This window comes from Massilia norwichensis (assembly GCF_024753245.1).
In the GTDB taxonomy this organism is placed as follows: Bacteria; Pseudomonadota; Gammaproteobacteria; order Burkholderiales; family Burkholderiaceae_D; genus Telluria; species Telluria norwichensis.
In genome coordinates, this window is record NZ_JANUGX010000017.1 from 1 (window position 1) to 56,820 (window position 56,820).

The following is a 56,820-nucleotide window of genomic DNA, read 5'->3' on the forward strand; positions in this document are numbered from 1 at the left end:
GATATTTTTGCGAAATCATTTCCAGAAAACCGGTCAAGCCAATTCCGAAGATCTCCAGGCATCAATTTTTTAGTATTCGTATAGAAAGGATGTTTTTCCCGGATCTATAGCATTGCGACGTTGTCTCAGTAAAATACCTTTTTGGGAGCATGCCATGCCCGCATCGATCGGCACACCCGGCCTCTACGCCTCCTTCACGGTGCTCGTCATCTGCCTGCTGGCCGTCGATTTCTTCATGCTCAAGAAGGAAGGATCGCACACCGTCAGCACGCGCGAAGCGGCCGCCTGGTCGGTGGTATGGGTGACGATCGCGCTGGCCTTCGGCGCGCTGTTCTGGTGGTACCTCGACGGCACCGTCGGGCCGGACGTGGCACGCGCCAGGGCGCTCGAATACTTCACCGGCTACCTGATCGAAAAATCGCTGGCGGTCGACAACGTCTTCGTCTGGATCACCCTCTTCAATTTCTTCGCGGTGCCGGCCGCGCTGCAGAAGCGCGTGCTGCTGTACGGCGTGCTGGGCGCGATCGTCATGCGCGCCCTGCTCATCTGGCTGGGCGCCCTGCTGCTGGCGCGCTTCCACTGGATCCTCTACCTGTTCGGTCTCCTGCTGCTGGTAACCGGCGTGAAGATGCTGCTGTTCGCCAGCCACGAATCCGACCTGGCGCAGAACCCGGTGCTGCGCTGGATGCGCGGCCACATGCGCATCGCCGACGAATTCCACGGCGAGCGCTTCTTCGTCGTCCAGCAGGGACTGCGCTACGCCACGCCGCTGTTCGTGGTGCTGGTGCTGGTGGAAGTCACGGACCTGATCTTCGCGGTCGATTCGATTCCCGCCATCTTCGCCGTCACCGGCGATCCCTTCATCGTCTTCACTTCGAACATCTTCGCCATCCTCGGCCTGCGCGCGATGTACTTCCTGCTGGCCGACATGGCGCAGCGCTTCCACCTGCTGAAGTATGGGCTGGCCGGGATCCTGATCTTCATCGGCGCGAAGATGCTGCTGCTGGACGTGTATAAAATCCCGGTCGGGGTGGCGCAGGGCGTGGTGGGGCTGATCCTGGCGCTGTCGGTGGTGGCGAGCCTGCTGACGTCGAAGCCGGTGCAAAGGACGTGATTGCCGGCCGAGCCATTCGCAGGTAGGCTCATGCGATGGACTACCTCGGCCTCAAACACTTCCACATGGGCTGCGCCGCCCTCTCCGGTTCGCTGTTCCTGCTGCGCGGGGTCTGGATGCTGCGCGCCTCCGGCATGCTGCAGCAGCGCTGGGTGCGCATCGCGCCGCACATCGTCGATACCCTGCTGCTGGCCAGTGCCATCGGCCTTGCCGTGTGGAGCCAGCAGTATCCGGGCCAGCAGGCCTGGCTGACGGCCAAGGTCCTGGCCCTGCTCGGCTACATCGTGCTGGGCACGATCGCCCTGAAGCGCGGCCGCACGCGGGGTCAGCGCCTGGCCGCCTTCATCGGCGCGCTGGCGCTGTTCGCCTACATCGTCACGGTGGCCGTCACCAAAAGGACCTTCTTATGACCATCACCATCACCGCCTTCGACCGCTCGCCCGACGGCGGCAGCGGACTCGCGCGCGACACGCGCGTGCGCTGGGCACTCGAAGAAGCGGCTCTGCCCTACGAAGTGCGCCTCGTGCCGCATGCTGCGATGAAGGCGCCGGCGCATCTGGCCCTGAACCCGTTCGGCCAGATTCCCACCTACGAAGAAGACGGGCTGGCGCTGTTCGAGACCGGCGCCATCGTGCTGCACATCGCCCGCCATCATCCGGGCCTGCTGCCGGGCGATGCGCACGCGCAGGAACGCGCCGTCATGTGGATCTTCGCCGCGTTGAATACGATGGAGCCGCCGGTTCTCGAACTCTTCACGGTGCGCATCCTCGAAGGCGACAAGCCCTGGGCCGCGGAGCGCCTGGCGCTGGTCAAGGACCGCCTGCGGACGCGCCTGCAGCAGTTGTCGAGCCGTCTGGCCGACGCCGACTGGCTCGACGGCGCATTCAGTGCCGGCGACCTGATGATGGTGTCGGTGCTGCTGCGGGCGAAACCCTCGGGCATCCTGGATGCGTTTCCGAACCTGGCCGCCTATGTGGCGCGCGGCGAGGCGCGGCCGGCCTACCAAAGGGCGTTTGCCGCGCAATTGGCAGTCAACACCGCGCCGCTGCCGGCGTGATCCTTACCTGGCCTTGAGGCGCACGATCAGCGCGCCGACCGCGGCGACAGTCGCCAGTCCCACCACGCCGCTCCAGCCCCAGGCTGCCAGCGCCTGGGCGCCGAGCAGGCCGCCGGCCGCCATGCCGATGAAGACGCTGGTCATCAGGATCGCGTTCAGGCGGCTGCGCGCTTCCGGCGCGATGCCGTAGACGATCGTCTGGTGCGAGATCAGGCTGGCCTGCACGCCGAGGTCGAAGCCGACCGTGGCAAGCGCCAGCAGCGCCAGCTGGCCCTGCACCGGCAGCAGCGGCATCAGGAACATGGCTGCGAACGAGACCACGGTGACGCCGGCGGCGATGCGCGTCACCCATTGCGGGCCGTGGCTGTCCGACAGGCGGCCGGCGAAAGGTGCCGCCAGGGCGCCGGCGGCGCCAGCCAGGCCGAAGGAACCGGCGGCGGCCGAACCCAGGTGGAAAGGTGCGGCATGCAGCATCACGGCCAGGGTCGACCAGAAGGCCGAGAAGCCGAGCGCCAGCAGGCCCTGGGCCAGCGCGGCCTGGCGCAGTTTCGGATATTCGACCCACAGGTGGGCCAGGGATTTCAGCAGTTCCGGATACGGATGGTCGGTGGTCGGCGCGAAGCGCGGCAGGCCCCGGGCCAGCACCACGCCCAGCAGCGCGACGCTGGCGGCGGCGGCGATGAACACCGAGCGCCAGCCGAAGTTCTCGGCCACGAAGCCGCTCACCACGCGCGACAGCAGGATGCCCATCAACAGGCCGGTCATCACCGTGCCGACCGCCTTGCCGCGTTCCGCAGCCGGCGCCAGCGTGGCCGCCGCCGGGACGATGTCCTGGGCCACGGTCGCGAACAGCCCGACCAGCAGACTGGCCACCAGCAGCACCGCGAGGCCCGGCGCGAAGCCGGTCAGCAGCAGCGCCGCGCACAGGATCGCCGATTTCAGCAGGATGATGTTGCGGCGGTCGAAGCGGTCGCCCAGCGGCGCCAGCAGCAGCAGGCCGAGCGCGTAGCCGAGCTGGGTCAGGGTGGGAATCCAGCCGATGTCGCGCGGGCTGGCGTTCAGGTCGCCGGCCAGCACGCCGAGGGTCGGCTGGCTGTAGTAGAGCGCAGCGACCGTCAGGCCGGTGCCGCCGGCAAGCAGGAAGGTCAGCGAGGACGATAAATGCGGCTGGGCGGTTTTCATGGTGGAGGATGTCGAGTTCATGGCCGCCATTATCGTCAGCGCGCACCTGGCATGGTAGACGCGGCGCGCGTCGAACTGTTATACGATGCACGTATGAACCTCGAACTGAACGGCGTTGTTTCCACCGCCGACCGTATGATGCTAGTGGAAACCTTTGTCCGCATTGTCGATGCCGGCAGCCTTTCGGCGGCGGCGCGTCTGCTGGAAACCACCCAGCCGACCATCAGCCGGCGCCTCAAGACGCTGGAGAAATCGCTGGGCGTGCGCCTGCTGCAGCGCTCCACGCACGCGATGAAGCTGACCGACGACGGCATGCGCTGCTACACGCGCGCCAGGGAGCTGCTGGCCGGCTGGCAGGAATTCGAGAGCGAGATCCGCGGCGCCGGCGAGGAGCCGGTGGGCCTGCTGCGCGTGATCGCGCCGCACGCCTTCGGCCAGCAGCAGCTGGTGGCGCCGCTGGCCGAGTACCTGCAGCGCTACCCGAAGATGGCGGTCGACTGGACCCTGCACGACCGCACGCCGGACTTCATCGCCGAAGGCATCGACTGCGCGATCCGGGTCGGCGACATTCCCGATCCCTCGGTGGTGGCGATCCGCCTGGGCGAGGTGCCGCGCATCGTGGTCTGCGCGCCGGCCGTGCTGGCAGGCCGCGAGCGGCCCACGCATCCGGAGCAGCTGGGCGATCTTCCGTGGATCGCGGTGTCGAGCTTCTACCGCAACGAGGTGGCGCTGACGCACCGGCAGAGCGGCGAGACGCTGCGCTTCCCGATCCAGCCGCGTCTGTTTACCGACAACCTGTACGCGATGCGCAACAGCGCCCTGCTGGGCGTGGGCGTGGCGCTCGGCTCGTCCTGGGCGCTGCGCGAAGAGCTCGAGGCCGGCCGCCTGGTGCAGCTGACGCCGGATTGGGAAGCGGCACCGCTGCCCATCCACCTGATCTATCCGCCGGCGCGTTTCTATCCGGCGCGGCTGCGGCGCTTCATCGACATCATGAAGGTGGCGGTGCCGCAGGCCTTCGGGATCCTGCCGCCGGCCTGAGAAACGCTCAGTCCCCGGCCTTGACCGAACCGATGCCCGACGCCGACTTGTTCACGATGCGCGGCTTGCCGTAATAGGTCACGCTGCCCATGCCTTCCAGGTTGGCATCCAGCCGGTTCCTGGCGGTGACCTTGACGTCGCCGATGCCGCGGAAGCGCAGGTCGACATCGTTCGCCGCCAGGGCCTTCGCATCGACCTCGCCCACGCCTTCCGCCGTCATCTTGAAAGTCTTCACTTCGCCGTTGATGTTCATGCTGCCGGCACCGCGGTAGTTGACGTCGAGGCGCTCGCCGCGGATCTGGTTCAGCCGGATCGCACCGGCACCTTCGACCTCGAGCGCGCGCAGCGCCGGCACCGTGATGACGACGCGCGGGTCGCCGCGCCAGGAGATGTTCTTCTTCTCGCGCACGCTCAGGCGCAGCTGGCCATCCACCACTTCGCTGGTCACGTCGCGCAGGAACTTGGCATCGCCGCGCAGGGTCAGGGTTTGCGCCTTGCCGGCATCGACGGTGACGCTGATCGGCCCCTCGACGCTGATCGAGGAAAAGGCCGGCGTGTTGCGGACCTGGTCGTCCGCGTGGGCGGTGGCGGCGGTGAAAGAAAGGACAGCGGCAAGGGCAAGCAGGTGTGGGCGCATCGCAGGATCTCCGTTATCAAGTGAGATCATTGTAGGCAGAGGGCGCCCTGCCCCGCCGGCTTTTGCGACGGACTGCACGAAATGCCGGATGACCTGCATTTATGAGGCCTGGACGCTCGCTTCCGCCAGCAGCGCCCGGATCTCCGGCACGCAGGAGCCGCAATTGCCGCCGGCCTTGACGCAGGCCGTCACCGCGGCCGCATCCTGCAGTCCGTGCTTTTCGATCGCGATGCGGATCGTGTTGCGGCCCACGCCAAAGCAGGAACACACGGTCGGCCCGGGGTCCGCGCCCTGTTCGCGCGCGCGGCCGGACAGCAGGCCGATGCGGTCCTGCGGCGACAGCTGCGCCTTATCGAACATCTGCGCCAGCCAGGCCCGGCCCGGCAGATCCTGGCGCTGCGAGACGAACAGGCAGGCTTCGATGCGCCCATCGACCAGGTGCGCCGCGCGGTAGACGCCGCCATTGCGGTCCTCCAGCTCGATCCAGTCGGCGTCCTCGTCCTCGACCCGCAGCAGGCGCCGCGCCCAGCCGCCTGCCTCGGCAAAGGGTTTGCGGCCGGCCAGCTCGTAGCGCACGAAGCCGCTGCCTTGGATGCGGGTCCAGTTGGTCGCGTCTTCCAGCGGCAGTTCGGCGCGGCTGAGGATGAAGCCGTACCAGTTCACACCGAAGGGTTCGATGCGCACCGGCGTGTGCTTGAACTCCGGCTCGCCCGAAACCGGGTCCACCGCCGGGTTCACGACCGCGCCCACGCGCGCATCCGAGGCCGTGCGGCCGCTCCAGTGGATCGGCATGAACACGCTGCCGCGCGCGATGCCGCCGCCGTGCCGCACCCGCGCCACGCCGGCGCCCCAGTTGCTGCGCAGGCGCGCCAGTTCGCCCTCCTTCACGCCGCACAGCAGCGCGTCCTGCGGGTGCATGTCGATGTAGGGTTCGGGCAGGTGCTCGGCCAAGCGCGGCGAGCGCCCGGTGCGCGTCATGGTGTGCCACTGGTCGCGCACGCGGCCGGTGTTCAGCACCAGCGGGAACTCGTCGTCGGGCAGGTGGGCCGGCAGGCGCGCGCGCGTGGGCACGAAACGCGCCCTGCCGTCCGGGTGGGAGAAGCGGCCGTCGCCGAACAGGCGCCGGGTCCTGTCGCCGGGACGGCATACCGGCCACTGTACCGGTTCGAGCGCATCGTAATCGCTGTGCGTCATGCCCGCCAGGCCGCCGATATCGAACAGGCGCCGGCGCTGGCTGCCGGCGCCGTTCTGCCAGCTCGATAAGCGCGCATGCTCGTCGAAGATCTGGTGCGGCGAGGTGAAATCGAAGCCGTTGAAACCCATGCGGCGCGCGACATCGCAGACGATCTCCCAGTCCGGCCGCGCCTGGCCCGGCGCCGGCAGGAAGGCGCGCTGGCGCGAGATGCAGCGTTCCGAGTTCGTGACCGTGCCGTCCTTTTCGCCCCAGCCGAGGGCCGGCAGCAGCACATGGGCCAGCGCGTTGGTGTCGGTGTCCTGCACGATGTCGGAGACCACCACCAGCTCGCACTTCGCCAGCGCCCGCCGCGCCTGGTCGGCCTCGGGCAGGCTGACCAGCGGGTTGGTGGCCATGATCCAGACCGCCTTCACGGTCCCCGCCTCGATCGCGTGGAACAAGTCGACCGCCTTCAGGCCCGGCTGGTGGGCCATGCGCGGCGCATCCCAGAAAGCCTGCACGGCGGCGCGCTGGGCCGGGTCGTCCAGCTCCATGTGCGCGGCCAGCATGTTGGCCAGGCCGCCCACTTCGCGCCCGCCCATCGCATTCGGCTGGCCGGTCAGCGAGAAGGGTCCCATGCCGGGGCGGCCGATGCGGCCCGTGGCCAGGTGGCAGTTGATGATGGCATTGACCTTGTCGGCGCCGCTGGAAGACTGGTTCACGCCCATGGTGAAGGCGGTGACGGTTTTCTCGGTCCGGGCGAACAGTTCGTAGAAGGCCAGCACTTGCTGCGGATCGAGCCGGCAGGCCTTCGCCACGTCGAGCAGGCTGCCAGCCTGCCCGGCCGCATCCAGCGCCTCGCCCAGGCCGGCGGTGTGGGCCTCCACCCAGGCGCTGTCGAGCGCGCCCTGGGTCGCCAGCCAGGCCAGCAGGCCGTTGAACAGCCAGACGTCGCTGCCGGGTTTCAGCGGCAGGTGCAGGTCGGCCAGGTCGCAGGTGGCGGTGCGGCGCGGGTCGATCACGACCACTTTCATCTGCGGTCGCGCTTCCCTGGCGCGCACGATGCGCTGGTATAAGGTCGGGTGGCACCAGGCGGCGTTCGAGCCGACCAGCACCACCAGGTCGGCCAGTTCGAAGTCCTCATAGCAGCCGGGCACGATGTCTTCGCCGAAGGCCCGCTTGTGGCCGGCGACCGCCGCGGACATGCACAGGCGCGAGTTGGTATCGATGTTCGCGCTGCCGATATAGCCCTTCATGAACTTGTTGGCGACGTAGTAATCCTCGGTCAGCAGCTGGCCGGAGACGTAGAGCGCCACCGCGTCCGGTCCGTGCTCGGCGACGATGCGCCGGAAGCCCTCGGCCACCTTGTCCAGCGCCGCCTCCCACGGCACCGCCTGCAGGCCGGCTTCGCTGCGCAGCATCGGCGACAGCAGGCGTCCTTCGAGGCCCACGGTCTCGCCCAAGGCCGCGCCCTTGACGCACAGGCGGCCCCGGCTGGCCGGGTGCAGCGCGTCGCCGGCGACGGTCACCGCGCCATCGTCGCCGGCTTCGGCCCGCACGCCGCAGCCGACGCCGCAATAAGGACAGGTGGTGCGTATCATGCGACTCCTTCAGGCCGCTGCCGCCAGCGCTTGCGCCTGGCCGAACAGCAGCTGGTTGCGAATGGCCGAGATGTCGGCCTTCTGTTGGATCAGTTCGAAATACCACGGACCATCGGCGACGTCGCCATACAGCACCGCACCGGTCAGGTGCCGGCCGCTCAGCACCAGGCGCTTGTAGACGCCGCCGCGGCGGTCGCGCAGCACCAGGTCTTCGCTGCCCTCGCCGCCGACGATGTCGCCGGCCGAGTACAGGTCGATGCCGGTCACCTTCAGCTTGGTGGCGGTGGCCTGCTGCACGTAGCGGCGGTGGCCGGCGCCGGCAAGATGGGCCGCGCAGACGCGCGCCTGGTCCCAGATCGGCGCCACCAGGCCGAAGGTCGCGCGGCGGTGCTGTACGCATTCGCCGACCGCGTAGATGCGCGGATCGTAGGTCTGCAGGGTATCGTCGACCACGATGGCGCGCTCGACGTGCAGGCCGGCCTCCCGCGCCAGCGCGACGTTGGGGCGCACGCCGGCCGCCATCACGACCAGGTCGGCGGGTATCGTCTCGCCATCGGCGAAGCGCAGCGCCCGCACGCGGCCTTCGCCGCCGTTCATACCCTCAATGGCGGCGGTCTGGCGGTTCAGCAGGATGCGCAGGCCGCGCCGTTCCAGCGAAGCGCGCAGCAGCTCGGCGGCGGCGGGGTCGAGCTGCTGGTTCATCAGACTGGCGGTGACGTGCACCACGGTCACCTCCATGCCCCGGCGCAGCAGGCCGTTCGCCGCTTCCAGTCCCAGCAGGCCGCCGCCGATCACGACCGCGCGCCCGCCGGCACGGGCGGCCGCCAACATGGTGTCGACATCGTGCAGGTCGCGAAAGCCGATCACGCCCGGCAGGTCGTGGCCCGGCACCGGCACGATGAAGGGCTTCGAGCCGGTGGCGAGCAGCAAGCGGTCATAGCTTACCGCCAGGCCGGACGCGGCATGCACGGTGCGGCGCTTGCGGTCGATCCGGACCACCGGATCGCCGGCGTGCAGGGTGATGCCGTTGGCCGCATACCATTCGCGCGTGTGCAGCATGATGTCGGCGACGCTCTTCTCGCCGGCCAGCACCGGCGACAGCAGAATCCGGTTGTAATTCCCATGCGGCTCGGCGCCGAACACGGTGATGCGGTAGCTGTCGGGGGCCAGCTTCAGCAGCTCCTCGACCGTGCGCATGCCGGCCATGCCGTTGCCGATCACGACCAGCGAGGGCCGCATGTCGTGCGCCTGCATCTCAGGCTCCCACCCAGACCTGGCCGTCTTCGACCCGCACCGGATAGCTGGACACGGAATTATGCGGCGCCTCCAGGCATTCGCCGGTGCGCAGGTCGAAATGTTGCTTGTAGATGGGCGAAGCGACGACCACGCGCTCGCCGATGCTGCCGACCAGCCCGCGCGACAGCACCGCCGCCTGCGAATTCGGGTCGTAGTTATCGATGGCGAACAGGCTCGGGGACTCGGCGCCGACGCGGAACACCGCCACCTGGCGCCCGTTCAGCAGCGCGCACACGCCGGTGTCGGGCACGATGCGGTCGAGCGGGCAGACGGCGTTCCACTGGTTCAGCTGAATATCGCGATGCATTTTCGATCTCCTATAAGCTCAAGCGCTGCGGATGATGGGAATGACGCGGCGTTCCTCGGGCGTGGCCGGCCGCACTTGCCCGCGCTCCGGCATGAACACGACGTTGTCGTCGACGCCCTCGGCGTTGACGAAGCTGCGGAAGCGCGCGCGCACGGCCGGGTCCTCGACCGCGTTCTTCCACTCGTCGGCATAGCTGTCGACCACGCGCTGCATGTCGGCTTCCAGCTCGGCGCCGATACCGAGACTGTCCTCGACCACCACCTGCTTCAGGTAATCCAGGCCGCCTTCCAAACTCTCGCGCCAGGTGTTGGTGCGCTGCAGGCGATCGGCGGTGCGCACGTAGAACATCAGGAAGCGGTCGACCAGCTTCACCACGGTGGCCTCGTCCAGGTTGGACGCCAGCAGCTCGGCGTGGCGCGGCTTCATGCCGCCGTTGCCGCACACGTAGAGGTTCCAGCCTTTATCGGTGGCGATCAGGCCGACGTCCTTGCCCTGGGCTTCGGCGCACTCGCGGGTGCAGCCGGACACGCCGAACTTGATCTTGTGCGGCGCGCGCAAACCCTTGTAGCGGTTTTCCAGCGCGATGCCGAAACCAATGCTGTCGCCCACGCCGTAGCGGCACCAGGTCGAGCCGACGCAGGACTTCACCGTGCGCAGCGACTTGCCGTAGGCGTGGCCGGACTCGAAGCCGGCGGCGATCAGTTCTTCCCAGATGAAGGGCAGCTGGTCGACGCGGGCGCCGAACATGTCGACGCGCGCGCCGCCCGTGATCTTGGTGTACAGCCCATACTTCTTGGCCACCTGCCCCACCGCGATCAAACCGTCCGGCGTGACCTCGCCGCCCGGCATGCGCGGCACCACGGAATACGTGCCGTCCTTCTGGATATTCCCGAGGAAGTAGTCGTTCGAATCCTGCAGGCTGGCGTGCTCGGGTTTCAGCACGAAGTCGTTCCAGGTCGAGGCCAGGATGTTGGCGGCGACCGGCTTGCAGATGTCGCAGCCCAGGCCCTTGCCGTGCCTGTTCAGCAGTTCGGCAAAGGTCCTGATCCCGCCGACCCGCACCAGGTGGTGCAGCTCCTGGCGCGAGTACGGGAAGTGTTCGCACAGGTGGTTGCTGACGGCCAGGCCGGCCTTCGCCATCTCGGCCTTCATGATCTGGTTCACCAGCGGCAAGCAGCCGCCGCAGGCCGTGCCGGCACCGGTACAGTTTTTAAGTGCAGCGATATCGCAGGCGCCGCCCGCCACCGCATCGACGATCGCGCCCTTGCTGACCGCATTGCAGGAGCAGACCTGGGCCGTGCTCGGGAGCGCGTCGACGCCAATGCTTGCGCGCGGCCCGCCCTCGCCCTGCGGCAGGATCAGGAACTCGGGCGCGCTAGGGAGCTTCAGGCCATTCAGCATGGTCTGCAGCAGATTGCCGTATTCGGCGGCATCGCCGACCAGCACCGCGCCCAGCAGGCGCTTGCCGCAGTCGGACACGACGATCTTCTTGTAGACCTGCTTGCGCTCGTCGCTGAACTGGAAGCTGCGGCTGCCGGGCGTGTTCGCATGCGCATCGCCGATCGAGGCCACGTCCACGCCCATCAATTTGAGCTTGGTGCTCATGTCGGCGCCCGCGAAGCTGCCGGGCTGGCCCAGCAGCGCGCGGGCCACGGTGCGCGCCATGTCGTAGCCCGGCGCCACCAGGCCGAAGGTCTGGCCGCGCCAGGCCGCGCACTCGCCGATCGCATAGACGTGCCGGTCGGACGTGAGGCAGGCATCGTCGATGGCGATGCCGCCGCGCGGGCCCAGTTCCAATCCGCAGGCGCGCGCCAGCTCGTCGCGCGGGCGGATGCCGGCCGAGAACACGATCATGTCGGTCTCCAGAAAGCTGCCGTCGGCGAATTCCATGCGGTGGGCGGCGGTTTCGCCGTCGACGATGCGCAACGTGTTCTTTTGCGTGTGCACCGTCACGCCCAGCGCTTCGATGCGGCCGCGCAGCATGCGTCCGCCCAGTTCGTCGACCTGCACCGCCATCAGGCGCGGCGCGAATTCGACGACGTGGGTGTCGAGCCGCATGTCGCGCAAGGCCTTCGCGCATTCGAGGCCCAGCAGGCCGCCGCCGATCACGACGCCGGAACGCGCTCTGGCACCGCAGGCCAGCATCGCTTCCAGATCCTCGATGGTGCGGTAGACGAAGCAGCCAGCGCGCTCGCGGCCTTCCACCGGCGGCACGAAGGGCGAGGAACCGGTGGCGAACACCAGCTTGTCGTAGGCGAGGACTTCGCCGCCGGCCAGGGTGACGGTCTTCACCAGGCGGTCCACCGCCACCACTTTCGCGTTCAGCTTCAGCGTCAGGCGCGGGCGCTCGAAGAAGCCCGGTGCCACCAGCGACAAGTCGTCGGCGCTGCGGCCGGCAAAGAAGTCCGACAGGTGCACGCGGTCGTAGGCCGGACGCGGCTCTTCGCACAGCACGGTCACCTCGAAAGCGGCCGCGCCGACATCCGCATATAAAGTCTCGAGAAATTTGTGGCCCACCATGCCGTGGCCGATGACGATCAGTTTCATGATGCGATTCCTTACGCTGCAGCCGGCGCCGTGGCGGCTTTGTCATTCGCCGCGGCGGCGCGGGAGAAGCGCACACCGATCGCGCACACGCTGGACAGCAGCACCGCGCCGCCGAGGATGAACAGGGTCTGGCGCACATCGCCGGTGCCTTTCATCAGGAAGCCGGCCAGCACCGCGCCCACATTGCCGCCCGCGCCGACGATGCCAGCCACACCGCCCAGCGCCTTGCGGTTCACGAAGGGCACCAGCGCATAGGTGGCGCCGCAAGCCATGTGGGTGCACATGCCGAAGGCCAGCATGGCCGCAATCGCCAGCGCCGTGCTGCCGGTCTGCGAAAACCACAGCAGGCCCAGGCCCTCGCCCACCATCAGGATGAACAGCAGGTTGACGCGGCTGTTCAAGTCGCCGCGCGCAGCGGCACGGTCGGACAGCCAGCCGCCCAGGGCGCGGGCGAACAGCGCCAGCAGACCGAAGCTGCCGGCCGCCATCCCCGCTTCCTTCAGCGACAGCTTGAAGTGGTCGACGTAGTAGACCGCCGCCACGTTGTGGATGAAGAGTTCGATGCCGAAGCAGGCGCCGTAGGTGACGAACAGCAGCCAGGCCCGGTAGTTGCGGCAGGCCTGCACGAAGCTCGCCCAGCCGCCCTTGCCGCTGGCTTCGAAGGGAATGCCGGCGGCGCGCAGCTCGGCGTAGTTCCCTTCCGGGCAGTCTTGCGTGAACTTCCAGTACACCACGGCCATCGCCAGCATCAGCAGGCCCGGCACCAGCAGCGCCACGCGCCAGCCCATGGTCTCGCTCACGCCCAGCATGATCACGGCGCCCATCAGGAGCGGCATGGTGGCCTGCGCCACGCCGCCGCCGCTGTTGCCCCAGCCGGCCGCCGCCGCGTTGGCGGTGCCGACCACGCGCGGACCGAACATCACCGAGGTGTGGTACTGGGTGATCACGAAGCTGGCGCCCACCGCGCCGATCCCGAGGCGGAACAGCAGGAAGCTTTCGTAGCTCTGGGCCATGGCCACGCCCAGCACGGGAATGCTGCCTGCGGCCAGCAGGCCGGTATAGGTCTTGCGCGGACCGAAGCGGTCGCACAGCGGCCCGACCAGCAGGCGCACGAGGATGGTGATGGCGACTGCCGCGATGTTGATGTCGGCGATCTGCGCCATCGACAGGTGGAACTCGCCTTTGATGACCGGCATCAGCGGCGCGCAGGCGAACCACGCGAAGAAGCAGATGAAGAAGGCCACCCAGGTGAGGTGAAAGGCACGCATCTGCGGCGTGTTGAAGGAGAACAGCTTGATGTGATTCGCTTTGCCCGCCATGATCGCTCCCGAAAAAAGAAAGGCGCCCGCTGCCTGGCCAGGCACATGCGCGATGTGCTCGGGTGCAGCGGACGCCGTTGTCCTATGTGCCGGTCCGCCCTGGACCGGCTGTGCTGTTCATGGGATCGCCGTTGATCCTCGATCGGAGTGTTTGCAAGAGACGTGCCAGACGCACTTCCCTGTGGCGCGCCAGGACCGGATCCGGTCCCGCGCTTCATTGCGGTGCACCATGCGCGAAAACGGGGCGCTAGCGCGCACCGGCAAAGGAAGAGATATAAGCGGCCGGGTCGCGGCCGTCCCATACCTTGCCGTCCATGAGCACCGAGGTGCGCAGCAGGCCGGGAGGCGCGGCCAAGTCCGCCAGCAAGGCCGCTTCGCGGTACAGGGCCGCGCGGTTCACGCGGGTGGCGACCGCCAGATAGTCGGGCTCCTCGCGCAGCAGGCCCCAGCGCCGGTGCTGGGTCATGAACCACATGCCGTCGGACAGCCAGGGGAAGTTGGCCGCCCCGTCCGCGTGGAACTGCAGCGGGTCGGGGTCGCGCCAGTGCCGACCGAGGCCGTCTTCGTAACGTCCATGCAGGCGCGCGGCGATGAGTTCGCGGTCCGCATTCACATAGTGCGGGCTGGCGAGGATCTCGGCCGCGGCATCGCGGTGCGCGGCCGAAGCGTCGACCCAGCGCCCTGCTTCGAGCAGCGCCGCCACCACGGCGCGGCAGGCGTCCGGATGGGCATCGGCGAAGGTCGCGGTGGCGCCCAGCGCCTTGCCCGGATGGTCGGGCCAGATATCCTGGCTGGTGGCCGCGGTGACGCCGGCGCCGTCCAGCACCGCGCGCGCGCTCCAGGGCTCGCCGGCGCAGAAGCCGTCGATATGGCCGGCCGCCAGGCTGGTCGCCATCTGGCCTGGCGGGACCGTGACCGCCTGAATGTCGCGCAGCGGATCGATGCCGGCCGCGGCCAGCCAGTAATACAGGAACATCGCGTGGTTCCCGGTCGGGAAGGTGTGCGCGAAGGTGAATCGGCGGCGGCTGCGGCGCATATGGGCCGCCAGCGACGGGCCGTCGACGACGCCCTGCTCGCCGAGGGCGCGCGACAAGGTGATCGCCTGGCCGTTGCGCGACAAGTTCATCAGCACCGCCATCGGCACGGCGCGCGCGCCGATACCCATCTCGACGCCGTACAGCAGGCCGTAGAGCACGTGGGCCACGTCCAGGCTGCCGGCGATGAGGCGGTCGCGCATGCCCGACCACGAATGCTCGCGGCTCAGCGCCAGCTTAATGCCGTACTTTTCGTCCAGGCCGAGCACCGAGGCCATCACCAGTGGTGCGCAGTCGGTCAGCGGCATGAAGCCGGCGCGAATCAAGCTTGGTCCCGTCAAAATAAATCCTCCACATCCAGCACCCGCTGCGCCAGCTCCGCCAGCTTCAGCTTCCTGTTCATCGCCATGCTGCGCAGCTTCTGGTAGGCCTGCTCCTCGCTCAGGCCGCTCTTCGCCATCAGCAGCCCCTTGGCGCGCTCGACCAGCTTGCGGTCGGCCAGCTGGCGCCGCGTATCGGACAGCTCGTCCAGCAGCCTGCGCTCGCGCCGGAAGCGCGCCAGGGCCACATCCAGCACGGGCTTGACGCGCCCGGCCTGCAGGCCCGCCACGATATAGGCCGAGACGCCGGCGTCGATCGCGGCATCCATGCTGCCCTGGTCCTGGTCGTCGGTGAACAGGACGATGGGACGCGGCTCGTCGCGGGTGGCGATCACGATGTGCTCGAGCACGTCGCGCGCGTCGGACTCGCTGTCGATGATGATCATGTCCGGCTGGATCTGGGCGATCCGCTCGGGCAGGAAGATATCGGCCGGCAGCGAGGCAACGATGTCGTAGCCGGACTCCAGCAGCCCGATGCGCAGTGCCGTGTTGCGCCGCGCCTGGGCCGCCATGGCCTGCTCGCCGGCGCCGGACACGCTGTTGACCACGACGATACGCAGGGTACGCTGGACGGGAGGTGGCGATTTCATGCCTTGAGGATATGCAAGTTCCGGGCCAGTCTCCTTCCTTTGATTCCTTGAAGATATTTCTGCAATGCATAACACAACCAAAGCAGAAGCACAGTTGGCATCGCAAAAACATTCATCGCATGAATGGGAAGCATCACAAACTAAAAGTTCACTTATGTCTGAAGTCTTTTTATACTGCAACGCAACAACACAGTATTTACCGGAGAACTTCATGAGCACAGCAACGATCACCCAGGCGCAGGACAAGGGACTGCGCCACCAATTTGCAGAGACCGCGCGCACCATCCGCGACTTCGCCATCGAACTGTACGCCGCGCATGGCGGCTGGTTCGTGCATGACGCCGCCCAGCCGGCCAGCGTCGCCGCCCGCGCCTCGCGCGCAAGCCGCCGCGAACTGCTGGCGCTGGCCGCGAATGCCGAATCCCATAGCCCGGCCCTGTCGGCCGAACTGCGTAATATCGCTTCGAAGTAATTAAATGGATACCATCATGACCCCAGTCGAATACGTCACCGTCGCCATCTCGGCCCTGGCCATCGTTACCCGCATCGCCTTCTTCATCCGCAACCCGACCGTGACCACGCCGTCCGAACTGTGGCTGAACGATGGCGCGCAGTTGAAGGAACGCAACTAAGTTCCTCCAGTCGTAACGCTCGCGTCTCCACACGCCCGGCATTGGCCGGGCGTTGTCGTTTACGCATGCATATGTAATTCCCGCCCTGCATGAATCTCGGCTGCGCTAGAATGCTTTTTTGCAATTTCTACTCCGACAACCGACGATGCGTATTCCTCTTCCCGCTTCCGCTCTGACCGTCCTGGCCGCCGTGCTGGCTGCCGCCATTTCCGCCACCCCTGCCACCGCTGCAACACCGGTCACCCTCGACCAGGCCATGGCCCATCCGGACTGGATCGGCAATCCCGTCGAAGCCGCCTGGTGGAGCTGGGATGGCAAGCAGGTCCTGTACAAGCAGAAGCGCACCGGGTCGCCGCTGCGCGACATCTGGCAGACCGGCGCCAGCGCCGGCATCGACAAGGCGCGCAAGGTCGGCGATGCCGAGCTGGCGAAGATCGACAGCCCGGACGTGGTCTACAACCGCGAACGCACCCGCGCCCTCATGCTGCGCAATGGCGACCTGTTCGAGCGCGACCTGAAGACCGGTGAGCTGGTGCAGATCACGCGCGCCAGCGGCGTCGCCATCGGCGCGGTCCAGTATTCGGCCGACGGCCGCGGCGTGCAGTTCCGCGTCGGCGACGACTGGGCCAGCTGGGACCGCGCCAGCCATCTGATCTCGCCGGTGGCGGTGCCGCGCGCGGCGAAGGATCCGAACGCCGCGCCGGAAGCGGACGCGCTGCGCGACCTGCAGCTGCGCCTGATCGCCACCCTCAAACGCCAGAAGGACGAGCGCGACGCCCAGCGCCTGCGCGCCGAGGAAGAGCGCCGCGCCGACCCGACCCGCGCCCCGTCCCCGATCTACCTGGGCGACAAGCTGGCGATCGTCACCTCGCACCTGTCGCCGGACGGGCGCTGGCTGCTGGTCGTGACCGGCCCGAAGGACGCGGACAAGGGCCGCGTCGGCAAGATGCCGCGCTACGTCACGGAATCGGGCTATGAAGAGACCTCGGACGAGCGCACCCGCGTCGGCCGCAAGGACCCGCGCCCGCACGGCCTCAAGCTGGTCAACCTGCAGACGCGTGAAGTGAAGGACCTGTCCTTCGATGTCCTGCCCGGCATCGCCACCGATCCGCTGGCCGCCATGCGCGCCGAGCGCAAGCTCGATCCTCTGAAAGGCAACCGCCCGGTCAAGATCGGCTTCGGCGGCGAGACCATCGTCTGGAGCGGCAATGGCGCGAACGCCGCCGTGATGCTGCGCTCGGTCAACAACAAGGACCGCTGGATCGCCACCGTCGATTTGCCGCGCGCCGCGCTCAAACCCGTGCACCGCCTCACGGACCAGGCCTGGGTCAACTTCGACAACAGCGAATTCGGCTGGCTGCCGGATAACACGACCATGTGGTATCTGTCCGAGGAAAGCGGCTACTCGCACCTGTACACGCTGGACGCGAGCGGCCGTACGCGCGCCATCACGCAGGGCAAGTGGGAAGCCTCGGACGTGGCCTGGTCGCGCGACGGCGACACCGCCTGGGTGCTCTGCAACCGCAAGGACCCGGGCACCTACGAGGTCTGCGCGGTGAATGCCAGGGATGGCGCGACCCGTGAAGTCAGCCGCCTGGACGGCGGCGTCGAAGACTTCCGCCTGTCGCCGGACCAGCGCAAGCTGCTGGTGCACTACTCCGGTCCCTACCTGCCGCCGCAGATCGCCACCCTGCCTTCGAACGGCGGCGAAGCGGTCAAGCTGACCGACACCCGCACCGCGGAATTCAAGGCCTACGACTGGATCCAGCCGCAGTTCGTGGCGGTGCCCTCGACCCACGGCGCGGAGCCGATCTGGTCCAAGCTGTACCGCCCGGCCCAGCTGGATGCCGGCAAGAAGTACCCGGTGGTGATGTTCGTGCACGGCGCCGGCTACCTGCAGAACGTCTCGCACCGCTACACGCCCTACTTCCGCGAGCAGATGTTCCACAACCTGCTGGTGCAGAAGGGCTACGTGGTGCTGGACATGGACTACCGCGCCTCGAAGGGCTACGGCGCCAAGTGGCGCAATGCGATCTACCGCCAGATGGGCCACCCGGAGCTGGAAGACTACCTGGACGGCGTGAACTGGATGGTCGCCAACCAGCAGGGCGACGCGAAGAACGTCGGCATCTACGGCGGCAGCTACGGCGGCTTCATGACCTTCATGGGCCTGCTGCGCGCGCCGGACGTGTTCAAGTCGGGCGCCGCGCTGCGCCCGGTCACGGACTGGACCACCTACAACCACGAGTACACGGCCAACATCCTGAATACGCCGGACCTCGATCCGGAAGCGTATAAAGTCTCGTCGCCGATCGAGTACGCGCAGAACCTGAAGGGCAACCTGCTGATCGCCCACGGCATGGTCGACGACAACGTCTTCTTCCAGGACTCGGTGCGCATGGCCCAGCGCCTGATCGAGCTGAAGAAGGACAACTGGGAACTGGCGCCGTATCCGATGGAGCGCCACTCCTTCGTGCAGCCGGAAAGCTGGTACGACGAGTACCGCCGCATCTACCAGCTGTTCGAGCGCACGCTCAAGCAGCCTGCGCCGTCCACGGCGCAGTAAGCGGTATCATCGGGGCGCCTTCGGGCGCCTTTTTCATTTCAGCCGCCGATATCGACATGCCCGTATTCCGCCCGTCCCTCCTGCTGTTCAACGCCGCCCTGCTGTCCGCCTCCACCGCCCTGGCCCAGAGCCTGCCCGAAACCGGCAAGCTGGACGACCAGAAGGTGCTGCAGTCGCGCTACGGCGGCGCAGCCGCGGCGCCTGCAGCACCAGCAGCCCCTGCGGCTGCCCCGGCTGCCTCGCCTGCCCCGGCTGCCGGAGCGGCGCCGCAAATGCCCGCCGCGGCTGCGCCGGACTGGGGCGACGGCATCACCGGCGTCACCATCGAAACCGATGGCGGCCATGGCGACGATGCCGTGCCCGTCACCTTCGGCCAGGTGTTCGCGCCGGGCGACCTGCAACGCAGCGACGCGCTGCACGGCCGGCTGCCTGGCGGCGGCAGCGTGCCGCTGCAGGTCGACGTCAAGGCCACGCATGCGGACGGCTCGGTGCGTCACGCCGTCATCAGCGCGCTGTTGCCGGCCGCCGGCAAGCCCCAGGCGCTGGCGCTGGTCAAAGGCAAAGCCAGGGCCGAGGCAAAATCCGGCCCGCCGGCCTCGGTACAAGCCTTGCTCGATGCCGGCTTCACGGCATCCGCCAGCGCCCGCATCGACGGCCAGGCCTGGAGCGCGTCCGCCGACAAGCTGCTGCGCCAGAAGCCCGAGGTCTGGCTGGACGGCCCCCTGGTGACGGAATGGCTGGTCTCGGCCCCGCTCAGGAACGAACAGGGCGCCGAGCATCCGCGCCTCAGTGCGCGCTTCGCCGTGCGCTGGTACCGGGCGCTGGGCAAGGCCCGCGTCGACGTCACCATCGAGAACGCCTGGGCCTTCCAGGAAGCGCCGCGCAACGAGACCTACGACGCCCGCATCCTCATCAAAGGCAAAGAGGTGTATGCGAAGCCCGGCCTGGTGCACTACAACCAGGCCCGCTGGCGCAAGACCTTCTGGTGGGGCGACGTCCCGGCGGTCCATGTGCGCCACGACAGCGCCTACCTGATCGCCTCGCGCGCGCTGCCGAACTACGACCGCTCGGTACACATCCCCGAACAGGTGCTGGCCGAGATGGGCGCCAAGTGGAGGGGGCCGCAGACGGAGCCGATGGGCATCGGCATGGCGGTCGCATACATGCCCACCACCGGCGGGCGCAACGACATCGGCCTGCTGCCGGGCTGGGGCGCCGTGTACCTGCTCAGCATGGACAAGCGCGCCAAGCAGGCCACGCTCGGCACCGCCGACCTGGCCGGCAGCTGGTCCATGCACTACCGCGACCGCCGTACCGGCAGGCCGGTCAGCCTGAGCGATTATCCGTACATGAGCATCGTCGGCCAGGAAAGCGACGCCAAAAATCCGAAGACCGGCAAATCGGAGCTGTTCCCGCCTTGCGCCAAGGATGCCTGCAAGACGCCTTATGTGCACGACGTCTCGCACCAGGCCGCCTTCGCCTACCTGCCCTACCTCGTCACCGGCGACGTCTACTACCTGGAAGAACTCGAGTTCTGGGGGATGTACAACCTGTTCAACTCCAACCCGGGCTACCGCGAGAACATCAAGGGTTTGCTCAAGCCGGAGCAGGTACGCGGCCAGGCCTGGGGCCTGCGCACGCTGGGTGAAGCGGCCTACATCCTGCCCGACAAGGATCCGCTGAAAGCCGATTTCCAGCGCATCCTGAAGAACAACCTGGACTGGTACAACGCCGAGTACACCGACAACCGCAACGCGAACCGGCTGGGCTTCATCGCCAACGGCTATGCGTTCGCCTACGAGAAGGGCGCCGGGCTGGCGCCGTGGCAGGACGATTTTTTCACATCCGCCGTCGGCCACCTCGCCGAACTGGGCTTCGGCGACGCCGCCCGCCTGCTGGCCTGGAAAGCGAAATTCCCGATCCAGCGCATGACGGCGCCGGGAACCTGCTGGGTCAGCGGCGCGATCTATGCCCTGCTCGTGCGCCCTTCCGCCAATGCCCCCTTCTTTACCAGCATGGAACAGGCCTACAAGGCCAGCCTGCCGCCCGCGGTCACCTCGCAACCCTGCGACAGCCCAGGCATGGCGCAGGCGCTCAAGGTCAAGAACGGCGAGATGACGGGTTACGCGTCCGGCCCGACCGGCTTTCCGTCGAATATGCAGCCGGCACTCGCCTACGCAGCGGACGTCGGCGGCGCTGCCGGGCGTGAAGCCTGGCGACGCTTCATGGCGCGCAGCGTGAAGCCGGACTATGGCACGGCGCCGCAGTTTGCGATCGTGCCGCGCAAGCTGCCGGCGCCGGAAAAATGAAGCGCCGCCTGCTTCAGCCGGTTGCCAGCGGATCGGCAGCGATGGCCGGTGCCGGTGCCGGAGCCGGAGCAACAGGCGCTAGATGCGGCAGGATGGCAGCACGGATCGCGGCCGCCGGCGGCTTCTGGCGCGACTGAAAGCGGACCGTCCGGTAGCCGCCCTGCGCCAGGCGGCCGTCGCGCACTTCGTCCTTCGACTGCACATGGGTGCGGTCGTCCAGTTCCACCACGGCCACGACTTCGCAGCGACGGTTGCAGACCACGTAGTCGGTGCGCTGCTGGGCGATGCGCAAACGGTCGGCATGCGCCTCCTTGCGGTCGCCGGCGGGGTCGAGCAAGGCCGACATTGCGACCTGGGGAAAGATGTAATGGTCCGGCATGGCCGCGACCAGCCTGCCGAAGAACTCCATTTCGTTGTCCGTCATGATGGCGCGGCGCTTGTACTTGCCATGCGGGCTGCGCTTCTTCGTACGCAGCAGCACCAGGCCGGCATTCAGCACGAACGCGGCCAGCATGACCAGCACAGGTACGACAAGATAGGTCCACTTCATGGCGTTTGCTTCCAGTCCAATGCAAGGACCAGCAGGATAGCAAGCATGGAGGCCAGCAAAATCCTCGCTTTGTCACCGCTACCCTGCAGTGACAATCCGCGCATTTTGAAGCGCCGCGGATGGCATACATTCATGGGATGAAAACCTCTACCCTTTTCCTGGCCGCTGCCGTGTCGGCCCTCTCCTCGCATGCGCTCGCCGGGCGCGTCCAGGACGCACAGCAGACGATGGTGCTCGACCTGAATGCCTGTCCCCGCCCGGTCTATCCTGCCGCCGCGCTGGCGCAAGGCATTGGCGGCACCACGACGGTGGAAGTGCAAATCGGCGACAAAGGCCTGGTCGGCGAGGCACGCGTATTCAAGTCCAGCGGCAGGGCCGAGCTCGACGAAGCCGCGCTGGCAGGTATCCGCCGGTGCGTGTTCCACGCGGTGCTCGCCACCGGCCAGGCGCCAACCGGCTGGCTCAAGACCCAGTATGTCTGGGTGCCTGGCGAGTCGAAGAAAGTGGAAACGCCGAACGCGGCACTGTTCGCGAGCACGAAGGCACTCGCCGATGCGGGCGATGCCGCCGCGCAGAACAGGCTCGGGACCTGGTATGAACATGGCACCCATGTGAAGATGGATCTGGCACAGGCCGCAGCCTGGTACCGGCTGGCGGCGCAAGGCGGCAACGCCTACGCACAGAACAATCTCGGCGTGCTGTACAACCGTGGCGCCGGCGTCCCACTCGACAAGAAACAGGCGGTCTACTGGTACGCCAAAGCCGCCGAACAGGGGCACCACTGGGCACAGGCCAACCTGGCCTGGGCTTACCAGTTCGGCACCGCCGGAGAGCTCGACATCGACAAGGCGCTGTACTGGCTGACGAAAGCCGCCGAGGGTGGCCTGGCGCCCGCGCAGACGCGGCTTGGCGTGCTGACGATGCAACGTGCCGCAAGCGATGCGGACCGCGCGGCCGCCGCTGCCTGGCTCGCACGCGCGGCGGCGCAAAATGACCCGGCTGGCCTCTATTACCTGGGCCGCAGTTTCGAACTGGGCATGGGCAACGCGCAGGACGATGCCCAGGCGGCCGCACTGTACCGCAAGGCGCTGGGCCACAGCGAAGGCCGCGCCGAAATCGCATTGGGCATGCTGCTCGAATCAGGACGCGCGGGCCTTGCCGACCAGGGCGAAGCGAGCAGGCTGTATCAGAAGGCCATGCAGTGGCGTTATCCGCCGGCCTACTATCACTACGGACTCGTGCTCGAAGCGCGCGGCGACACCGACCTGGCGGCCGAGGTTTTCCGGCGGGGTGCGGAACTGGGCAACTGCGAGGCCGTGGTGAAGTATGTGCAGTTGCGGCAGGTGTCGGGAACGACGCCCGCCCCCGGCACGGCCGATGCCGCGTGGGCGCAGCGCGCGCAGTGGTGCGGAGCCCGGCCGGCACTGCCGCCGGGGCTGTAACGCTCAGCTTTCCGCGGCGAGAAAATCCAGCAGCGTCAGCGCCACCACCTTGGTCGCCTTGCGCAGGTCCTCCAGGTTCAGCTTCTCGTCCGCCTTCTTGGCATTCGATTCCGGCACCGTGCGCGGTCCGGCGCCGTACAGCACCGCCGGGATGCCGCGCTCGCCGTACAGGCGCGCATCGGCGTACAGCGGGGTGCCCTTCGCTTGCGGCGCCTCGCCCATGACGGCCTGGCCGTTGCGCTGCAGGCTTTCGACCAGCTTCTCGCCGCCCGGCAGCGGGCGCAGCGCGTGCGACAGCAGCAGGCGCCGGATCTCGATACGGACACCGGGGCAGTCCCTGACCGCGTCCTCGATCAGCGCGCGCACCTGGGCTTCGATCGCCACCGGATCCTCTTCCGGAATCATGCGGCGGTCCATCTTCATGACCACCTTGCCCGGCACCACGTTGGTATTGGTGCCGCCGTCGATGCGGCCGACCAGCATGGTGGGCGAATCGATGCCGGCTACCTTCGATTTGATTTTCTTGAGCTCGGGCAGCTGGCCGTAGATCGCATTCAGGATGCGTGTCGCGGCCTGCAGCGCATCGACCGCGGTCTCCGGCATCGCGCCGTGGCCGGCCTTGCCGTGCACCGTGATTTCCAGCTGCAGGCAGGCGTTGTGGGCGGTGACGATGTCGTAGGCGAAGCCGGCGGCGATGACGAAGTCGGGCCTGGTCAGCTTCTGTTCGAGCAGGTAGCCGGGGCCGAGCAGGCCGCCGAATTCCTCGTCGTAGGTGAAGTGCAGTTCGAGCGCGCCTTTGAGCGGCACACCCAGCGCTTCGAGAGAGCGCGCGGCGAAGATGAAGGTCGCGAAGTCGCTCTTCGACACCGCCGCCGCGCGGCCGTAGATGAAACCGTCCTCGATCGTGCCGCCGTAGGGCGGTTTGGTCCAGCCCTCGCCCGGCGGCACCACGTCGCCGTGGGCGTTCAGGGCCACGGTCGGGCCGCCCTCCGCGTAGGGACGGCGCACGATCAGGTTGGTGATGCTCTGCATGCCGTAGTCGCGGACGCGCTGTTCCGGCACCGCGTGCTTCTCGGCCTGCCAGCCGAAGTCCTTGACCCGCTCGGCCACGGCGTCGGCGTGCGGCGCGTTGTTGCCCGGCGGGGTGTCGGTCGGGATGCGGATCATCTCCTGCAGGAAGGCCACCTCTTCATCGAAGTGGGTGTCGATCCAATGCATCAGTTTTTCTTGTGCCTGTTCCATTCGGTTTGTCCCTGCTCAGTCAGTTCGTCCTTGCGCCGCCTTCGAACCAGGCCGCCACCTGGGCGCGTTCGGCGTCCGTCATGTTCGTCATGTTCGCCAGCGGCATGGCCTTCAGCTGCACCGCCTGCTGGTAGATGCGCTGGGCGTTCTGCGCGATGCCGTGCGGGTCGTCCAGCATCACGCCGGCCGGCGCTGTGGCGAAGCCCGGCTGCGTCGGATGCGCCGCATGGCAGGATACGCAGCGCTGCTGGATGATGCCCTGGACTTGCGCAAACTGCGCCGCCGACTGGGCGCCCGCGTCGGCGCCGCTGTTGGCCGCTGCGGCGGTCGTGGATGGCGCCTTCGGTGCGATCGCAATCGCCACCACTGCCAGCAACAGCACGCCGATCGCCGGGTACTTGAACTCGACGCGGCCCTTGTGGCGCAGGTTGAAGAAGTGGCGGATGAAGACGCCGGCCAGCATGATCCCGGCCAGCACGGCCCAGGCATGCTCGTGGCGATAGGTCATCGCGAAGTGGTTGCTGATCATGATGAACAGCACCGGCAGCGTGAAGTAGTTGTTGTGCACGCTGCGCTGCTTGCCGCGGATGCCGTAGATGGGGTCCGGCTTCTGGCCGGCGATCATCGCGTTGACCATCTTGCGCTGGCCGGGGATGATCACCATCGCCACGTTGGCCACCATGATGGTGCCGATCATCGCGCCGACGTGGATATAAGCCGCGCGCCCGCTGAGGAAGTGCGTGAGCACCCAGGTGGCGCCGACCAGCAGGATGAAGATCACGGCGCCGAAGGCCAGGTCGTGCTTGCCCAGTTTCGAGCGGCACAGCAGGTCGTAGACCACCCAGCCCGCCACCAGGCTGCCGAGGCCGATGCCGATCGCCTGCCAGCTCGTGAGCTCGGCCACGCTGCGGTCGACCATCATGGCCTGGGCATTGAAGTAATAGACGATGGTCAGCAACGCAAAGCCCGACAGCCAGGTCGAGTAGGCTTCCCATTTGAACCAGTGCAGGTCGGCCGGCAGTTCGCTTGGTGCGACCATGTATTTCTGCGGATTGTAGAAGCCGCCGCCGTGCACGGCCCACAGCTCGCCGGCCACGCCCTTTTTCGCCAGTTCGCCGCCGGGTGCGGGCGGCCGCAAGGAGTTGTCGAGCCAGACGAAATAGAAGGAGGCGCCGATCCAGGCGATGCCGGTGATGATGTGCAGCCAGCGAACCAGCAGATTCATCCATTCGAGGCCATACGGAAGCAGGTAGTCCATGTCCATCCCTTATTCGATTAACACAAGATAAACCGGTTTCCATTTATTCAACATGAAAAATACCGTATATTCGACATAAGCACACGCATATACGAATCGATTCTTCATGAGCAGCCTGCCCCAGCACCTCGACCTGCACCTGATCCGCATCCTCTACCTGCTGCTGGTGGAGAAGAACGTGTCGCGCGTGGCCCTGAAACTGAACCAGCCGCAGCCTTCGATCTCGGCCTCGCTGCGCAAGCTGCGCGAACTGACCGGCGATCCGCTGCTGGTGCGCGGCGCGCGCGGCATGGTGCCGACCCAGCACGGCGAAAGCCTGCTCAAGCCCGCCAAGCGCATCCTCGACGAGACCGAGAGCCTGTTCATCAAGAAGTCGCCCTTCGTCCCAGAGCAGGCGGCGCGCACCTTCCACATCGCCGCGCCGGATTACCTGGACACGCAGTTCCTGCCGAACGTGGTCGCCAGCATCCGCCGCGGTGCGCCCAACAGCAAGGTCGCGATCCACCACCTGGGGCCGGGCACCGACTATCTGCGCATGCTGTCGGACGGCGAGATCGACCTGGTGATCGCCAACTGGGACGAGCCGCCGGCGCACCTGCACATCTCGAAACTGTTCGAGGACCCGATCATCTGCACCATGCGCGCCGACAGCGCCTACGCCAGGCGCACCGCAGCCGATGCGATGACGCTCGAGGACTATCTGAGCCTGCCGCACGTGGCGCCCTCGCCCATGCTGCCGGGCTACCACGGCGTCATCGACAGCTTCCTGGAGCGTGCAGGCCTGCAGCGCAAGGTGGCGGTCGAGTCGCCCTATTTCGGCCTGATTCCCTACATGCTGACCCAGACCGACCTGGTGCTGACCACCGGCCGCCAGTTCATCCGCTTTTACGAGCGCACCCTGCCGCTGAAGAATTTCACGGTGCCGATCAAGTTCCCGCCGATGCGCTTCTATCAGTTGTGGCACCAGCGGGTGCACCAGTCGCCGGAGCACAAGTGGTTGCGGGACCAGGTGACGGCGGCGGCCAAGGCGCTGGTGAAGCCGTGATCGCCGCCGGCGGCGTGCGTGGGCTCAGGGAGCCCACCCTACGGACCGCATCGTGTAGGGTGGGCACCCCGTGCCCACGCCATATTCATCATCAGCGTAAGCATATGATCGAACCTGTTGCAGGACTTATCATCACGCCATGACGACCCTCGACCACCTGAACACCTGCGACACTGCCGCCTTCATCGACACCCTGCACGGCATCTACGAGCACTCGCCCTGGATCCCCGAGCGCGCCGCGGCGCAGCGCCCCTTCACCAGTCTGTCCGCGCTCAAGCTGGCGCTGCAGGACGCGGTCGTGCAGGCCGGCGAAGCCGGGCAGCTGTCCCTGCTGCGCGCCCATCCCGAGCTGGCCGGCAAGGCCGCGATCGCCGGCGAGCTGACGGCGGAGTCGACCGGCGAGCAGGCAGCCTCCGGCCTGGACCGCTGCAGCCCCGAGGAATTCGCGCTGCTGCACCGCCTGAACGCGGCCTACAACGAGAAGTTCGGCTTCCCCTTCATCCTCGCGGTGAAGGGCCCGACCGGCAAGGGTTTGACGCGCCAGGCCATCATCGCGACCTTCGAGCGGCGCCTCAAGAACCGCCGCCAGGACGAACTGCAGGAAGCGCTGCGCCAGGTGCACCGCATCGCCGAGATCCGCCTGAACGCGCTGCTGGGCGTCGAACTCGCCTTCGGCCCGGCGATCATGGCCTGGGCCGAGGAAATCGGCGCCATCTCCGACGATGAGCAGGGCCTGACCTGCGCCTACATGACGCCCGGCCACCGGCGCACCGCGGCCAGGCTGGCCGACTGGATGGTTGACGCGGGCATGGACGTGCACATCGACGCGGTCGGCAACGTGGTCGGCCGCTATGCCGCCGCCGATCCGAATGCGAAGACCCTGATCGCCGGTTCGCACTACGACACCGTGCGCAACGGCGGCAAGTACGATGGACGCCTCGGCATCCTGCTGCCGATCGCGATCGTTCGCGAACTGCACGCTCGTGGCGAGCGCCTGCCCTACCACCTCGAAGTGATCGGCTTCGCGGAAGAGGAAGGCGTGCGCTTCCGCTCGACCTTCCTCGGCAGTCATGCGCTCACCGGCCGCTTCGACCTGGCGCTGCTGGACACGCGCGATGCGGACGGCGTCAGCATGCGCGAAGCCCTGCAGCAGGCCGGCCACGATCCGCAGCAGATCCCCGACATCGCGCGCGACCCGGCGAAGCTGCTCGGCTATGTCGAAGTCCACATCGAACAGGGACCGGTGCTGCTGGAGCGCGGCTTGCCGCTGGGCGTGGTCACGGCGATTGCCGGCAGCTCGCGCTACCTGGTCGAGCTGCTCGGCCAGGCCAGCCATGCCGGCACCACGCCGATGGCCATGCGGCGCGATGCCGCGGCGGCGGCGGCCGAGATCGTGCTGCTGGTCGAGCGGCGCTGCACCGGCCAGGGCACGCTGGTCGGCACCGTCGGCCAGTTGGCGGTACCCGACGGTTCGGTCAACGTGGTGCCGGGCCGCTGCAGGCTCTCGCTCGACATCCGCTCGGCCACCGACGCGGAGCGCAGCGCCGCCGTGCAGGACATCATGGATGGCATCGCGTCCATCTGCGAACGACGCGGGATCGAATACAGGACCGAGCTGCTGGTCGAGGCCGAGGCCGCCCCCTGCGCCCCGCGCTTGATGGACCAGTTGGGCGAGGCCGTAGAGCGCGCCGGCCTGCCGCGTTTCGACCTGCTGTCCGGTGCCGGCCACGATGCGATGGCGATGGCGGCGGTTACCGAGGTCGCGATGCTGTTCACGCGCTGCGGCAACGGCGGCATCAGCCACAATCCGCTGGAGACCATGACGGCCGACGATGCGGACATGGCGGCGCGGGTGCTGCTGGATTTCCTGCGCAGTTATCGCTGAAGCGATCCCGCCCCGGCCGGCATCAGGCGCTGTGCGCCGTCTCGCGCTGGCCGCGCTGGCCCATCACCTGCGCGATGTGCGTCACCAGCGAGCCCGGTTCGACCGGCTTGGCGAGATAGTCGTTGAAGCCGGCCTGCGTCGCCTTCTGGCGGTCGTCCTGGCGCGTGAAGGCGGTCAGGGCGATGGCCGGGATGGCGCCGCCGGCACCGGCCGAGCGGCGCCGGATGCGGCGGATCAGCTCGAACCCGTCAACGTCCGGCATGCCGATGTCGCTGACGATCACGTCCGGCTGCTCGCGTTCCAGCAGCGCCAGGGCCTTGCCGGCGCTGGACGCGGCCATGATGGTGGCGCCGGTATGCTGGAGAATCTGCTGCAGCACCTCGAGGGTATCGTCGACATCGTCGACCAGCAGCACCTTGACGCCGGCAAGATCGCCCTGCCGCGTCGCCTGGGCAGCGGCGCTTGGCACCTGCGGCTGCGGCGCCGGGGCCGGCGCCTCGGCCAGCGGCAGGCGCACGGTGAAGGTGGTGCCGGCGTGCGGACCCGGACTGGAGACGCCGATGGTCCCGCCATGCAGCTCGACCAGCTGGCGCGCAATCGACAGGCCCAGCCCCAGGCCGCCGTGCTTGCGGGTGATCGAGGCATCCTGCTGGCGGAAGCGGTCGAACACGTGGGGCAGGAAATCGGGCGCGATGCCGATCCCGGAATCGGCCACGCGGAGCACCACCTCCTGGCCATCGCGGCCCAGCATCACCTGCACCATGCCGCCGTTGGGCGTGAACTTGACCGCGTTCGACAGCAGGTTCCACATCACCTGCTGCAGCCGGGCGGGGTCTCCCAGCACGGTGCCGCGCATGTCCCCAGGCCTGCGCGCGATGTCGACCCGCAGATCGATCTTCTTGGCCACCGCGGCCGGGTGCACGGTGCCGAGGGCCGCTTCGACGACCTTTTCCGGCTCGATCAGCTGCACGTCCAGGCGCAGGTTGCCGGAAATGATGCGGCTCATGTCGAGCAGGTCGTCGATCAGCTGGCCCTGGGCGCGGGCATTGCGTTCGATGGTTTCCAGGCCGCGCCTGAATCCCTCCTCGTCGCGCCCGCCGCGCTGCAGCATGCTGGCCCAGCCGAGGATGGCGTTGAGCGGCGTGCGCAGCTCGTGCGAGAGCGTGGCCAGGAATTCGTCCTTCAGGGCGCTCAGGCGTTCGGCCTCGTCGCGCGCGGCGCGTTCGCGCATGAGCAGATCCTGGCGCTCGGCGGCAGTGACCTGCGAGATCGCCAGCACGCGCGCATTCGCTTCCAGCCGCGCATCGAACAGCGAGGCCAGCATGGCGAAGCCGAGCACGCCGAAGGTCGCGATCACGACCAGCGTGGCCAGGGTGTCGTGATTGACGCCGCTGCTGGCGGCCGTGCACACGCTGTCGAGCGGGAAGCTGGCGGCGGCCATGCCGGTGTAGTGCATGCCGACGATGGCGCCGCCCATCACCATCGCCGCCCCCACGCGCGGCAGCCAGATGTTGGGCGTGTTGTGACGCAGGCGGAAGGCGATCCACAGCGCCAGGCCCGAGGCGCCGATGGCGATCGCCACCGACAGCGCGAACAGCCACGGATCGTAGACGATGCCCGGCTCCATGCGCATGGCCGCCATGCCGGTGTAGTGCATGGCGTTGATGCCCGAGCCCATGGCGATGGCGCCGCCGACGATCCAGACCGCCACCGCGCGACCGCGCGATTCGCTCACGCGGCCTGCCAGGCTGAGCGCCGAATAGGAAGCGGCGATCGCGACAAGAATGGAAATCAGGACCAGGGGTGTTTCGTAATGTCCAGTCAGCATCGTCAACACCTTCCGAGGACTGCAAATCGAGGCAGCAATCTGGAATAGTATGCTACCACTTCCTCAGCTTGGCGAGACTAGAAACATCCCAAGCGAAATTATTACCGTTCTGCAACAATTTCGCTATCCATAGCACACGATGATGTGCTAACCCGGCCGGCATTAGCCGGCCGCAACGCCGGCCCGTTCCAGCATCGCATGCAGCAGCACATTGCAGCCGGCTTCCAGGTGCGCCGGCTGGGCATCCTCGATCTCGTTATGGCTGATGCCATCCTTGCAGGGCACGAAAATCATCCCGGCCGGCGCCAGGCGCGCCACATAGATCGCATCGTGGCCGGCGCCCGACACCACGTCCATGGTCGAATAGCCGAGCTTTTCGGCCGCATTGCGGACCGCGCCCACGCAATCCGGGTGGAAAGGGCAAGGCGGGTAATAAGAGACGCGCTCCAGGGTGATCTTCAACCCGGTCTCGCTGGCGCTGCGGTCGACGAAGGCCGTGATCTCTTCGTGCATGGTGTTCAGCAGCTCGTCGTTCACGTTGCGCAGGTCGATGCTGAACTTGACCCGGCCCGGGATCACGTTGCGGCTGTTGGGGAAGACCTGCACCATGCCGACCGTGCCGCGGCCGTAGGGCGGGTAGCGGTTCGCGATCGCCACCGTCTCCTGCATGATGCCGGTGGCCACCTGCAGGGCGTCGCGGCGCAGGTGCATCGGGGTCGGGCCGGCGTGCGCTTCCATGCCCTCGACCGTGCAGTCGTACCAGGACAGGCCCATCACCGCCGGCACCACGCCGATCACCTTGTCTTCGTCTTCCAGCACCGGGCCCTGCTCGATGTGGGTCTCGAAATAGGCGCCTATCGGATGGTCGCCCGGGGTCTGTTCGCCCCGGTAGCCGATGCGTTCGAGTTCTTCGCCCACGCTCTTGCCCTCGACGTCGCGCGCGGCACAGGCGGTCTCCAGGCTGAAGGCGCCGCAGAACACGCCCGAACCCATCATCACCGGCACGAAGCGCGAACCTTCCTCGTTGGTCCAGAACGCGACCTCGATCGGGGCTTCGGTCCTGATCTTGAGGTCGTTCAGGGTGCGCACCACCTCGAGCCCGGCCAGCACGCCGTAGTTGCCGTCGAATTTGCCGCCGGTCGGCTGGGTGTCGATGTGGCTGCCGGTGACGATGGGCGGCAGCGCGGGATTGCTGCCCTCGCGGCGCATGAAGACGTTGCCGATCTTGTCCACCGTGATCGCAAGCCCTGCTTCCCTGGCCCACTGGACCACCAGGTCGCGGCCCTGGCGGTCGAGGTCCGTGAGGGCCAGGCGTTTGACGCCGCCCTTGTCGGTGGCGCCGATCCGGGCGAGTTCCATCAGGGAGTTCCACAGGCGGGTGCCGTTGATGCGCAGTTCGTTCATGGTGCTTCCTTTATCGTTAGCAGCAAAATCGTCATTCCCGCGCAGGCGGGAATCCAAGTTCTGCACGCGTTACGTCTGCTCGTCCAACTTGGATTCCCGCCTTCGCGGGAAGTCAGGTCGGGCAATGCCCGGCATGACGGATCAAGCAGTCGTCGCGCTAAACGCCGGCCGCTCGACATAACGACCCGCGCCCTGTTCCGCGCGCAGCTCGCCGTTCGCATAGGCGAGCTTGCCCGCCGCCACGGTATGCGTCGGCACCCCGCGCACGCTGCGGCCCTCGAACACGTTGAAGCCGCCCTTCGAATGCTGGGTCGCGGCGGACAGGGTGCGCGTCGCTTCGGGATCCCAGACCACGATGTCGGCATCGGCGCCCGCCGCCACCACGCCCTTGCGCGGGTAGATGTTGAAGATCTGCGCCGCATTGGTCGAGGTCACGCGCACGAATTCGGACGGGGTCAGGCGCCCGCTGTTGACGCCGGCGTCCCACACGACGGCCATGCGTTCCTCGACGCCGCCGCAGCCGTTCGGGATGCGGGTGAAATCGTCGGCCCCCATCGCCTTCTGCTCGGCGCAGAAGGTGCAGTGGTCGGTGGCGGTGGTGTGCAGGTTCCCGCCCTGCAGGCCCTGCCACAGCGCGGTCTGGTGGTGGCTGGAGCGGAACGGGGGGCTCATCACGAAGGCGCGCGCGAAGGCCGGGTCGGGGTTGTTGTAGACGCTGTCGTCGATGACCAGGTGGCCGGCCAGGGCCTCGCCGTAGACGCGCTGGCCGTGGGCGCGCGCGCGCGCAATGGCTTCCAGCGACTCGGCGCAGGACACGTGCACGATGTAGACCGGGGTGCCCAGCACGCCGGCGATGGCGATTGCGCGGTTGGCCGCTTCGGCTTCGACCGCCGGCGGGCGCGACAGCGGATGCGCTTCCGGTCCGCGGATGCCCTTGGCCAGCAGCTCGCGCTGCAGCTGGTAGACCAGTTCGCCGTTCTCGGCGTGCACGGTGGGGATCGCGCCCAGTTCCAGCGCGCGTTTGAAACTCTTCACCAGGGTCTCGTCGTCGGCCATGATGGCGTTCTTGTAGGCCATGAAGTGCTTGAAGCTGTTCACGCCATGCTCGCGCACCAGCGTGCCCATGTCCGCGTGCACCGACTCGTCCCACCAGGTGACGGCCACGTGGAAGGTGTAGTCGGCGGCGGATTTTTCGGCCCAGCCGCGCCAGGTACGGAAGGCGTCCATCAGCGGCTGCTTCGGATCGGGGATCACGAAGTCCATGATGGTGGTGGTGCCGCCCGCCAGCGCGGCCGCGGTGCCGGTATAGAAATCGTCGGCGGTGACCGTGCCCATGAAAGGCAGCTGCATGTGGGTGTGGGTGTCGATCCCGCCCGGCATCACGTACTGGCCGCCGGCATCGACAATGGTGGCGCCGGCCGGTGCCTCCAGGTTCTCGCCGACGGCGACGATCTTGTCGCCGCTGCACAGCACATCGGCACGGAACGCACGGTCGGCGTTCACGACGGTACCACCGCGAATCAATACTGACATCAGCATCTCCTGGTAGGGTGGGCACCCCCGTGCCCACGTTTTGCGGCTACATGGTGGGCACGGCGTGCCCACCCTAGGTTTCGCGGGCAGCGGTCATCGCCGGCACCGCCCTGCCCTTCATCATGAGCCCGTACACCACCGCGGCGATCGCGATGCCGACGAACCATGCATAGGTGTACAAGGTCTTGAATGCGTCGCCGACGTTCGGAAAGGCGTCCGGGAAGGCGGCGTTGAGAAAGCCCGGGATGTTCGGCAGCACGCCGGCCGCGAAGGCGACGATGGCCGCCATGTTCCAGCCGTTGCGATACGAATAGATGCCGTCGTCGCGGTACAGCTGGTCGACCGCCAGCTCGGTCTTGCGGATGAAGTAGTAATCGATGATCAGGATGCCGGCGATGGGGCCCAGCAGGGCCGAGTAGCCGGTCAGCCAGATGAAGATGTAGTTCTCGGTCTTCTCCAGGATCTTCCAGGGCATCATGGCCAGCGCGATGCCGGCCGTGATGTAGCCGCCCACGCGGTAGGAAATGCGGCCGGGCGACAGCGCCGAGAAATCGTAGGCCGGACCGACCAGGTTGGCGGCCAGGTTGACGCTGGCGGTATCGATCAGCAGGATCAGCAGCGCCACCAGCACCGCCACGCCGGTCATGCGGCTGGCGACGTCGACCGGGTCCCACAGCGCCTTGCCGTACAGGACGATGGTGGCCGAGGTGACGGTCACCGCCAGCGCCGCCAGCAGGGCCATCGGCAGCGGCAGGCCCAGCGACTGGCCGATCACCTGGTCGCGCTGGCTTTTGGCGAAGCGCGTGAAATCGGGGATGTTCAGCGCCAGCGTGGCCCAGTAGCCGATCATGGCCGTGAGCGAGGGCCAGAACACGCTCCAGAACAGGCCGGCCTTCGGGCCGCCCGGCACGAACTGCGAGGGCTGGTCGAGCAGCGGACCGAAGCCGCCGACCTTGCCGTACACCCACCACAGCAGCAGGAAGCAGATCGCGATCTTCAGCGGCGCGGTATAGGTTTCGAGCTTGCGGATCGCCTCCATGCCGTGCACGATGAAGTAGAACTGGATCGCCCAGAATGCCAGGAAGCAGGCCAGCTGGCCGCCGTTGATGCCCAGTCCCGGCAGCGGGTCGCCACCGATCGGGCCGCCCATCAGGACGCCGAGCAGCGTGTAGATCATGCTGCCGCCGAACCAGGTCTGGATGCCGTACCAGCCGCAGGCGACGATGGCGCGCATCAGCGCCGGCAGCCGCGCGCCGCGCGTGCCGAAGGAAGTCCGCGCCAGCACTGCATACGGAATGCCGTACTTGGTGCCGGCGTGGCCGATCAGGAGCATCGGCAGCAGCACGATCACGTTCGCCAGGAACACCGTCACCACCGCCTGCCAGGCCGACATGCCGCTTTCGATCAGGCTCGACGCCAGCATGTAGGCGGGGATGCTGATCACCATGCCGACCCACAGGGCCGCGAAGTGGTACCAGCGCCAGCTGCGCTGCGCCGCGCTGGTGGGCGCGAGGTCTTCGTTCCAGAGTTCCTTGTTTGCGGCTGGGTCCATGCTCATCGGGTCAAATCTCCATCAAGGTAGGGGGCAACTGGGGCCAGTGGCCTCGATTGCGAGCCCACGCGAACGATTGTATGACATCGGCATTCGCGTGGGCACGGGTGCCTACGCCGGCCGCGCCCACCCTACGCGACCACTTCGGCACGCGGATTGCGTGGATCCTGCGTCCAGTTCATGTACGGCTTCTCGCTCGGCTGCGGCACCATCGTGATGCAGCCCTCGACCGGGCAGGTGATTTCGCACAGGTTGCAGCCCACGCACTCCTCCCGCTTGACCTCGTAGCGGCGCGCGTTGCCCTCGACCAGCCGCGCAATCGCCTGGTGCGAGGTATCTTCGCAGGCGACGTAGCACTTGCCGCACTGGATGCACTTGTCCTGGTCGATGCTGGCGATGACCTGGTAATTCATGTCCAGGTATTTCCAGTCGGTGGTGTTGGGCACGGCCTTGCGCGAGAAGGCGGCGATGTTTGCGTAGCCCTTGCGGTCCATCCAGCGCGACAGCCCGTCCTTCATCTCCTCGACGATGCGGAAGCCGTGCAGCATCGCGGCGGTGCAGACTTGCACCGAGCCGGCGCCGAGCGCGATGAACTCGGCCGCATCGGTCCAGTTGCCGATGCCGCCGATGCCCGAGATCGGCAGGTGGGCGGTGACGGGATCGCGCGCGATCTCGGCCACCATGTTCAGCGCGATCGGCTTGACCGCCGAGCCGCAATAGCCGCCATGCGTGCTGCGCCCGCCGACGATGGGATAGGCCACCATGCTGTCGAGGTCGAGGTGGGTGATCGAGTTGACGGTGTTGATCAGCGAGACCGCGTCCGCCCCGCCGGCCAGCGCCGCCCGCGCCGGTGCGCGGACGTCGGTGATGTTGGGGGTCAGCTTGACGATCACCGGCAAACGCGTATGGGTCTTGCACCAGCGCGTGACCATCTCGATCAGGTCGGGCTGCTGGCCCACGGCGGCGCCCATGCCGCGCTCGGGCATGCCGTGCGGGCAGCCGAAGTTCAGTTCGATGCCGTCGGCGCCGGTCGCTTCGACCAGCGGCAGGATCTCCTTCCACGGCGCTTCCTCGCAAGGCAGCATCAGCGACACGATCATCGCGCGGTCCGGCCAGGCTTTTTTCACGGCCGTGATCTCCTGCAGGTTCAAGGCCAGGCTGCGGTCGGTGATCAGCTCGATGTTGTTGAAGCCGATGACCTCGCGGTTCTTGCCATGCAGGGCCGAGTAGCGCGACGAGACGTTGACCGCCGGCGGATCCTCGCCCAGGGTCTTCCAGACCACGCCGCCCCAGCCGGCTTCGAAAGCCCGCACCACGTTATAGGCTTTATCGGTCGGCGGTGCAGAGGCCAGCCAGAACGGGTTCGGGGACTTGATGCCGCAGAAATCGATGCTCAGGTCGGCCATGCTGCCTCCGCTTTGGATAGGATATCGTGATGAATGGCCAGCGCGGCCAGTTTGCCGTGCTGGACCGCCTGCACCGTCAGGTCCTGCCCCGGCGCGACGCAATCGCCGCCCGCGTACACGCCCGGCAGCGCGGTACGGAAGCCGTCGTCGACCAGGATCTTGTCGCTGCGTTCGATTTCCCGCGCCAGCGGATCGGTCAGCGCCGCCAGTCCCATGCTCTGGCCGATGGCCTTGAACACGGCGTCGGCGGCGATCTCGATGATGCCGCCGGTGCTCACCAGGCGCCCGTCCTGCAGGCGGGTCTCTTCGAAGCGCATGCCGCGCACGCGGCCGGCATCGTCGAGCAGCACTTCGAGCGGCGCGGCCCAGGTGCGCATGCGCACGAAATGGGCCTTGGCGATGTCGATCTCGTGGCCGGTCGCGCTCATCGCCTCGAAGCCGCGGCGGTAGACCAGCGTGACCTCCTCCGCGCCCAGGCGCTTGAGCTGGACCGCCATGTCGATCGCGGTATTGCCGGCGCCGATCACGATGGCGCGGCGCGGCACCGGTAGTGCAGAGAGGTCTTCGGCCTGGCGCAGCGTGGCGATGTAATCGACCGCCGCCATCAGGCCGGGCGCGTTCTCGCCCGTCAGGCCCAGCTCGCGGCTGACCGCCAGGCCAAGGCCGAGGAAGACCGCGTCGTAGCGCGTATGCAGCTCGGCCAGCTGCAGGTTGACGCCCAGCGCGCGGCCGTACTGGATCTCGATCCCGCCGATGGAAAGCAGAAACTCGACCTCCTTCTGCGCGAAGTCGCCCGGCAGCTTGTACTTGGCGATGCCGTATTCGTTCAGGCCGCCGGCTTTTTCGCGCGCCTCGAACACGACCACGTCGTGGCCCAGCATCGCCAGCCGGTGCGCGCAGGACAGGCCGGCGGGACCGGCGCCGACCACGGCGATGGTTTTGTCGGTGCTTGGCCCTCGCTTGAACGGGTGGCCGTCGAACTGCGCGTTGTCGATCGCGTGGCGCTGCAGCAGGCCGATCTTGACCGGCTGGCCCTCGGCATCGTTGTTGCGCACGCAGGCATCCTCGCACAGGATCTCGGTCGGGCACACGCGGGCGCAGCTGCCGCCGAAGATGTTCGCCTGCAGGATGGTGGTGGCGGCGCCGTCGACGTTGTGGTCGTGGATGTTGCGGATGAAGCTGGCGACGTCGATGCCGGTCGGGCAGGCGCGCGTGCAGGGGGCGTCGTAGCAGTAGAGGCAGCGCGCGCTTTCGATGGCGGCCTGGCGCGCGGTGAGCGGTGGGGCGAGGTCGGTGAAGCGTTCGGACAATGCGGCGTGCGTGCTGCCTGCCACGGGCAGGTAGTGAAGTGACTCGATCATGTGCATCCCTTTGCTTTTATATCGGACGGATACTCAAGACCGTCATTCCCGCGAAGGCGGGAATCCAAGTTGTACGCGTTTCGACTGCTCGTCGAACTTGGGTCCCCGCCTGCGCGGGGACGACGGTGGTGCTTACTTCATCTGCGGGAATGCAAATTCCACGCCAGCACTCGCCGTGTTAGGCCAGCGCTGCATGACCGCCTTGTGCCGCGTATAGAACCGCACCCCTTCCGGTCCATACGCATGGTGGTCGCCGAACAAACTCTTCTTCCAGCCGCCGAAACTGTTGAAGGCCATCGGCACCGGAAGCGGCACGTTCACGCCCACCATGCCGACCTGGACCTGGCGCACGAACTCGCGCGCCACGCCGCCATCGCGGGTGAACACGGCGACGCCGTTGCCGTACTCGTTGGCGTTGATCAGCTCCAGCGCGCTGCCGACGTCCGGCATGCGCACCACGCACAGCACCGGGCCGAAGATCTCTTCCCTGTAGATGCTCATGTCGGGGCGCACGTGGTCGAACAGGGTGCCGCCCACGAAGAAGCCTTCCTCGCGCCCGGCCACGCGGTAGCCGCGGCCATCGACCACCAGGGTCGCGCCCTGCTCGACGCCTTCGCCGATCAGTTTTTCGATGCGCTGCTTGGCCGCCAGCGTGACCACCGGCCCCATTTCGGCGCCCTGCTCCATGCCGTCGCCCACTTTCAGTGCAGCGGTGCGTTCGGCCAGGCGCGCCACCAGTGCATCGCCGGCATCGCCCACCGCCACCGCCACCGAGATCGCCATGCAGCGCTCGCCGGCCGAGCCGTAGGCCGCGCCGATCAGGGCGTCCACCGCCATGTCCATGTCGGCGTCCGGCATCACGACCATGTGGTTCTTGGCGCCGCCCAGCGCCTGCACGCGCTTGCCGGCCGCGCTGCCGCGGGCGTAGATGTATTCGGCGATCGGGGTCGAGCCGACGAAGCTCAGCGCCTGCACGTCCGGATGGTCGAGCAGCGCGTCGACAGCCAGCTTGTCGCCCTGGACCACGTTGAACACGCCGTCCGGCAGCCCGGCTTCCTTCAGCAGGCGCGCATGCAGCAGCGACGCCGACGGGTCGCGCTCGGAGGGTTTCAGGACAAAAGTATTGCCGCAGGCGATGGCGACCGGGAACATCCACATCGGCACCATCACCGGGAAGTTGAAGGGCGTGATGCCGGCGACCACGCCGAGCGGCTGGCGCATCGACCAGGCGTCGATGCCGCGCGCGATCTGGTCGGTGAATTCGCCCTTCAGCATCTGCGGGATGCCGACCGCGAACTCGACCACCTCGATGCCGCGCGCGACCTCGCCTTGCGCATCGGCGAAGGTCTTGCCGTGCTCGCGCGTGACCATGGCGGCGAAGTCGTCGACGTGCTGCTGGCACAGCTGCAGGTATTTGAAGAGCACGCGCGCACGTGCCAGCGGCGGGGTCGCGGCCCAGGCCGGGAAAGCCGCATGGGCCGCTGCCACGGCCGCATCGACGTCTTCCGGCGAGGCCAGCGCCACGCGCGCGCAGGGCTGGCCCAGCGCCGGGTTGTAGACATCGGCGTGGCGGCCTGAGCTGCCTTCGACCTCGCGGCCGCCGATGTAGTGTTGGATCGTCTCGTTCATGATGTCCTTGATGCTTTGTTCAGTCCAGGTTGCGGAGTACGTCGGCCAGTTTGCCGAACAGCTCGTCGATGTGTTTTTTCTCGAGCACCAGCGGGGGCGACAGCGCGATGATATCGCCCGTCACCCGGATCAGGATGCCGTCGGCGAAGGCCTTCTTGAAGGCGGCAAAGGCGCGCGCCCCCGGCTTGCCGGCGATCGGCTCCAGCTCGATGCCGGCCACCAGGCCGATGGTGCGGATGTCGATCACGTGCGGCAGCCCGCGCAGCGAGTGCACCGCGTCTTCCCAGTAGGGCTGGATCGCTTTGGCGTTTTCCAGCACGCCCTGCTCCTTGAACACCTCCAGCGTGGCGAGGCCGGCCGCGCAGGCCAGCGGGTGGCCGGAATAGGTGTAGCCGTGCGCCAGCTCGATGCCAGGCGGCGCGTCCATGAAGGCGTCGTGGATGAACTGCTTCGAGAACACCGCACCCATCGGCACCGTGCCGTTGGTGATGCCTTTCGCGGTGGTGATCATGTCCGGCTCGACGTCGAAATAGTCGGCGGCGAAGGGCGTGGTCAGGCGGCCGAAGCCGGTGATGACCTCGTCGAAGATCAGCAGGATGCCGTGCTTGCTGGTGATCTCGCGCAGGCGCTTCAGGTAACCCTTGGGCGGCACCAGCACGCCGGTGGAACCCGACACCGGCTCGATGATGACGGCGGCGATGGTCGACGGGTCGTGCAGCGCGACGATGCGTTCCAGCTCGTCGGCCAGCTCGACGCCGAAGTCCGGCTCGCCGCGCGAGAACGCGTTTTTGAGGAGGTTGTGCGTGTGCGGCAGGTGGTCCACGCCCGGCAGCAGCGGGCCGAAGTTCTTGCGGTTGGGGCCGATGCCGCCCACCGACAGGCCGCCGAAGCCGACGCCGTGGTAGCCGCGCTCGCGGCCGATCAGGCGGGTGCGGCCGCCCTCGCCACGCGCCTTGTGGTAGGCCAGCGCGATCTTCAGCGCCGTGTCGACCGCTTCCGAACCGGAGTTGGTATAGAACACGTGGCCGAACTTGTGGTCCGTGTATTCCATCAATTGCTCGGCCAGGTCGAACGCGGCCGGGTGGCCCATCTGGAAGGTCGGCGCGAAGTCGAGCTGGCCGACCATTTCGCTGACCGCGGCGACGATCTTCGGCTGCGCATGCCCGCAGGGCACGCACCAGAGACCGGCGGTACCGTCGAGGATGGCATTGCCGTCGACGTCCTTGTAGTACATGCCTTCCGCCGAAACCAGCAGGCGGGGATGGGCCTTGAAATCGCGGTTGTTCGTGAATGGCATCCAGAACGACGACATCGATTGCGGCTTGGACTCGTTCATCTGTCTCTCTCCCTGAGGTCGGCCAAAAGATTTACCAGTTGGCAAAATCATCGTGCAATAATAGTCAGCAAGACAAGGTCGGCACATATACACAACCGGCGAAATCGGCCAACCGTACTGGTAGCATAGCCTGTACAGTTGCCGATGGCGCACCGGAAGGAGCTACGCAGTGGCAAACTCGATGGCTGTATCTGGGGAACACGTGCGAGAAGTCCTGGACAGGGAAACCGCCGCTTGGCCGGTGCTGGCCATCGACCGCCAGCGCCGCGGCAGCCTGGTCGACCAGATCGTCGAGGCGATCATCGGGATGGTAAATCGGCGCGAACTACGCGTCGGTACCAAAATGCCATCGGTTCGACAATTCGCAAAAGTGAACGGCGTCAGCACCTTCACCGTCGTCGAGTCGTATGACCGCCTGTTGCACCTGGGCGTGCTGTCTTCGCGCCGCGGTTCCGGTTTCTTCGTCGCCCGCTGCGCGCTTGATGCGCCCCAGCCCGCCTGCGCGCCTGCCGCGGCGTCCGCCGCACCAGTCGACGCCCTCACCCCCGACCTGTATTCCGGCCAGTCCGATGCGCTGCCGGTCGGCGCCGGCTGGCTGCCGCCCGAGTGGTATGGCGAATCGACCATCCTCGACGCCGTGCGCCACGCGATGAAGATCCCGGCCGGCCGCCTGCGCGGCTACGGCCATCCGCTCGGCTTTCCCTCGCTGCGGCAGCACCTGTCGAAGACGCTGTCCGACGAACTGTGCGCGGTCGAGCCGGAACAGATCCTGCTGACCCATGGCGCGACCCACGCCTTCGACCTGGTGCTGCGCACGCTGACGCGACCCGGCGACGTGGTGTTCGTCGAGGACCCCGGTTACAGCAACCTGCTGGCCCTGGTGCGCCACCACGGCTGCGTCCCGGTCGGCATCCCGCGCGGCGCGGCTGGCCTGGACATGGAAGCGCTGGCACGCGAAGCGGCCGCGCACCACCCCAAGCTCATGTTCGTCAACACGGTGCTGCAGAATCCCCTCGGCACATCGCTGTCGCAGGCCCAGGCGCACCGCCTGCTGGCGCTGGCCGAGCAGTACGACTTCTGGCTGGTCGAGGACGACATCTACCGCGAACTCGCCAGTGCCGGCGAAGCCTCGCTGGCGGCGATGGACGGCCTGCGCCGCGTGATCCGCATCGGCAGTTTTTCGAAGACCCTGTCGCCGGTGCTGCGGGTCGGCTCGATCTGCGCCTCCGCTTCCTTGATGCCGGAACTGGTGCGCGTCAAGATGCTGACCGGGCTGACGACCTCCGAAGTCAACGAGCGCGCCGTGTTCGACGCCGTCAGCAATCGCGCCTATCGGCGCCAGGTCGAGCGCCTGGTCCAGCAGCTGTTCGATGCCGGCGAGCGCGCCCAGGAGCGCCTGCTGGAAGCCGGCCTGCAGCCGCTGGCGCGCCCGCGCGGCGGCATGTTCGTCAGCGCCGGCTGGCCCCTGCCGGCGACGCCGGAGAAGAACGGACGCAGCATCGCCGACCAGGCCCTGCGCGCCGGCATCCTGCTCGCGCCCGGCGAATTCTTCAGCCTACGGGCGCCGCACACGCCCTGGTTCCGCTTCAACGTCGCCTACGCCGCCGAACCGCAACTGCTGGCCTTCCTTCGCACCTGCCTCTGACACCATCGCCATGACCACACTCAACGAGACCACCATGGAACCCGCCGGCGCCACCCTGCCCGGCAAGCGCGTCCAGCATCGCGAAGACGTCGAGAAGACGATCCTGGGCGAAGCCGTGCGCCTGTTCGCCGAGCGCGGCTTCGAAGGCACGACGATCCAGGAAGTGGCCGAGCGCGCCCGGCTGTCGAAGCAGAACCTGATGTACTACTTCGCGACCAAGCAGGCGCTGTACAAGCGCGTGCTCGACGACGTGCTGGACGACTGGCTGGCGCGCATGGCCAGCCTGGCCGACCCCAGCCAGGACCCGGCCGACGTGCTGCGCGCCTATGTGTCGGCCAAGCTGCGCTTCTCGCGCGAACAGCCGCTGGCCTCGCGCGTGTATGCGATGGAAGTGATCGGCGGCGCCAAGGTATACGGCGAACAGATCCGCCACCGCGTGGTGCCGCTGCTGCGCCAGGACATCGCCGTGTTCGAGCGCTGGATCGCCGATGGCCGCATCGCGCCGGTCAACGCCACGCACCTGCTGTTCGCGGTGTGGGCGATGACGCAGTCGTATGCGGACTTTTCGGTGCAGATGACGCTGGTGCTGGACCGCGGCGCGCTGACGGCCCAGGACTTCGAGGAAGCCGAGCGCGTGATCACAGCAATGGTACTATCGCTGACTAACCAAGGAGCCTGAAATGCAGGACGTCGTCCTCACCACCCCACGCCTGAAACTGCGCCCGATGGTCGAGGGCGATATTCCCGCCCACTTTGCCCTGTTCGCCGACCCGGAAGTGGCGCGCTACTGGAGCCGCGAGCCCTGGACGGACATGACCCAGGCCGAGGAATCGATCCGCGCCATCATCGCCGCCCGCGAAGACGGCAGCGAAGTCCGCTTCGGCATCGAACTGCTGTCCAGCGGCGAATTGATCGGCAACGTGGGCCTGCACCACTTCTTCGGCCAGAACCGCCGCTGCGAGATCGGCTATGCCCTCGTCAGCAAGGTGTGGAACCAGGGCTATGCAACCGAAGCCCTGCGCGCCGCCATCCAGCACGGCTTCGACGCGCTGGACCTGAACCGCATCGAAGCCGACATCGACCCGCGCAATATCGGCTCCGGCCGGGTGCTGGAAAAGCTCGGCTTCCGGAAGGAAGGCTACATGCCCGAGCGCTGGTTGGTGTTCGGCGAGTTTGCCGATACGGTCAACTACGGGCTGCTGCGCCGTTACTGGGAAGCTTGAGTGGTCCGGCTGGCCGGATTCATCCAGACCAGATTCCAGAGGTGGCCATCCAGGTCCTCGAAGCCCTGGCTGACCATGAAGCCCTCGTCCTCCAGCGGATGCGGCGTGCGGCCGCCGGCGGCGACCGCCTTCTCGACCAGGCTGGCCACTTCTTCGCGGCTGTCGCAGGTCAGGCAGATGACGATCTCGTTGGCTTCCTTCGCCTGCGCGACCGGCTTGCCGGTCAGGGACTGGAAGAAGTCCTCGCTAGTGAGCATGGCCTGGATGCTGCCCTCCTCGATGATCATCATCGCCGCGCGCTCGTTCGAGAACTGCGGATTGAAAGTGAAGCCCAGGCTGGAAAAGAAGGCCTTCGATTTTTCCACGTCCTTGACCGCCAGGTTGAAAATGACTTGCTTGCTCATGGCATCTCCTCGTTGTTTTGGTTAAGTTGATTAAGCCTGCGGGGCCATCCAGACGAGTTCCCAGATGTGGCCATCCAAGTCTTCGAAGGCGTGCGCGTACATGAAACCGTGGTCCTGGGCCGCGCGCGGCGTGCGCCCACCCGCAGCGACCGCCCTGGCCACCAAATCATCCACCTCGTCCCGGCTCTCGCAGCTCAGGCAGACCAGCACCTCGGTCGCCTCCTTCGCCTGCACGATGGGCTTGTCGATGAAGGTCTTGAAGAAGGGTTCCGTCAGCAGCATCGCATAGATGCTGCCTTCGGCGATGACCATGCAGGCCCCGCTGTCGTTGCTGAATTGCGGATTGAAGCTGTAACCGAGCGCACTGAAGAAAGCTTTCGACTTGTCCAGGTCCTTGACCGGCAGGTTAACGAAGATCTGTTTGTTCATGACATCCCCATGTTGAAAAGTGAGTGCAAAACCGCACACCATTTCGACGACGAACGATCATGAACGAAATCGACAAGCATTTGAAAAAAAATTTTTACCAGACCGCTTCCGTGTTGCGCCACGCCGGCAGGGCTTGCACGCGCTCGCACCAGGCCAGCAGGTGCGGATAGTCGTCCAGCGGCAGGCGCGCCCGCTCGCGGTACATCAGCGGCGCCGCCACGGCATAGTCGGCCAGGGTCACGCCGTCCCACACCAGCCAGCGGCGCGTCGCCAGGTGCTTGTCCAGCACGGCGGCGGCGCGCGCCAGTTCGCTCGTTCCGCGCGCCACCTCGTTGGCATCCGCGTCTTCGCCGGTGACCATCTTCTTCCACAGCCGCTGCCAGCAGATCACGCCGATCGCTGGGGCGAAGTGCTGGCAGGCCCAGAACATCCAGCGGTTGACGTCGGCGCGCGCCAGCGGATCGGTCGGATACACCGTCTGCCCCGGCTGGCTGTCGGCCAGATACTGCATGATGGCGCAGGATTCCCACAGCACGAAACCGTCGTCGACCAGGACCGGGATCTTGTTGTTGTCGTTGACTTCGGCGAGCCGTCGGCGGTCGGCCTCGTTCATCAGATTGACCTCGACCAGGTCGAGCCGGATGCCGAGGTGCTCGGCCGCCAGCAGCACGCGGCGGGCGTTGGACGAAATCGGGTGGTAGTAGAGCTGCATTGCCGTCTCCTTTCAGGTTGAGAATGCGGCAATGTTAATGAAGACTTATGACAAATCCTGTCAGGAGTGGTCGGGAATATCGTACATGGCGCGCCAGGTCTTGAGCAGCGCATGGCGCGGCGTCGGATAGCGTTCCTTGCCCAGTTCGGCCTGGACGATGCGGTCGATGCGGAAGTGGCGGATCGCATCGCGCAGCTCGCACCAGGCGGCCATCACACGGCGCTCCTGGAAGTAGGCCAGCGCAAACGGCCACACCACCCGTTCCGAGGCGGCGTCCTTTTCGTCGCGGTAGGCGATGCGCAGCTTGCACTGGCGGCGGATCGCTTCGCGCGCCGGCTGCACGAAGGGATCCGGCGCCGTGGATTGCGGCCCGGCCGGCACCCACAGGCTGGTCTCGGCCATGTGGTCGCGCAGGTCGCGCGGGGTGGCGGTGGCGATCTTGGCCAAGGCGCGTGCGGCGGCCTCGCTCAGGGCCGCGTCGCCCTGGTGCCGCACCCAGCGCGCACCCAGCACCAGCGCCTCCAGCTCGTCGGCGTCGAACATCAGTGGCGGCAGGAAGAAGCCGCTGCGCAGCACGTAGCCGACGCCGGCCGAGCCGTCGACCGGCGCGCCGAGCTGGGCCAGGGTCTGGATGTCGCGGTAGATGGTGCGCTCGGACACGCCGAGCTGTTCGGCCAGCTGAAAGGCCGTCACCGGGCGGCGCTTGCCGCGCAGGGCGTCCATCAGTTGGAACAGGCGGCCGGTGCGGGTCATGGGTGTCGATTCTTCAGTTCGTCCTGACGGTGGAGACACCGTTGTCCGGCCGCATCACGGGGCTTTTCGCGTGTTCCACGCACTTGAACGTAATCGATGCCCCGCCAAAGCGCACCCCAGGAATATTTTGTGTGACCGATTGCGTTACCAGCTCGAACTCTTTGTTCATGGTCCCGCAAAACTGGTTTCCTTCCACGATCAGCGCACCAGCCACAGCGGAAACGTCACCGAACATACCGGCGGTATTGGTTTTCGATGCGTAGTACGTATCGGCGCCGATTTTTGCCGGCGCAGTGCTGGCACAGCCAGAAACGGCAGTAGCAAAAAGGATAAACGGGATTTTTTTCATATGCGGAGTTCAGTATTCAGTGGCATGGCAGGTTGCATAATTGCAATTTTAAATCTCCCTGACAACGGCGTCTATGCGTAGATTCGCGTCCATTTATCCGTTCTCCAAACCAGTCATCCCATGTTTTCCGCATTTCGTCGGAGCATGCTGGAACCCTGCCCGTGCCGGGACTAAAGTGACTCCATCGAACGAACACCAAAGGAGTGCCGAACCATGAAAAGCGCCAACTTCAAAACCTTCTGCGACAGCATGGAAGACGTCGCCCGCGACATCGTGCGCGCCTGCCGCCGCGGCGCCCGCACTATCGCCGCCATGCCCTGGCCGGCCATGCTGGTCTGCTGTATCCTGCTGGCGTTCGTCATCAGCATCCTGCCGCTGGCCCTGTTCCTGTTCGTGCTGTTCATGGGCGTCAAGATCGTCGCCGGCGCCTTCGTCATCGACCGCCGCCGCACGGTGCGCGAGCAATAAGGAGCCTGTACCATGCGCGCCAGCCAGATCAACCACGGCCTCGATTTCATGCGCGACGCCTTCAACGAAGCCAGCAAGCTGTGGTGGCGCTTCTTCGACTGGCTCGCGGTGGTCGAGTGGCGCCAGCTGTTCCTGACCTGGTTCCTGGCGATCGTGTTCTGCATCATCCTGAACATGCCCGAGCCGGCCTTCTGGTATGTGCTGATCTCCTTCGGCGTGAAGGTGCTGGCCGGCGGCAAGCGCAGAGCCGAGCTGGTGGCGAAGGAAGCGACCATGCAGGCCAACGTCGCCACGCTCGAGCGGCGGCTGATGGAAGCACAGATGGCGGCGTTGCAGGCCCAGGTCGAGCCGCACTTCCTGTTCAATACCCTGGCCCTGATCGGCCAGCTGATCGAAACCGATGCGCAAGAGGCTGCGCGCGTGCATGCCCACTTGATCGAATACCTGCGCTCGACCCTGCCGCAGATGCGCGCCCGCGACGGCGGCACGCTGGGCAAGCAGGTCGAGCTGTCGAAGGCGTATTTGTCGATCATGCAGGCGCGGATGAAGGAGCGTCTCGGGGTGCGTTTCGAGGTGCCGGACTTCCTCGGCAGCGCGCCCTTCCCGCCGATGATGCTGCAGACCCTGATCGAGAATTCGATCAAGCACGGACTCGAGCCGAAGATCGCCGGCGGCACCGTCACCGTGCGTGCCTACGTCGATGGCGCCACCCTGCATGTCGAAGTCTGCGACGACGGCATCGGCATCGACCCGCATGCGGACGAGGGCATCGGCCTGGCCAACATCCGCGAACGCCTGCAACTGCTGTATGGGACGAACGCCGAACTGGTGATCCAGACCCCGCCCGCCGGCGGCGCCTGTGCCCTGATCAAGCTACCCTACAAGATGATGGAGACCGCGTGATGCCGACATTCGGGACGGATACGATGAAAGCGCCGCTGACCGCGATGATCGCCGACGACGAAGCGCCGATGCGCGACCTGCTGCGCGCGCGCCTGGCCGCCGTCTGGCCGGAACTGCGCATCGTCGCCGAGGCAGCGAACGGCATCGAGGCGGTGGCGCTCGGCGAGCAGCATCGACCCGACATCGCCTTCCTCGACATCCGCATGCCGGGGCTGAACGGCATCGAGGCTGCGCGCCGGCTCTACCAGCGCTCGCACATTGTGTTCGCCACCGCCTACGACCAGTACGCGCTGGACGCCTTCGAACAGGGCGCGCTCGATTACCTGCTGAAACCGGTGAGCGCCGAGCGCCTGGCCACGACCTGCGCACGCCTGCAAGCGCAACTGAAAGCGCGGATGAAGACCCCCTTCCCCGTCCAGCCGGACATCGGCCAGCAGCTGGCGAAGCTGACCTCCCTGCTGGAAAACAAGGGCCAGGAAAAGCCGAAGACCGGCTATCTGCGCTGGATCCAGGCCCAGGTCGGCGCCAGCCTGCGCATGGTGAGCACGCGCGAAGTGCTATTCTTCCAGTCGGACGAAAAGTACACGCGGGTGCAGACGGCCAGCGCCGAATTCCTGATCCGGAAAACGCTGAAGGAGCTGGCCGAGGAACTCGATCCGGACGAGTTCTGGCGCATCCACCGCTCGACCCTGGTGCGCGTGGACGCCATCGGCGAAGTCGCGCGCGACCTGCGCGGCCGTCACATGCTCAGGCTGCGTGGCCATCCGTTCGAGCTTGAAGTGAGCCGTAATCACACCTACCTGTTCCAGCAGATGTAATCATCCATAGACCAAGGAGCCGCCATGCCGTCGATCGCCATCCCCTGCCTGCGCTACCGCGACACGCCCGCCGCCATCGACTGGCTGTGCGAGGTCTTCGGCTTCGAATGCCAGCTGACGGTGCCTGGCGCCGGCGGCGCCATCGCCCACGCCCAGCTCACGCTGGACGGCGGCATGATCATGCTGGGCTCGGTCAGCAGCGAAGGGGAATATGGCCGGCTGCTGGCCCAGCCGGACGAAATCGGCGGCCGCGAGACCCAGACCGTTTATCTGCAGGTCGAGGACGCCGACCGCGTGTGCGAGCGCGCGCGCAATGCCGGCGCGGTCATCCTGCAGGAGCCGGCCAACACCGAATTCGGCAGCCGCGGCTTCCTGTGCCGCGACCGCGAAGGCCATGTCTGGAATGTCGGGACCTACGACCCCTGGCAGGTCACGCAGTTTCTCGACCAATCCTGATCGGCCGCTCGCATCAGCCGAACAGCCCTTCGTCGGACCCGTCGCCGTCGAAGAAACCGCCGCTGCTGTCCAGACCGCCACCATCGTCGAGGCCGCTATCGAACAGGCCTTCCGAGGCGACGTCGCCCCCGCCGCTGTCGAGCAGATTATTGCCCGAGCCGCTGTGGAAGGACTGGCCGATGTCGCCCAGGCCGGCCTGGTCGGCCAGGCCGCTGCCCGACTGGTCGCTGAACAAATTGTTGCTCGAGTCATTGCTGTTCAACAGGTGATTCCCGCCGCCTTGGTCATGGTTATGGAACATGTTGTCCAGGCCATGGAACAGGAAATTACCGGCCGCGACGCCGGCCGCCGTTGCCGCGATCGAGCCCAGCAGGCCACCGCCGCCGCCCAGGAAGCCGCCACCCGAGCGCGAGCCGAACATGCCGCCCATCATCGACGGCTGCTGGTACTGCGGCTGGTATGGCGGCGGATAGTCGCGCGGGTCGCGCTGATACTCGCGGCGTTCCTGCTGCATCGGCACATTGGCCGGACGCGAGCCGCCGCTGTTGCCCCAGTCGTTGGCGTCGAGGAAGCGCCTGTCGTTTTGCTGGAAGCTGCGCAGCTGGTTCTGCAATTGCGCGATCTGGTCCTTGGCATTGTTCAGCGCCTGCTCCTGCAGCAGCGAGCGCTGCACCAGCAGGTAGGCGGCGTCGGGCTGCTGGGCGACCGCGCGCTGGATCAGCGCATCGGCCTCGGGGTCCTTCTGGATACCCCGCGCCTGGATCAGCTGGCTCAGGAAATCGTGCAGCATCTGTGAATCTTGCGGGCTCATGGCATTGCCTCCTCAATTGATATCCGGATAAGACACCATGTTGAGGGTGTGGGCAGATTTTCAAGGCGAGACGCATACGTACAGTTGCAGGACACATCGTGCAAACCTTATAATTCGCCGAGGAAACACTGAAATCACGGATGCGTATATCTAAGCGGGATTTTCCGGACAAATGGCGACATATTTCCGACAATCACCGTATTGATTCATAACACATGCATATAATAGCTTTCTGAAGTGCTGCGCCTTGAATACCCAAAATAGTATCCCGACTTTTATTATCAGCCTCCCCAAAGATGCGCATCGCCGCGAACAGTTGGGCAAGCAACTGCAGGATCTGGCGTTGCCGTTTTCCGTCATCCAGGCTGTTCACGGCAAATCCCTGTCGAGCGAAGAGCTGGATGCTTCCTACGACCGCGACAAGGCGATTGCGCTATTCAACCGTGAATTGTCCAAAGGGGAAATTGGCTGTGCACTCAGCCATTTGAGCATTTACAGGAAGATGGTCGAAGAGGATATTCCTTACGCGCTGATCCTGGAAGACGATGCCAGGATTCTCGATGAGGACTTACCGGCGACGCTGTCGAAACTGGCGCAATGCCATGCTGCGCAGGCGCCCGTCGCCGTGCTGCTGAACCATGTGATGCGCTATGACGGCAGTACGAAAATCCAGCTCGACGACAGCCGTTGCCTCTACGAAGCCTACCGCGGCGTGAATGCGCACGCTTATTTCATCACGAAAGCGGCTGCGGAAATTTTGGTGCGGAATTTATATCCGGTGTATGTGGTGGCGGATAAATGGGAGTATTTCCAGGAGCAATACTTTCCAGTGACAGCCATGGTCCCCTACCCGATCGGTCTGGCGCCCGTCTGTCTTTCTTCCAGCATCGATGCGATGGGAAAACGGGTCAAGAAAATCGGCAACGGTCGTAATTACAAATATTACCTGAGGAAGTATCTGAACCAGTTGAAGTTTCTGATCATGTCGCGTCCTTTCATTCGCCTGGAACACCAGCGCGTGCACGAACTCGACTCGCAGCCCTTCCAATAAACCTGGTCGAACCCCAGTTGCCGCCGTTTTCCGATATGCGAAAACGGCGGTTTTTTTTATGCTGTTTACTTCTGCAGATCCCAACCGCCGAAAGCGTTCGGCAGCTGCGCGGCAGCGGTGGTTTCCATCAGGTCGCCCTTCAGGTTGGTCAACACCACCGGCAGTTCGTTCCCACCCAGTTCCAGCACCACCTGGCGGCAGGCGCCGCAAGGAGCGATCGGACCATCGGTGTCGCCGATCACGGCCAGGGCTGTGAAGTCGCCCGGCTTGTAGCCGCTGGCGATGGCCGAGAAAAAGGCCGTGCGCTCGGCACAATTGCACAGGCCGTAGGAAGCGTTTTCGACGTTGCAGCCGCGGAAGATGCGGCCGTCCTTGCATTCCAGCGCGGCACCTACCTTGAACTTCGAGTAGGGGGTGTAGGCCAGTTCGCGTGCGGCGCGGGCCTCTTCGATGAGTTTTTCGTATTTCATGGGAACTCCAAATGACCGTCGTCCCCGCGAAGGCGGGGATCCAAGTTCTGCATGCGCTGTCGAAACGCATCGAACTTGGGTTCCCGCCTTCGCGGGAACGACGACGGTATTTACGGACGGATCGTCTTGTAGATCATCGGCTGCGCAACCGGCGCTTCGGCGGCGATGCGATAGGCCGCCTGCACCTGGCGCACCGCCTGCTCGGCGGCTTCCTGGGTGCGCGCGTGGACCATGGCGATCGGCTGGCCGGCTTCGACCTTGTCGCCCAGTTCGACCAGGTCGGTCAGGCCGACGGCGAAGTCGATCGGGTCTTGCGGACGCACGCGGCCGCCGCCCAGCGCGACCACCGCCAGGCCCAGGCCGCGGCAGTCGGTCGACCAGGCGTAGCCCGATTCCAGCGCCGGCACCGGCACCAGGATCGGCGCCTTGGCCAGGTGGGCATCCGGCTTGTCCATCAGGTCGGCCGGGCCGCCCAGGGCGGTCACCATGCGCGCGAAGCGCTCGGCGGCTTCGCCCGAATCGAGCGCGTGCTGCAGCCTGGCGTTGGCTTCTTCGTGGTTCGCGGCCAGGCCGGAGATGACCAGCATCTCGGCGCACAGCGCCATCGTGACTTCGTGCAGGCGTGCCGGACGCGATTTGCCGGTCAGGTAGTCGATCGCGACGCGCACTTCGACGGCGTTACCGGCCGCCGGGCACAGCGACTCGTTCATGCCGGTCAGGATCGCCGAGGTCTTGGTGCCGGCACCGTTGCCGACCTTGACGATCGACTCGGCCAGCTCGACCGATTTTTCGTAGGTCGGCATGAAGGCGCCGCTGCCTGCCTTGACGTCCATGACCAGCGCGTCCAGGCCCGCCGACAGCTTCTTCGACAGGATCGAACCGGTGATCATCGCCACCGATTCCACGGTGGCCGTGGTGTCGCGGATGCTGTAGAAGCGCTTGTCGGCCGGCGCCAGCTGGGCGGTCTGGCCGATGATGGCGACGCCGACTTCCTTGACGATCTTGCGGAACAGTTCCGGCTCGGGCACGGTGCTGTAGCCCGGGATCGAATCGAACTTGTCCAGGGTGCCGCCGGTGTGGCCCAGGCCGCGGCCCGAGATCATCGGCACGAAGCCGCCGCAGGCCGCGATCATCGGGCCGAGCATGAGGGAGACGACGTCGCCGACGCCGCCGGTCGAGTGCTTGTCGACCACCGGACCCGGCAGATCCAGCGATTTCCATTCCAGCACCTGGCCGGAATCGCGCATCGCCAGCGTGAAGGCGACGCGTTCGTCCATGCTCATGTCGTTGAAGTAGACGGCCATCGCCAGCGCTGCGATCTGGCCTTCGGTGACTTCACCGTTGGGGATGCCGCGCACGAAGAACTGGATCTCTTCCTTGGTCAGGGTGCCGCCGTCGCGCTTTTTGCGGACGATTTCTTGGGGGAGGAACATGGTGCTTCCTTAAATGTAATCTTCAAAACGTCATTCCCGCGCACGCGGGAATCCATACGTCGTGTGCCTGGAGGCTCAGTATGGATTCCCGCCTTCGCGGGAATGACGGTATATCAAGCCGACAGGTACTTATACGCCGTACGGAATCCAGACGTTTTTGACTTGCGACGCATGCTGCAGCACAGTCTTGCCGCAAGCCTGCTTCGCATCGAACCAGTCGCGGCCTTTCGCGCCTCCGGTCCAGGTGCGCTTCAGCGACTCGGCGGACAGGCGCTCGACTTCGGCGCAGCCCTCGGCGGAACCATCGTGGCGCCACACGGCATCGACGTCGAAGTGCGAAGCCAGCGTGCGTGCCAGTTCGTCGGCCGAACCGGTGACGATGTTCAGCGCGCCGCCCGGCAGGTCCGAGGTGTCCAGCACCTGGTACAGGTCCAGCGCCGACAGCGGATGCGCTTCCGACGGCACGGCGATCACGCGGTTGCCCAGCGCCAGGGCCGGGGCCACCAGCGAGATGAAGCCCAGCAGCGGGTTCTCGTTCGGGCAGATGATGCCGATCACGCCGACCGGTTCGTTCAGCGCCACGGTGATGCCGTGCATCGGCGGCTGGTGCGCCAGGCCGTCGTACTTGTCGGCCCATGCGGCCCAGTAGAACAGGCGCTCGATCGATGCAGCGACTTCCGCAGCGGCGTTCTTCGAACCGGTCTGCTGGGCGATGCGGGTGGCGAATTCGTCGGCGCGCACGGCCAGGTTCTCGGCGATGTAGTACAGGACCTGGGCGCGGTTGTGCGCGGTGGCCTTGGACCAGCCGGCCGCCTTGTGCGCGGCTTCGACGGCGTTGCGGATGTCCTTGCGGTTACCCTCGGCGATGTCGGCCAGGAAGCTGCCGTTGGCGCCGGCGATGGCGCGGCTGTAGGCGCCGTCCGGGCGGGCCTGCTTGCCGCCGATGTAGAGCTTGGCGGTGCGGTCGACGGCGAACGGATTGCCCTCTTCCGACTGCTTGACTTTACCCTTCTCGGCGACGACCGGGGCGGCCGGGCGGCGGTCTTCCGCCAGCGGGGTCAGGTACTCGTACATGCCCTCTTTGCCGCCTTCGCGGCCGAAGCCCGATTCCTTGTAGCCGCCGAAGCCGCAGGCTGCGTCGAACTGGTTGGCGGTGTTGATCCACACCACGCCGGCCTTGATGGCGGGCGCGACGTCCAGCGCCAGGCTGATCGACTCGGTCCACACGCAGGCGGCCAGGCCATACACGGTGTTGTTGGCCAGCTGGACCGCCTCACCCGGGGTGCGGAAGCTCATCGCCACCAGCACCGGGCCGAAGATTTCGGTCTGGGCCACGGCGGCCGAGGTCGAGGCGCCGGTGATCAGGGTCGGCAGGTACCAGGAACCGGCGGCCGGCGCTTCGCAGGCCGGTTGCCAGATCTCGCAACCCTCGGCACGGGCGGCTTCGACCAGGCCGTGGATGCGCTGCTGCTGCACCGGATCGACCAGGGCGCCGATGTCGTTCGATTTATCCAGCGGCGAACCGACGCGCAGGTTCTGCATGCGCGCCTTGACCTTGGCGATGAAGCGCGGGTAGACCGATTCCTGCACCAGCAGGCGCGAGCCTGCGCAGCAGACCTGGCCCTGGTTGAACCAGATCGAGTCGACCAGGCCTTCGACGGCGGCGTCCAGGTCCGCGTCTTCGAAGACGATGAAGGGCGACTTGCCGCCCAGTTCCAGCGACAGCTTCTTGCCGGTGCCGGCGGTCGCTTTACGGATGATGCGGCCCACTTCGGTCGAGCCGGTGAAGGCCAGCTTGTCGATGCCAGGATGGTTGACGATGGCTTCGCCCACGCGGCCGTCGCCGGTGACGATGTTGACCACGCCGGCCGGCACGCCGGCCTGCTGGCAGATTTCAGCAAATAACAGCGCCGTCAGCGAGGTGAACTCGGCCGGTTTAAACACGATGGTGTTGCCCGCAGCCAGGGCCGGGGCGATTTTCCACGCCAGCATCAAGACCGGGAAGTTCCACGGCACGATCTGGCCGACCACGCCGACGGCGCGGTAGTCGGCGAATTCTTCCGACTGCAGCTGGGCCCAGCCGGCGTGATGGTAGAAGTGGCGTGCGGCCAGCGGCAGGTCGGCGTCGCGGGTTTCGCGGATGGTCTTGCCGTTGTCCAGGGTCTCGAGCACGGCGAACAGGCGCGAGTGCTTCTGCAGCAGGCGGGCGATCGCGTACAGGATCTTGGCGCGGCCGTGGCCGCCCATGGCGACCCAACCCGGCTGGGCGCGGCGTGCGGCGGCGACGGCGCGCTCGACGTCGTCGCTGGTGGCTTGCGTCACCTGCGCCAGTTCGCTGCCGTCGGCCGGGTTGAAGGAGCCGAAAGTCTCGCTGGCTTCAGTCCAGGCGTTGTCGATGAACAGGCCGAAACGGCGGCCATGCTGGTCCAGCCACGCTTGCGCTTCCTTGGTGCTTTCGGGTGCGGGACCGTAATCCATAGTCTGAAGAATCTCTTTAATTGTTGGCATGACGAATCCGTGTTCTTAAGGTTGCGCGTGGCGGTGGGCGGCCGAGTAGTAGCCGGTCACGTGGTGCTCGAGCTGGCGCTCGATGTCGGTCAGCAGGCTGGAGGCGCCGATGCGGAACAGGTGCGGCTGCAGCCACTCGTTGCCCAGCTCTTCCTTCATCACGGTCAGGTACTGCAGCGCGGATTTCGCGGTGCTGACGCCGCCGGCCGGCTTGTAGCCGACCTTGAAGCCGGTACGCTCGTAGTATTCGCGGATCGCGCGCACCATCACCAGCGACACCGGAATCGTCGCGTTGACGCCTTCCTTGCCGGTCGAGGTCTTGATGAAGTCGGCGCCCGCCATCATGCAGACCCACGAAGCCTTGGCCACGTTTTCCAGCGTGACGAGGTCGCCGGTGGCGAGAATGGCCTTGACGTGCGCTTCGCCGCAAGCCTGGCGATAAGCCACCATCTCGTCGTACAGCGCCTGCCAGTTACCGGTCAGGACGTGCTGGCGGGTGATCACGATGTCGATCTCGGTCGCGCCGGCGGCCACCGACAGCTCGATCTCGCGCAGCTTGGTTTCCATGCTCGACAGACCGGCCGGGAAGGCGGTCGACACCGCGGCGATCGGCAGACGGCCCTTCAGCACCTGCACGGCCGGGGTGATCATCTCGTGGTACACGCAGACGGCGCCGGTGGTCAACGACTCCAGGCCCAGTGCCTGCATCAGGTCGGTGCGCAGCGGACGCATCGCCTTCATGCACAGGCGCTCGACGCGGCCCGGGGTATCGTCGCCGGACAGCGTGGTCAGGTCGATGCACTGGATGGCTTTCACCAGCCAGGCCGCCTGGTAGTCCTTCTTGACGGTGCGGCGGTTCGCCAGGCTGGCGGCGCGGCGGTCGGCGGCGTTGCGATTGACCTTCAGGTGGTTGATCCAGCCCAGGTCGAGGCCGATGGCGGTATTACGTTTGAAGTCGAGGTTCGGGCTCATAACAGGGCAGTTCCGTTCGAGAGAGGTTTGACACCGAGGTGTTTGGCGAGCGTTGCGCCGATGTCGGAGAAGGTGTCGGCAACAGGCAGTTCCTGTGCGGGCGCGGCCGGGCCGAAGAACAGCATCGGGATGTGTTCGCGGGTGTGGTCCGAGCCGGGCCAGGTCGGGTCGCAGCCGTGGTCGGCGGTGATCACGACCAGGTCGCCTTCCTTCAGTTTGGCGGTGAATTCCGGCAGGCGTGCGTCGAGTTCGTGCAGCGCGTTCGCATAGCCGGCGACGTCGCGGCGGTGGCCGAAGTGCATGTCGAAGTCGACGAAGTTGACGAAGGTGAGCGACTTGTCGCCGGCGGTATCAAGCACTTCCAGCAACCGGTCGAACAGCGCCATGTTGTCGGCGCCCTTGATCAGTTGCGTGACGCCCTGCCCTGCGAAGATGTCGCTGATCTTGCCGAGGGCGATGACTTCGCCGCCGGCGTCCTTGACGTGGTCCAGCAGGGTCGGCGCGATCGGCGGTACGGCGTAGTCGTGGCGGTTGCTGGTGCGCTTGTAGTTGCCGTTGCTGCCAACGAAAGGACGCGCGATCACGCGGCCGATGTTGTAGGGCTTGACCAGTTCATACGCGGCCTCGCAGACCTCGTACAGACGCTCCAGGCCGAAGTGCTCTTCGTGCGCGGCGATCTGCAGCACCGAGTCGGCCGAGGTGTAGAGGATCGGCTTGCCGCTGGCGACATGCTCGTCGCCCAGCTCGTTGATGATGGTGGTGCCGGAGGCGTGGCAGTTGCCCAGCCAGCCCGGTACCTTGGTGAGTTCCTGCAGCTTGTCGGTCAGCTCTTGCGGGAAGCTCGGCACGGTCTTGGGGAAGTAGCCCCAGTCGAAACGCACTGGCACGCCGGCGATTTCCCAGTGGCCGCTCTGCGTGTCCTTGCCGGTCGACTGCTCGCGGGCGACGCCCCAGGCGCCGCTGAAGCCTTCGCGTTTCTCGAAGCCGGCCGGCCACTGGCCGCTGGCTTTGTGGGCGGCGGCGCCGAGGCCGATGCCTTCCAGGGTCGGCAGCGACATCGGCTTGCCTTCCTTGGCGGCCCATTCGGCGATGTGGCCGAGGGTATTGGCGCCCTGGTCGCCGTACTTGTCGGCGTCCGGCAGCGCGCCGAGGCCGAAGGAG

50 protein-coding genes (1 of these 50 only partly in view) are annotated in these 56,820 nt (G+C 66.6%); 19 read left to right on the top strand and 31 right to left on the bottom strand.

Annotated features, from left to right (window positions below):
- Positions 1-154 precede the first annotated feature (154 nt).
- From NX782_RS14635 to NX782_RS14645, 3 genes are read left to right on the top strand one after another with little or no spacing between them, the layout of a single operon-like run.
- Positions 155-1,114, top strand: a complete 960-nt coding sequence (locus NX782_RS14635; protein ID WP_258846209.1) for a TerC family protein — start codon at positions 155-157, stop codon at positions 1,112-1,114.
- Between the two features lie 35 nt (positions 1,115-1,149).
- Entirely contained in the window at positions 1,150-1,524 is a 375-nt protein-coding gene (locus NX782_RS14640; RefSeq protein ID WP_258846210.1) for a SirB2 family protein, read from the top strand.
- A complete protein-coding gene (locus NX782_RS14645; protein ID WP_258846211.1) occupies positions 1,521-2,171 on the top strand; it encodes a glutathione S-transferase family protein in 651 nt (216 codons plus the stop codon). Before NX782_RS14640 ends, NX782_RS14645 begins: the two co-directional genes overlap by 4 nt.
- Before the next feature lie 3 nt (positions 2,172-2,174).
- On the opposite strand, the gene NX782_RS14650 is transcribed toward NX782_RS14645, so the two are convergent.
- Positions 2,175-3,383 carry an MFS transporter gene (locus tag NX782_RS14650; RefSeq protein ID WP_258846212.1) on the bottom strand — a complete coding sequence of 403 codons (1,209 nt, stop codon included), beginning with the start codon at positions 3,381-3,383 and terminating at the stop codon, positions 2,175-2,177.
- 63 nt (positions 3,384-3,446) lie between these two features.
- Between NX782_RS14650 and NX782_RS14655 the strand changes: the two genes are divergently transcribed.
- A complete protein-coding gene (locus NX782_RS14655; protein WP_258846213.1) occupies positions 3,447-4,391 on the top strand; it encodes a LysR family transcriptional regulator in 945 nt (314 codons plus the stop codon).
- Positions 4,392-4,398: 7 nt separating this feature from the next.
- Here the strand turns inward: NX782_RS14655 and NX782_RS14660 are convergent, their stop codons facing one another.
- The 8 genes from NX782_RS14660 to NX782_RS14695 form a co-directional block, all read right to left on the bottom strand.
- Positions 4,399-5,028 carry a head GIN domain-containing protein gene (locus tag NX782_RS14660; protein WP_258846214.1) on the bottom strand — a complete coding sequence of 210 codons (630 nt, stop codon included), beginning with the start codon at positions 5,026-5,028 and terminating at the stop codon, positions 4,399-4,401.
- A 99-nt stretch (positions 5,029-5,127) separates the two neighbouring features.
- Positions 5,128-7,803 carry a nitrate reductase gene (locus NX782_RS14665; protein ID WP_258846215.1) on the bottom strand — a complete coding sequence of 892 codons (2,676 nt, stop codon included), beginning with the start codon at positions 7,801-7,803 and terminating at the stop codon, positions 5,128-5,130.
- Between the two features lie 9 nt (positions 7,804-7,812).
- The gene (locus tag NX782_RS14670) at positions 7,813-9,057 is read right to left on the bottom strand and encodes an NAD(P)/FAD-dependent oxidoreductase (RefSeq protein WP_258846216.1); all 1,245 of its coding nucleotides are present in this window, start codon (positions 9,055-9,057) and stop codon (positions 7,813-7,815) included.
- A 1-nt stretch (position 9,058) separates the two neighbouring features.
- The gene (gene nirD, locus NX782_RS14675) at positions 9,059-9,406 is read right to left on the bottom strand and encodes a nitrite reductase small subunit NirD (protein ID WP_258846217.1); all 348 of its coding nucleotides are present in this window, start codon (positions 9,404-9,406) and stop codon (positions 9,059-9,061) included.
- An 18-nt stretch (positions 9,407-9,424) separates the two neighbouring features.
- The gene (gene nirB / locus NX782_RS14680) at positions 9,425-11,953 is read right to left on the bottom strand and encodes a nitrite reductase large subunit NirB (RefSeq protein WP_258846218.1); all 2,529 of its coding nucleotides are present in this window, start codon (positions 11,951-11,953) and stop codon (positions 9,425-9,427) included.
- 11 nt (positions 11,954-11,964) lie between these two features.
- Complete coding sequence (locus NX782_RS14685) at positions 11,965-13,272, bottom strand: MFS transporter (protein ID WP_258846219.1); 1,308 nt, start codon at positions 13,270-13,272, stop codon at positions 11,965-11,967.
- 247 nt (positions 13,273-13,519) lie between these two features.
- Complete coding sequence (locus NX782_RS14690; protein ID WP_258846220.1) at positions 13,520-14,647, bottom strand: CmpA/NrtA family ABC transporter substrate-binding protein; 1,128 nt, start codon at positions 14,645-14,647, stop codon at positions 13,520-13,522.
- A complete protein-coding gene (locus NX782_RS14695) occupies positions 14,644-15,276 on the bottom strand; it encodes an ANTAR domain-containing response regulator (RefSeq protein ID WP_258846221.1) in 633 nt (210 codons plus the stop codon). Before NX782_RS14695 ends, NX782_RS14690 begins: the two co-directional genes overlap by 4 nt.
- 211 nt (positions 15,277-15,487) lie before the next feature.
- On the opposite strand from NX782_RS14695, the gene NX782_RS14700 reads away from it, so the two are divergent.
- The 4 genes from NX782_RS14700 (at position 15,488) to NX782_RS14715 (ending at position 20,783) form a co-directional block, all read left to right on the top strand.
- Positions 15,488-15,748: a hypothetical protein gene (locus tag NX782_RS14700; RefSeq protein ID WP_258846222.1), complete on the top strand. Its 261-nt coding sequence runs from the start codon at positions 15,488-15,490 to the stop codon at positions 15,746-15,748.
- Between the two features lie 16 nt (positions 15,749-15,764).
- Positions 15,765-15,908, top strand: a complete 144-nt coding sequence (locus NX782_RS14705) for a hypothetical protein (RefSeq protein WP_258846223.1) — start codon at positions 15,765-15,767, stop codon at positions 15,906-15,908.
- Between the two features lie 145 nt (positions 15,909-16,053).
- The gene (locus tag NX782_RS14710; RefSeq protein ID WP_258846224.1) at positions 16,054-18,474 is read left to right on the top strand and encodes a S9 family peptidase; all 2,421 of its coding nucleotides are present in this window, start codon (positions 16,054-16,056) and stop codon (positions 18,472-18,474) included.
- A 56-nt stretch (positions 18,475-18,530) separates the two neighbouring features.
- Positions 18,531-20,783 (top strand): hypothetical protein, encoded by a 2,253-nt coding sequence (locus NX782_RS14715; protein ID WP_258846225.1) that lies wholly within the window; start codon positions 18,531-18,533, stop codon positions 20,781-20,783.
- A 13-nt stretch (positions 20,784-20,796) separates the two neighbouring features.
- On the opposite strand, the gene NX782_RS14720 is transcribed toward NX782_RS14715, so the two are convergent.
- On the bottom strand, positions 20,797-21,333 hold the full coding sequence (locus tag NX782_RS14720) for a DUF2726 domain-containing protein (protein ID WP_258846226.1): 537 nt from the start codon (positions 21,331-21,333) through the stop codon (positions 20,797-20,799).
- A 137-nt stretch (positions 21,334-21,470) separates the two neighbouring features.
- Here NX782_RS14720 and NX782_RS14725 point away from each other — a divergent pair, with 137 nt between their 5' ends.
- Positions 21,471-22,775 (top strand): TonB family protein, encoded by a 1,305-nt coding sequence (locus NX782_RS14725; protein ID WP_258846227.1) that lies wholly within the window; start codon positions 21,471-21,473, stop codon positions 22,773-22,775.
- A 3-nt stretch (positions 22,776-22,778) separates the two neighbouring features.
- On the opposite strand, the gene NX782_RS14730 is transcribed toward NX782_RS14725, so the two are convergent.
- Positions 22,779-23,993, bottom strand: coding sequence for a M20/M25/M40 family metallo-hydrolase (locus NX782_RS14730; RefSeq protein ID WP_370661798.1), 1,215 nt, complete (start codon positions 23,991-23,993; stop codon positions 22,779-22,781).
- 43 nt (positions 23,994-24,036) lie between these two features.
- A complete protein-coding gene (locus NX782_RS14735; protein WP_370661799.1) occupies positions 24,037-25,275 on the bottom strand; it encodes a urate hydroxylase PuuD in 1,239 nt (412 codons plus the stop codon).
- Between the two features lie 106 nt (positions 25,276-25,381).
- Between NX782_RS14735 and NX782_RS14740 the strand changes: the two genes are divergently transcribed.
- Together NX782_RS14740 and NX782_RS14745 are read left to right on the top strand one after the other, a co-directional pair.
- Positions 25,382-26,320 (top strand): LysR substrate-binding domain-containing protein, encoded by a 939-nt coding sequence (locus tag NX782_RS14740; protein WP_258846230.1) that lies wholly within the window; start codon positions 25,382-25,384, stop codon positions 26,318-26,320.
- A 139-nt stretch (positions 26,321-26,459) separates the two neighbouring features.
- Positions 26,460-28,205 carry an allantoate amidohydrolase gene (locus NX782_RS14745; RefSeq protein ID WP_258846231.1) on the top strand — a complete coding sequence of 582 codons (1,746 nt, stop codon included), beginning with the start codon at positions 26,460-26,462 and terminating at the stop codon, positions 28,203-28,205.
- A gap of 22 nt (positions 28,206-28,227) precedes the next feature.
- On the opposite strand, the gene NX782_RS14750 is transcribed toward NX782_RS14745, so the two are convergent.
- The 8 genes from NX782_RS14750 to aptA all read right to left on the bottom strand — a co-directional run bounded on the left by NX782_RS14750 (position 28,228) and on the right by aptA (position 40,254).
- Complete coding sequence (locus NX782_RS14750) at positions 28,228-30,033, bottom strand: ATP-binding protein (RefSeq protein ID WP_258846232.1); 1,806 nt, start codon at positions 30,031-30,033, stop codon at positions 28,228-28,230.
- Between the two features lie 162 nt (positions 30,034-30,195).
- The gene (locus tag NX782_RS14755) at positions 30,196-31,437 is read right to left on the bottom strand and encodes a Zn-dependent hydrolase (RefSeq protein WP_258846233.1); all 1,242 of its coding nucleotides are present in this window, start codon (positions 31,435-31,437) and stop codon (positions 30,196-30,198) included.
- Positions 31,438-31,578: 141 nt separating this feature from the next.
- Positions 31,579-32,970, bottom strand: coding sequence for a dihydropyrimidinase (gene hydA / locus NX782_RS14760; RefSeq protein ID WP_258846234.1), 1,392 nt, complete (start codon positions 32,968-32,970; stop codon positions 31,579-31,581).
- 73 nt (positions 32,971-33,043) lie between these two features.
- Complete coding sequence (locus tag NX782_RS14765) at positions 33,044-34,528, bottom strand: NCS1 family nucleobase:cation symporter-1 (RefSeq protein WP_258846235.1); 1,485 nt, start codon at positions 34,526-34,528, stop codon at positions 33,044-33,046.
- 125 nt (positions 34,529-34,653) lie between these two features.
- Positions 34,654-35,928: an NAD-dependent dihydropyrimidine dehydrogenase subunit PreA gene (preA, locus tag NX782_RS14770; protein WP_258846236.1), complete on the bottom strand. Its 1,275-nt coding sequence runs from the start codon at positions 35,926-35,928 to the stop codon at positions 34,654-34,656.
- Positions 35,916-37,289, bottom strand: coding sequence for an NAD(P)-dependent oxidoreductase (locus NX782_RS14775; protein ID WP_258846237.1), 1,374 nt, complete (start codon positions 37,287-37,289; stop codon positions 35,916-35,918). Before NX782_RS14775 ends, preA begins: the two co-directional genes overlap by 13 nt.
- A gap of 132 nt (positions 37,290-37,421) precedes the next feature.
- A complete protein-coding gene (locus NX782_RS14780; RefSeq protein ID WP_258846238.1) occupies positions 37,422-38,918 on the bottom strand; it encodes a CoA-acylating methylmalonate-semialdehyde dehydrogenase in 1,497 nt (498 codons plus the stop codon).
- A gap of 19 nt (positions 38,919-38,937) precedes the next feature.
- Positions 38,938-40,254: an omega-aminotransferase AptA gene (aptA, locus tag NX782_RS14785; RefSeq protein WP_258846239.1), complete on the bottom strand. Its 1,317-nt coding sequence runs from the start codon at positions 40,252-40,254 to the stop codon at positions 38,938-38,940.
- Between the two features lie 202 nt (positions 40,255-40,456).
- Between aptA and NX782_RS14790 the strand changes: the two genes are divergently transcribed.
- Genes NX782_RS14790 through NX782_RS14800 form a run of 3 tightly spaced genes read left to right on the top strand, consistent with a single transcriptional unit; the run spans position 40,457 to position 43,122 of the window.
- Positions 40,457-41,899, top strand: coding sequence for an aminotransferase-like domain-containing protein (locus NX782_RS14790; RefSeq protein WP_258846240.1), 1,443 nt, complete (start codon positions 40,457-40,459; stop codon positions 41,897-41,899).
- 10 nt (positions 41,900-41,909) lie between these two features.
- Positions 41,910-42,578 (top strand): TetR/AcrR family transcriptional regulator, encoded by a 669-nt coding sequence (locus NX782_RS14795; RefSeq protein WP_258846241.1) that lies wholly within the window; start codon positions 41,910-41,912, stop codon positions 42,576-42,578.
- Position 42,579: 1 nt separating this feature from the next.
- A complete protein-coding gene (locus NX782_RS14800; protein ID WP_258846242.1) occupies positions 42,580-43,122 on the top strand; it encodes a GNAT family N-acetyltransferase in 543 nt (180 codons plus the stop codon).
- Here NX782_RS14800 and NX782_RS14805 read toward each other — a convergent pair.
- The 5 genes from NX782_RS14805 to NX782_RS14825 form a co-directional block, all read right to left on the bottom strand.
- Positions 43,107-43,526: a VOC family protein gene (locus NX782_RS14805; protein ID WP_258846243.1), complete on the bottom strand. Its 420-nt coding sequence runs from the start codon at positions 43,524-43,526 to the stop codon at positions 43,107-43,109. The genes NX782_RS14800 and NX782_RS14805 overlap by 16 nt on opposite strands.
- A gap of 30 nt (positions 43,527-43,556) precedes the next feature.
- Complete coding sequence (locus NX782_RS14810; RefSeq protein ID WP_258846244.1) at positions 43,557-43,955, bottom strand: VOC family protein; 399 nt, start codon at positions 43,953-43,955, stop codon at positions 43,557-43,559.
- 94 nt (positions 43,956-44,049) lie between these two features.
- Positions 44,050-44,667: a glutathione S-transferase family protein gene (locus tag NX782_RS14815; protein WP_258846245.1), complete on the bottom strand. Its 618-nt coding sequence runs from the start codon at positions 44,665-44,667 to the stop codon at positions 44,050-44,052.
- A gap of 60 nt (positions 44,668-44,727) precedes the next feature.
- Entirely contained in the window at positions 44,728-45,420 is a 693-nt protein-coding gene (locus tag NX782_RS14820; protein WP_258846246.1) for a helix-turn-helix transcriptional regulator, read from the bottom strand.
- Positions 45,421-45,433: 13 nt separating this feature from the next.
- Positions 45,434-45,769, bottom strand: coding sequence for a hypothetical protein (locus NX782_RS14825; protein WP_258846247.1), 336 nt, complete (start codon positions 45,767-45,769; stop codon positions 45,434-45,436).
- A 213-nt stretch (positions 45,770-45,982) separates the two neighbouring features.
- Here NX782_RS14825 and NX782_RS14830 point away from each other — a divergent pair, with 213 nt between their 5' ends.
- Genes NX782_RS14830 through NX782_RS14845 form a run of 4 tightly spaced genes read left to right on the top strand, consistent with a single transcriptional unit; the run spans position 45,983 to position 48,414 of the window.
- The gene (locus NX782_RS14830; RefSeq protein ID WP_258846248.1) at positions 45,983-46,237 is read left to right on the top strand and encodes a hypothetical protein; all 255 of its coding nucleotides are present in this window, start codon (positions 45,983-45,985) and stop codon (positions 46,235-46,237) included.
- A gap of 12 nt (positions 46,238-46,249) precedes the next feature.
- Positions 46,250-47,140, top strand: a complete 891-nt coding sequence (locus tag NX782_RS14835) for a sensor histidine kinase (RefSeq protein WP_258846249.1) — start codon at positions 46,250-46,252, stop codon at positions 47,138-47,140.
- On the top strand, positions 47,140-47,958 hold the full coding sequence (locus NX782_RS14840; protein ID WP_258846314.1) for a LytR/AlgR family response regulator transcription factor: 819 nt from the start codon (positions 47,140-47,142) through the stop codon (positions 47,956-47,958). The genes NX782_RS14835 and NX782_RS14840 overlap by 1 nt, the downstream gene beginning before the upstream one ends.
- Before the next feature lie 24 nt (positions 47,959-47,982).
- Positions 47,983-48,414: a VOC family protein gene (locus NX782_RS14845; RefSeq protein ID WP_258846250.1), complete on the top strand. Its 432-nt coding sequence runs from the start codon at positions 47,983-47,985 to the stop codon at positions 48,412-48,414.
- Between the two features lie 13 nt (positions 48,415-48,427).
- Here the strand turns inward: NX782_RS14845 and NX782_RS14850 are convergent, their stop codons facing one another.
- The gene (locus NX782_RS14850; RefSeq protein ID WP_258846251.1) at positions 48,428-49,225 is read right to left on the bottom strand and encodes a DUF2076 family protein; all 798 of its coding nucleotides are present in this window, start codon (positions 49,223-49,225) and stop codon (positions 48,428-48,430) included.
- A gap of 247 nt (positions 49,226-49,472) precedes the next feature.
- On the opposite strand from NX782_RS14850, the gene NX782_RS14855 reads away from it, so the two are divergent.
- The gene (locus tag NX782_RS14855; RefSeq protein WP_258846252.1) at positions 49,473-50,276 is read left to right on the top strand and encodes a glycosyltransferase family 25 protein; all 804 of its coding nucleotides are present in this window, start codon (positions 49,473-49,475) and stop codon (positions 50,274-50,276) included.
- 65 nt (positions 50,277-50,341) lie between these two features.
- On the opposite strand, the gene NX782_RS14860 is transcribed toward NX782_RS14855, so the two are convergent.
- The 5 genes from NX782_RS14860 to NX782_RS14880 form a co-directional block, all read right to left on the bottom strand.
- On the bottom strand, positions 50,342-50,746 hold the full coding sequence (locus NX782_RS14860; protein ID WP_370661800.1) for a cytidine deaminase: 405 nt from the start codon (positions 50,744-50,746) through the stop codon (positions 50,342-50,344).
- 110 nt (positions 50,747-50,856) lie between these two features.
- Positions 50,857-52,179, bottom strand: a complete 1,323-nt coding sequence (gene deoA / locus NX782_RS14865) for a thymidine phosphorylase (RefSeq protein ID WP_258846253.1) — start codon at positions 52,177-52,179, stop codon at positions 50,857-50,859.
- A 129-nt stretch (positions 52,180-52,308) separates the two neighbouring features.
- On the bottom strand, positions 52,309-54,687 hold the full coding sequence (locus NX782_RS14870; protein ID WP_370661801.1) for an aldehyde dehydrogenase family protein: 2,379 nt from the start codon (positions 54,685-54,687) through the stop codon (positions 52,309-52,311).
- 15 nt (positions 54,688-54,702) lie between these two features.
- Positions 54,703-55,659, bottom strand: a complete 957-nt coding sequence (gene deoC / locus NX782_RS14875) for a deoxyribose-phosphate aldolase (RefSeq protein ID WP_258846255.1) — start codon at positions 55,657-55,659, stop codon at positions 54,703-54,705.
- Positions 55,656-56,820: the 3' portion of a phosphopentomutase gene (locus tag NX782_RS14880; RefSeq protein WP_258846256.1), read on the bottom strand. The gene runs 29 nt beyond the window's last position; 1,165 of the gene's 1,194 nt are visible here — the last part of the coding sequence; the start codon falls outside the window, past its right edge; it ends in the stop codon at positions 55,656-55,658. The genes deoC and NX782_RS14880 overlap by 4 nt, the downstream gene beginning before the upstream one ends.

Bases quoted from the DNA above. Each gene is read 5' to 3' on its own strand.
- NX782_RS14730 (WP_370661798.1), bottom strand. From the start codon at position 23,993: ATGCATTGGATCGACACCCACTTCGATGAAGAGGTGGCCTTCCTGCAG.
- NX782_RS14705 (WP_258846223.1), top strand. From the start codon at position 15,765: ATGACCCCAGTCGAATACGTCACCGTCGCCATCTCGGCCCTGGCCATC.
- NX782_RS14695 (WP_258846221.1), bottom strand. From the start codon at position 15,276: ATGAAATCGCCACCTCCCGTCCAGCGTACCCTGCGTATCGTCGTGGTC.
- NX782_RS14810 (WP_258846244.1), bottom strand. From the start codon at position 43,955: ATGAACAAACAGATCTTCGTTAACCTGCCGGTCAAGGACCTGGACAAG.
- NX782_RS14710 (WP_258846224.1), top strand. From the start codon at position 16,054: ATGCGTATTCCTCTTCCCGCTTCCGCTCTGACCGTCCTGGCCGCCGTG.
- NX782_RS14805 (WP_258846243.1), bottom strand. From the start codon at position 43,526: ATGAGCAAGCAAGTCATTTTCAACCTGGCGGTCAAGGACGTGGAAAAA.
- deoA (WP_258846253.1), bottom strand. From the start codon at position 52,179: ATGTTCCTCCCCCAAGAAATCGTCCGCAAAAAGCGCGACGGCGGCACC.
- NX782_RS14700 (WP_258846222.1), top strand. From the start codon at position 15,488: ATGAGCACAGCAACGATCACCCAGGCGCAGGACAAGGGACTGCGCCAC.
- NX782_RS14835 (WP_258846249.1), top strand. From the start codon at position 46,250: ATGCGCGCCAGCCAGATCAACCACGGCCTCGATTTCATGCGCGACGCC.
- NX782_RS14850 (WP_258846251.1), bottom strand. From the start codon at position 49,225: ATGAGCCCGCAAGATTCACAGATGCTGCACGATTTCCTGAGCCAGCTG.
- NX782_RS14750 (WP_258846232.1), bottom strand. From the start codon at position 30,033: ATGCTGACTGGACATTACGAAACACCCCTGGTCCTGATTTCCATTCTT.
- NX782_RS14800 (WP_258846242.1), top strand. From the start codon at position 42,580: ATGCAGGACGTCGTCCTCACCACCCCACGCCTGAAACTGCGCCCGATG.
- deoC (WP_258846255.1), bottom strand. From the start codon at position 55,659: ATGAGCCCGAACCTCGACTTCAAACGTAATACCGCCATCGGCCTCGAC.
- NX782_RS14720 (WP_258846226.1), bottom strand. From the start codon at position 21,333: ATGAAGTGGACCTATCTTGTCGTACCTGTGCTGGTCATGCTGGCCGCG.
- NX782_RS14780 (WP_258846238.1), bottom strand. From the start codon at position 38,918: ATGAACGAGACGATCCAACACTACATCGGCGGCCGCGAGGTCGAAGGC.
- NX782_RS14645 (WP_258846211.1), top strand. From the start codon at position 1,521: ATGACCATCACCATCACCGCCTTCGACCGCTCGCCCGACGGCGGCAGC.
- NX782_RS14665 (WP_258846215.1), bottom strand. From the start codon at position 7,803: ATGATACGCACCACCTGTCCTTATTGCGGCGTCGGCTGCGGCGTGCGG.
- NX782_RS14640 (WP_258846210.1), top strand. From the start codon at position 1,150: ATGGACTACCTCGGCCTCAAACACTTCCACATGGGCTGCGCCGCCCTC.
- NX782_RS14660 (WP_258846214.1), bottom strand. From the start codon at position 5,028: ATGCGCCCACACCTGCTTGCCCTTGCCGCTGTCCTTTCTTTCACCGCC.
- NX782_RS14825 (WP_258846247.1), bottom strand. From the start codon at position 45,769: ATGAAAAAAATCCCGTTTATCCTTTTTGCTACTGCCGTTTCTGGCTGT.
- NX782_RS14765 (WP_258846235.1), bottom strand. From the start codon at position 34,528: ATGAGCATGGACCCAGCCGCAAACAAGGAACTCTGGAACGAAGACCTC.
- NX782_RS14725 (WP_258846227.1), top strand. From the start codon at position 21,471: ATGAAAACCTCTACCCTTTTCCTGGCCGCTGCCGTGTCGGCCCTCTCC.
- NX782_RS14635 (WP_258846209.1), top strand. From the start codon at position 155: ATGCCCGCATCGATCGGCACACCCGGCCTCTACGCCTCCTTCACGGTG.
- NX782_RS14860 (WP_370661800.1), bottom strand. From the start codon at position 50,746: ATGAAATACGAAAAACTCATCGAAGAGGCCCGCGCCGCACGCGAACTG.
- NX782_RS14685 (WP_258846219.1), bottom strand. From the start codon at position 13,272: ATGGCGGGCAAAGCGAATCACATCAAGCTGTTCTCCTTCAACACGCCG.
- NX782_RS14755 (WP_258846233.1), bottom strand. From the start codon at position 31,437: ATGAACGAACTGCGCATCAACGGCACCCGCCTGTGGAACTCCCTGATG.
- nirD (WP_258846217.1), bottom strand. From the start codon at position 9,406: ATGCATCGCGATATTCAGCTGAACCAGTGGAACGCCGTCTGCCCGCTC.
- NX782_RS14735 (WP_370661799.1), bottom strand. From the start codon at position 25,275: ATGGACTACCTGCTTCCGTATGGCCTCGAATGGATGAATCTGCTGGTT.
- NX782_RS14775 (WP_258846237.1), bottom strand. From the start codon at position 37,289: ATGATCGAGTCACTTCACTACCTGCCCGTGGCAGGCAGCACGCACGCC.
- hydA (WP_258846234.1), bottom strand. From the start codon at position 32,970: ATGTCAGTATTGATTCGCGGTGGTACCGTCGTGAACGCCGACCGTGCG.
- NX782_RS14715 (WP_258846225.1), top strand. From the start codon at position 18,531: ATGCCCGTATTCCGCCCGTCCCTCCTGCTGTTCAACGCCGCCCTGCTG.
- NX782_RS14795 (WP_258846241.1), top strand. From the start codon at position 41,910: ATGACCACACTCAACGAGACCACCATGGAACCCGCCGGCGCCACCCTG.
- NX782_RS14830 (WP_258846248.1), top strand. From the start codon at position 45,983: ATGAAAAGCGCCAACTTCAAAACCTTCTGCGACAGCATGGAAGACGTC.
- NX782_RS14840 (WP_258846314.1), top strand. From the start codon at position 47,140: ATGCCGACATTCGGGACGGATACGATGAAAGCGCCGCTGACCGCGATG.
- aptA (WP_258846239.1), bottom strand. From the start codon at position 40,254: ATGAACGAGTCCAAGCCGCAATCGATGTCGTCGTTCTGGATGCCATTC.
- NX782_RS14845 (WP_258846250.1), top strand. From the start codon at position 47,983: ATGCCGTCGATCGCCATCCCCTGCCTGCGCTACCGCGACACGCCCGCC.
- NX782_RS14745 (WP_258846231.1), top strand. From the start codon at position 26,460: ATGACGACCCTCGACCACCTGAACACCTGCGACACTGCCGCCTTCATC.
- preA (WP_258846236.1), bottom strand. From the start codon at position 35,928: ATGGCCGACCTGAGCATCGATTTCTGCGGCATCAAGTCCCCGAACCCG.
- NX782_RS14815 (WP_258846245.1), bottom strand. From the start codon at position 44,667: ATGCAGCTCTACTACCACCCGATTTCGTCCAACGCCCGCCGCGTGCTG.
- nirB (WP_258846218.1), bottom strand. From the start codon at position 11,953: ATGAAACTGATCGTCATCGGCCACGGCATGGTGGGCCACAAATTTCTC.
- NX782_RS14650 (WP_258846212.1), bottom strand. From the start codon at position 3,383: ATGGCGGCCATGAACTCGACATCCTCCACCATGAAAACCGCCCAGCCG.
- NX782_RS14740 (WP_258846230.1), top strand. From the start codon at position 25,382: ATGAGCAGCCTGCCCCAGCACCTCGACCTGCACCTGATCCGCATCCTC.
- NX782_RS14820 (WP_258846246.1), bottom strand. From the start codon at position 45,420: ATGACCCGCACCGGCCGCCTGTTCCAACTGATGGACGCCCTGCGCGGC.
- NX782_RS14870 (WP_370661801.1), bottom strand. From the start codon at position 54,687: ATGCCAACAATTAAAGAGATTCTTCAGACTATGGATTACGGTCCCGCA.
- NX782_RS14655 (WP_258846213.1), top strand. From the start codon at position 3,447: ATGAACCTCGAACTGAACGGCGTTGTTTCCACCGCCGACCGTATGATG.
- NX782_RS14670 (WP_258846216.1), bottom strand. From the start codon at position 9,057: ATGCAGGCGCACGACATGCGGCCCTCGCTGGTCGTGATCGGCAACGGC.